At 61.1% G+C, this 55,831-nt stretch carries 53 protein-coding genes (2 of these 53 running past the window's edge); 20 read left to right on the forward strand and 33 right to left on the reverse strand.

Annotated features, from left to right (window positions below; translation table 11 throughout):
- The 4 genes in view from AC1MDC_RS20940 to AC1MDC_RS20955 are tightly spaced (at most 1 nt apart) and all read left to right on the forward strand, a layout consistent with a single transcriptional unit that may run on beyond the window.
- On the forward strand, positions 1-1,030 hold the 3' portion of the coding sequence (locus AC1MDC_RS20940) for an ABC transporter permease (RefSeq protein ID WP_480393592.1). 119 nt of this gene lie to the left of the window's left edge; only the last 1,030 of its 1,149 coding nucleotides appear in the window; its start codon lies off the left edge, out of view; the stop codon is at positions 1,028-1,030.
- Entirely contained in the window at positions 1,027-1,830 is an 804-nt protein-coding gene (locus AC1MDC_RS20945; RefSeq protein ID WP_085696569.1) for an ABC transporter ATP-binding protein, read from the forward strand. Before AC1MDC_RS20940 ends, AC1MDC_RS20945 begins: the two co-directional genes overlap by 4 nt.
- A gap of 1 nt (position 1,831) precedes the next feature.
- Positions 1,832-2,770: an MlaD family protein gene (locus AC1MDC_RS20950; protein WP_085696568.1), complete on the forward strand. Its 939-nt coding sequence runs from the start codon at positions 1,832-1,834 to the stop codon at positions 2,768-2,770.
- On the forward strand, positions 2,767-3,393 hold the full coding sequence (locus tag AC1MDC_RS20955; RefSeq protein WP_085702228.1) for an ABC-type transport auxiliary lipoprotein family protein: 627 nt from the start codon (positions 2,767-2,769) through the stop codon (positions 3,391-3,393). The genes AC1MDC_RS20950 and AC1MDC_RS20955 overlap by 4 nt, the downstream gene beginning before the upstream one ends.
- Before the next feature lie 23 nt (positions 3,394-3,416).
- On the opposite strand, the gene AC1MDC_RS20960 is transcribed toward AC1MDC_RS20955, so the two are convergent.
- The 5 genes from AC1MDC_RS20960 to AC1MDC_RS20980 all read right to left on the reverse strand — a co-directional run bounded on the left by AC1MDC_RS20960 (position 3,417) and on the right by AC1MDC_RS20980 (position 7,759).
- Positions 3,417-4,646: a nucleoside recognition domain-containing protein gene (locus tag AC1MDC_RS20960; RefSeq protein ID WP_085696566.1), complete on the reverse strand. Its 1,230-nt coding sequence runs from the start codon at positions 4,644-4,646 to the stop codon at positions 3,417-3,419.
- A 101-nt stretch (positions 4,647-4,747) separates the two neighbouring features.
- Positions 4,748-6,079 carry a glutamate/aspartate:proton symporter GltP gene (gltP, locus tag AC1MDC_RS20965; RefSeq protein ID WP_085612511.1) on the reverse strand — a complete coding sequence of 444 codons (1,332 nt, stop codon included), beginning with the start codon at positions 6,077-6,079 and terminating at the stop codon, positions 4,748-4,750.
- A gap of 696 nt (positions 6,080-6,775) precedes the next feature.
- Entirely contained in the window at positions 6,776-7,240 is a 465-nt protein-coding gene (locus AC1MDC_RS20970) for an inhibitor of vertebrate lysozyme family protein (RefSeq protein WP_085696565.1), read from the reverse strand.
- 2 nt (positions 7,241-7,242) lie between these two features.
- Positions 7,243-7,407, reverse strand: a complete 165-nt coding sequence (locus tag AC1MDC_RS20975; RefSeq protein WP_003177151.1) for a DUF1328 domain-containing protein — start codon at positions 7,405-7,407, stop codon at positions 7,243-7,245.
- Positions 7,408-7,474: 67 nt separating this feature from the next.
- Entirely contained in the window at positions 7,475-7,759 is a 285-nt protein-coding gene (locus tag AC1MDC_RS20980; RefSeq protein ID WP_085696564.1) for a hypothetical protein, read from the reverse strand.
- A gap of 427 nt (positions 7,760-8,186) precedes the next feature.
- Here AC1MDC_RS20980 and algB point away from each other — a divergent pair, with 427 nt between their 5' ends.
- The gene (algB, locus tag AC1MDC_RS20985; protein WP_025112294.1) at positions 8,187-9,533 is read left to right on the forward strand and encodes a sigma-54-dependent response regulator transcription factor AlgB; all 1,347 of its coding nucleotides are present in this window, start codon (positions 8,187-8,189) and stop codon (positions 9,531-9,533) included.
- 10 nt (positions 9,534-9,543) lie between these two features.
- On the forward strand, positions 9,544-11,334 hold the full coding sequence (locus AC1MDC_RS20990) for a KinB sensor domain-containing domain (protein WP_085696563.1): 1,791 nt from the start codon (positions 9,544-9,546) through the stop codon (positions 11,332-11,334).
- Here AC1MDC_RS20990 and AC1MDC_RS20995 read toward each other — a convergent pair.
- The 7 genes from AC1MDC_RS20995 to AC1MDC_RS21025 all read right to left on the reverse strand — a co-directional run bounded on the left by AC1MDC_RS20995 (position 11,331) and on the right by AC1MDC_RS21025 (position 18,687).
- Positions 11,331-12,944 (reverse strand): EAL domain-containing protein, encoded by a 1,614-nt coding sequence (locus tag AC1MDC_RS20995; protein ID WP_170929692.1) that lies wholly within the window; start codon positions 12,942-12,944, stop codon positions 11,331-11,333. The genes AC1MDC_RS20990 and AC1MDC_RS20995 overlap by 4 nt on opposite strands.
- A 75-nt stretch (positions 12,945-13,019) precedes the next feature.
- Positions 13,020-13,799: an N-acetylmuramoyl-L-alanine amidase gene (locus AC1MDC_RS21000; protein WP_085696561.1), complete on the reverse strand. Its 780-nt coding sequence runs from the start codon at positions 13,797-13,799 to the stop codon at positions 13,020-13,022.
- Between the two features lie 101 nt (positions 13,800-13,900).
- A complete protein-coding gene (locus AC1MDC_RS21005) occupies positions 13,901-16,006 on the reverse strand; it encodes a sensor domain-containing diguanylate cyclase (RefSeq protein ID WP_480393593.1) in 2,106 nt (701 codons plus the stop codon).
- Positions 16,003-16,881 carry an endonuclease/exonuclease/phosphatase family protein gene (locus tag AC1MDC_RS21010; protein ID WP_085696559.1) on the reverse strand — a complete coding sequence of 293 codons (879 nt, stop codon included), beginning with the start codon at positions 16,879-16,881 and terminating at the stop codon, positions 16,003-16,005. The genes AC1MDC_RS21005 and AC1MDC_RS21010 overlap by 4 nt, the downstream gene beginning before the upstream one ends.
- A 14-nt stretch (positions 16,882-16,895) precedes the next feature.
- A complete protein-coding gene (locus AC1MDC_RS21015; RefSeq protein ID WP_085696558.1) occupies positions 16,896-17,537 on the reverse strand; it encodes a thiol:disulfide interchange protein DsbA/DsbL in 642 nt (213 codons plus the stop codon).
- Between the two features lie 200 nt (positions 17,538-17,737).
- Entirely contained in the window at positions 17,738-18,349 is a 612-nt protein-coding gene (locus tag AC1MDC_RS21020) for a c-type cytochrome (protein WP_039764863.1), read from the reverse strand.
- A 32-nt stretch (positions 18,350-18,381) separates the two neighbouring features.
- Positions 18,382-18,687, reverse strand: a complete 306-nt coding sequence (locus tag AC1MDC_RS21025; protein WP_085696557.1) for a c-type cytochrome — start codon at positions 18,685-18,687, stop codon at positions 18,382-18,384.
- 191 nt (positions 18,688-18,878) lie between these two features.
- Between AC1MDC_RS21025 and yihA the strand changes: the two genes are divergently transcribed.
- Positions 18,879-19,529: a ribosome biogenesis GTP-binding protein YihA/YsxC gene (yihA, locus tag AC1MDC_RS21030; protein ID WP_085696556.1), complete on the forward strand. Its 651-nt coding sequence runs from the start codon at positions 18,879-18,881 to the stop codon at positions 19,527-19,529.
- A gap of 331 nt (positions 19,530-19,860) precedes the next feature.
- Here the strand turns inward: yihA and polA are convergent, their stop codons facing one another.
- Positions 19,861-22,668 (reverse strand): DNA polymerase I, encoded by a 2,808-nt coding sequence (gene polA / locus AC1MDC_RS21035; protein WP_085702224.1) that lies wholly within the window; start codon positions 22,666-22,668, stop codon positions 19,861-19,863.
- 74 nt (positions 22,669-22,742) lie between these two features.
- Here polA and AC1MDC_RS21040 point away from each other — a divergent pair, with 74 nt between their 5' ends.
- Positions 22,743-23,039, forward strand: a complete 297-nt coding sequence (locus AC1MDC_RS21040; RefSeq protein ID WP_085696553.1) for a DUF2782 domain-containing protein — start codon at positions 22,743-22,745, stop codon at positions 23,037-23,039.
- Between the two features lie 61 nt (positions 23,040-23,100).
- Positions 23,101-24,054 carry a homoserine kinase gene (locus tag AC1MDC_RS21045; RefSeq protein ID WP_266201992.1) on the forward strand — a complete coding sequence of 318 codons (954 nt, stop codon included), beginning with the start codon at positions 23,101-23,103 and terminating at the stop codon, positions 24,052-24,054.
- A 41-nt stretch (positions 24,055-24,095) separates the two neighbouring features.
- On the opposite strand, the gene AC1MDC_RS21050 is transcribed toward AC1MDC_RS21045, so the two are convergent.
- Positions 24,096-25,025: a zinc ABC transporter substrate-binding protein gene (locus tag AC1MDC_RS21050; protein ID WP_480393594.1), complete on the reverse strand. Its 930-nt coding sequence runs from the start codon at positions 25,023-25,025 to the stop codon at positions 24,096-24,098.
- A 57-nt stretch (positions 25,026-25,082) separates the two neighbouring features.
- On the opposite strand from AC1MDC_RS21050, the gene zur reads away from it, so the two are divergent.
- Genes zur through AC1MDC_RS21070 form a run of 4 tightly spaced genes read left to right on the forward strand, consistent with a single transcriptional unit; the run spans position 25,083 to position 27,882 of the window.
- Positions 25,083-25,565 carry a zinc uptake transcriptional repressor Zur gene (gene zur, locus AC1MDC_RS21055; RefSeq protein WP_085696548.1) on the forward strand — a complete coding sequence of 161 codons (483 nt, stop codon included), beginning with the start codon at positions 25,083-25,085 and terminating at the stop codon, positions 25,563-25,565.
- Entirely contained in the window at positions 25,565-26,350 is a 786-nt protein-coding gene (znuC, locus tag AC1MDC_RS21060; protein ID WP_085690422.1) for a zinc ABC transporter ATP-binding protein ZnuC, read from the forward strand. Before zur ends, znuC begins: the two co-directional genes overlap by 1 nt.
- On the forward strand, positions 26,343-27,131 hold the full coding sequence (gene znuB / locus AC1MDC_RS21065) for a zinc ABC transporter permease subunit ZnuB (protein ID WP_085647186.1): 789 nt from the start codon (positions 26,343-26,345) through the stop codon (positions 27,129-27,131). Before znuC ends, znuB begins: the two co-directional genes overlap by 8 nt.
- A 37-nt stretch (positions 27,132-27,168) precedes the next feature.
- Positions 27,169-27,882 carry a PA5502 family lipoprotein gene (locus tag AC1MDC_RS21070; protein ID WP_085696545.1) on the forward strand — a complete coding sequence of 238 codons (714 nt, stop codon included), beginning with the start codon at positions 27,169-27,171 and terminating at the stop codon, positions 27,880-27,882.
- Between the two features lie 119 nt (positions 27,883-28,001).
- On the opposite strand, the gene katE is transcribed toward AC1MDC_RS21070, so the two are convergent.
- Entirely contained in the window at positions 28,002-30,143 is a 2,142-nt protein-coding gene (katE, locus tag AC1MDC_RS21075) for a catalase HPII (RefSeq protein WP_480393595.1), read from the reverse strand.
- 259 nt (positions 30,144-30,402) lie between these two features.
- On the opposite strand from katE, the gene AC1MDC_RS21080 reads away from it, so the two are divergent.
- The 3 genes from AC1MDC_RS21080 to AC1MDC_RS21090 all read left to right on the forward strand — a co-directional run bounded on the left by AC1MDC_RS21080 (position 30,403) and on the right by AC1MDC_RS21090 (position 32,932).
- Positions 30,403-31,410 carry a methionine ABC transporter ATP-binding protein gene (locus AC1MDC_RS21080; protein ID WP_085696542.1) on the forward strand — a complete coding sequence of 336 codons (1,008 nt, stop codon included), beginning with the start codon at positions 30,403-30,405 and terminating at the stop codon, positions 31,408-31,410.
- Positions 31,410-32,084: a methionine ABC transporter permease gene (locus tag AC1MDC_RS21085; protein ID WP_007953997.1), complete on the forward strand. Its 675-nt coding sequence runs from the start codon at positions 31,410-31,412 to the stop codon at positions 32,082-32,084. The genes AC1MDC_RS21080 and AC1MDC_RS21085 overlap by 1 nt, the downstream gene beginning before the upstream one ends.
- Before the next feature lie 74 nt (positions 32,085-32,158).
- On the forward strand, positions 32,159-32,932 hold the full coding sequence (locus AC1MDC_RS21090; RefSeq protein WP_085702221.1) for a MetQ/NlpA family ABC transporter substrate-binding protein: 774 nt from the start codon (positions 32,159-32,161) through the stop codon (positions 32,930-32,932).
- Between the two features lie 163 nt (positions 32,933-33,095).
- Here AC1MDC_RS21090 and AC1MDC_RS21095 read toward each other — a convergent pair whose 3' ends face one another.
- From AC1MDC_RS21095 to AC1MDC_RS21115, 5 genes are read right to left on the reverse strand one after another with little or no spacing between them, the layout of a single operon-like run.
- The gene (locus AC1MDC_RS21095) at positions 33,096-33,731 is read right to left on the reverse strand and encodes an SCO family protein (RefSeq protein ID WP_085696539.1); all 636 of its coding nucleotides are present in this window, start codon (positions 33,729-33,731) and stop codon (positions 33,096-33,098) included.
- On the reverse strand, positions 33,728-34,627 hold the full coding sequence (gene cyoE / locus AC1MDC_RS21100; RefSeq protein WP_085696537.1) for a heme o synthase: 900 nt from the start codon (positions 34,625-34,627) through the stop codon (positions 33,728-33,730). The genes AC1MDC_RS21095 and cyoE overlap by 4 nt, the downstream gene beginning before the upstream one ends.
- Positions 34,615-35,694: a COX15/CtaA family protein gene (locus AC1MDC_RS21105; RefSeq protein ID WP_085696535.1), complete on the reverse strand. Its 1,080-nt coding sequence runs from the start codon at positions 35,692-35,694 to the stop codon at positions 34,615-34,617. The genes cyoE and AC1MDC_RS21105 overlap by 13 nt, the downstream gene beginning before the upstream one ends.
- A gap of 10 nt (positions 35,695-35,704) precedes the next feature.
- Positions 35,705-36,298, reverse strand: a complete 594-nt coding sequence (locus AC1MDC_RS21110) for a hypothetical protein (RefSeq protein ID WP_085696939.1) — start codon at positions 36,296-36,298, stop codon at positions 35,705-35,707.
- The gene (locus AC1MDC_RS21115) at positions 36,264-37,004 is read right to left on the reverse strand and encodes an SURF1 family protein (RefSeq protein ID WP_085702220.1); all 741 of its coding nucleotides are present in this window, start codon (positions 37,002-37,004) and stop codon (positions 36,264-36,266) included. Before AC1MDC_RS21115 ends, AC1MDC_RS21110 begins: the two co-directional genes overlap by 35 nt.
- Before the next feature lie 72 nt (positions 37,005-37,076).
- Here AC1MDC_RS21115 and AC1MDC_RS21120 point away from each other — a divergent pair, with 72 nt between their 5' ends.
- On the forward strand, positions 37,077-37,280 hold the full coding sequence (locus AC1MDC_RS21120) for a twin transmembrane helix small protein (RefSeq protein WP_227234035.1): 204 nt from the start codon (positions 37,077-37,079) through the stop codon (positions 37,278-37,280).
- Positions 37,281-37,288: 8 nt separating this feature from the next.
- On the opposite strand, the gene AC1MDC_RS21125 is transcribed toward AC1MDC_RS21120, so the two are convergent.
- From AC1MDC_RS21125 to coxB, 4 genes are all read right to left on the reverse strand, one after another.
- Complete coding sequence (locus tag AC1MDC_RS21125) at positions 37,289-38,176, reverse strand: cytochrome c oxidase subunit 3 (protein ID WP_085690430.1); 888 nt, start codon at positions 38,174-38,176, stop codon at positions 37,289-37,291.
- A 25-nt stretch (positions 38,177-38,201) separates the two neighbouring features.
- Entirely contained in the window at positions 38,202-38,753 is a 552-nt protein-coding gene (locus AC1MDC_RS21130) for a cytochrome c oxidase assembly protein (protein WP_011331799.1), read from the reverse strand.
- Positions 38,754-38,882: 129 nt separating this feature from the next.
- On the reverse strand, positions 38,883-40,475 hold the full coding sequence (ctaD, locus tag AC1MDC_RS21135) for a cytochrome c oxidase subunit I (protein WP_085696532.1): 1,593 nt from the start codon (positions 40,473-40,475) through the stop codon (positions 38,883-38,885).
- Between the two features lie 82 nt (positions 40,476-40,557).
- Positions 40,558-41,685 carry a cytochrome c oxidase subunit II gene (gene coxB / locus AC1MDC_RS21140; protein WP_227234036.1) on the reverse strand — a complete coding sequence of 376 codons (1,128 nt, stop codon included), beginning with the start codon at positions 41,683-41,685 and terminating at the stop codon, positions 40,558-40,560.
- A gap of 369 nt (positions 41,686-42,054) precedes the next feature.
- Here coxB and AC1MDC_RS21145 point away from each other — a divergent pair, with 369 nt between their 5' ends.
- The gene (locus AC1MDC_RS21145; protein WP_007953981.1) at positions 42,055-42,687 is read left to right on the forward strand and encodes a hypothetical protein; all 633 of its coding nucleotides are present in this window, start codon (positions 42,055-42,057) and stop codon (positions 42,685-42,687) included.
- A gap of 51 nt (positions 42,688-42,738) precedes the next feature.
- Here the strand turns inward: AC1MDC_RS21145 and AC1MDC_RS21150 are convergent, their stop codons facing one another.
- From AC1MDC_RS21150 to AC1MDC_RS21160, 3 genes are all read right to left on the reverse strand, one after another.
- Complete coding sequence (locus AC1MDC_RS21150) at positions 42,739-44,265, reverse strand: SulP family inorganic anion transporter (protein WP_085702217.1); 1,527 nt, start codon at positions 44,263-44,265, stop codon at positions 42,739-42,741.
- 90 nt (positions 44,266-44,355) lie between these two features.
- Positions 44,356-45,087, reverse strand: a complete 732-nt coding sequence (locus AC1MDC_RS21155; protein ID WP_085696528.1) for a carbonic anhydrase — start codon at positions 45,085-45,087, stop codon at positions 44,356-44,358.
- Between the two features lie 239 nt (positions 45,088-45,326).
- A complete protein-coding gene (locus tag AC1MDC_RS21160; RefSeq protein WP_085702216.1) occupies positions 45,327-46,385 on the reverse strand; it encodes a PA0069 family radical SAM protein in 1,059 nt (352 codons plus the stop codon).
- 234 nt (positions 46,386-46,619) lie between these two features.
- Here AC1MDC_RS21160 and AC1MDC_RS21165 point away from each other — a divergent pair, with 234 nt between their 5' ends.
- Positions 46,620-46,922, forward strand: a complete 303-nt coding sequence (locus AC1MDC_RS21165; RefSeq protein WP_085702215.1) for a hypothetical protein — start codon at positions 46,620-46,622, stop codon at positions 46,920-46,922.
- 53 nt (positions 46,923-46,975) lie between these two features.
- On the opposite strand, the gene AC1MDC_RS21170 is transcribed toward AC1MDC_RS21165, so the two are convergent.
- Genes AC1MDC_RS21170 through AC1MDC_RS21180 form a run of 3 tightly spaced genes read right to left on the reverse strand, consistent with a single transcriptional unit; the run spans position 46,976 to position 50,817 of the window.
- On the reverse strand, positions 46,976-48,277 hold the full coding sequence (locus AC1MDC_RS21170) for a c-type cytochrome (protein ID WP_480393596.1): 1,302 nt from the start codon (positions 48,275-48,277) through the stop codon (positions 46,976-46,978).
- 12 nt (positions 48,278-48,289) lie between these two features.
- On the reverse strand, positions 48,290-50,074 hold the full coding sequence (locus AC1MDC_RS21175; protein ID WP_480393597.1) for a GMC family oxidoreductase: 1,785 nt from the start codon (positions 50,072-50,074) through the stop codon (positions 48,290-48,292).
- 2 nt (positions 50,075-50,076) lie between these two features.
- Complete coding sequence (locus AC1MDC_RS21180) at positions 50,077-50,817, reverse strand: gluconate 2-dehydrogenase subunit 3 family protein (RefSeq protein ID WP_085696520.1); 741 nt, start codon at positions 50,815-50,817, stop codon at positions 50,077-50,079.
- A gap of 297 nt (positions 50,818-51,114) precedes the next feature.
- On the opposite strand from AC1MDC_RS21180, the gene AC1MDC_RS21185 reads away from it, so the two are divergent.
- The gene (locus AC1MDC_RS21185) at positions 51,115-51,759 is read left to right on the forward strand and encodes a phosphatase domain-containing protein (protein ID WP_085696518.1); all 645 of its coding nucleotides are present in this window, start codon (positions 51,115-51,117) and stop codon (positions 51,757-51,759) included.
- On the opposite strand, the gene AC1MDC_RS21190 is transcribed toward AC1MDC_RS21185, so the two are convergent.
- The 3 genes from AC1MDC_RS21190 to prlC form a co-directional block, all read right to left on the reverse strand.
- On the reverse strand, positions 51,746-53,788 hold the full coding sequence (locus AC1MDC_RS21190; RefSeq protein WP_480393598.1) for a M3 family metallopeptidase: 2,043 nt from the start codon (positions 53,786-53,788) through the stop codon (positions 51,746-51,748). The genes AC1MDC_RS21185 and AC1MDC_RS21190 overlap by 14 nt on opposite strands.
- Before the next feature lie 112 nt (positions 53,789-53,900).
- The gene (locus AC1MDC_RS21195; RefSeq protein ID WP_007953955.1) at positions 53,901-54,191 is read right to left on the reverse strand and encodes a YheV family putative zinc ribbon protein; all 291 of its coding nucleotides are present in this window, start codon (positions 54,189-54,191) and stop codon (positions 53,901-53,903) included.
- Positions 54,188-55,831 carry the 3' portion of an oligopeptidase A gene (prlC, locus tag AC1MDC_RS21200; protein ID WP_480393599.1) on the reverse strand. It continues 408 nt past the right edge of the window, so only the last 1,644 of its 2,052 coding nucleotides appear in the window; its start codon lies beyond the right edge, outside the window; its stop codon occupies positions 54,188-54,190. Before prlC ends, AC1MDC_RS21195 begins: the two co-directional genes overlap by 4 nt.

Below are 55,831 nucleotides of genomic sequence, written 5' to 3' on the forward strand. Positions count from 1 at the left end.
AACGCTCCACGGCCAGTACGACGCCAACACGCCCATCGATCTCAACGGTCTCGGCGCCCTCGACACCGCCGGCGCGTCGCTGCTGGTGGAACTGCTCGGCTCGGAGCGGCTGGGCAAGTCCGCCGAACACCCCGATTGCACGCTTTCCAGCGCCGACCGCGCCTTGCTGCAAACCGTGTATCGCTCGCTGACCGACTTCTGCGTGCCGATCAAGGAACCGGAAATCAGCGTCAGCGTGCAATTGCTGACGCGCATCGGCCGGGCTGTCGACGCGGTCTGGCAAGACACGCTGCATCTGCTCGGGTTCGTCGGCCTGATCCTCGAAACCATCGCCCGCAGCCTGTTCCGGCCCAGGCGCTGGCGGATCACGCCGATGATCGCCCATATCGAACAGACCGGCCTCGACGCCGCGCCCATCGTCGCGTTGCTGACCTTTCTGGTGGGCGCCGTGGTGGCGTTTCTCGGGGCGACGGTGCTGGCCAGTTTCGGTGCCAGCGTGTTCACCGTGGATCTGGTGGGTTTTGCCTTCCTGCGGGAATTCGGCGTGTTGCTCACGGCGATCCTGATGGCCGGCCGTACCGCCAGTGCCTTTACCGCGCAGATCGGCTCGATGAAGGCCAACGAGGAAATCGACGCGATCCGCACACTCGGCCTCGACCCCATGGAATTGCTGGTGGTGCCGCGGGTGCTGGCGCTGCTGGTGGCGCTGCCGATGCTGACCTTTCTGGCGATGATCTGCGGGATCGTCGGCGGCGCGGTGGTCTGCGCGGTGTCGCTGGATATTTCGCCGGCGATGTTCCTGTCGCTGCTGCAAAGCGACATAGGGATTCAACATTTCCTGGTGGGCCTGGTCAAAGCCCCGATCTTTGCCTTCCTGATTGCCGCCATCGGTTGTCTGGAGGGCTTCAAGGTCAGCGGCAGCGCCGAATCGGTCGGCGCCCACACCACTTCGAGCGTGGTGCAATCGATTTTCGTGGTGATCGTGCTCGACGCGGTCGCCGCGCTGTTTTTCATGGAGATGGGCTGGTGAGTCGTCTACCCCGCGCGCCCTCCGAGGCGGTGATCGAAGTCCGTGGCCTGTGCAATCGCTTCGGCCGCCAGAGCGTGCACGAGAATCTCGACCTCGACTTATACAAGGGCGAGATCCTGGCCGTGGTCGGCGGCTCCGGCAGCGGTAAATCGGTGCTGCTGCGCAGCATCGTCGGCCTGCGCCAGCCGAGCGAGGGCGTGGTCAAGGTGTTCGGTCAGAACCTGCCGAGCCTGGCGGAGCATGAGCGTTCGTTGATTGAACGGCGTTTCGGTGTGCTGTTCCAGAAAGGCGCGCTGTTCTCGTCGTTGACGGTGACCGAGAACGTCGCCCTGCCGCTTATTGAACACGCCGGTCTGAGCCGCGATGACGCCGAGCATCTGGCGGCGGTGAAGCTGGCGCTGGCCGGGCTGCCGCTGTCGGCGGCGGACAAATACCCCGCCTCGCTGTCCGGCGGCATGATCAAGCGTGCGGCACTGGCCCGGGCGCTGGCGCTGGACCCGGACATCCTGTTTCTCGACGAACCCACCGCCGGCCTCGATCCGATTGGCGCGGCGCAGTTCGACCAATTGATCCTGACCCTGCGCGACGCGCTCGGCCTGAGCGTGTTTCTGGTGACCCACGACCTCGACACGCTCTACACCATCACCGACCGCGTCGCGGTACTCGCGCAGAAGAAGGTGCTGGTGGCCGGTCCCATCGATGTGGTCTCGGAAACCGACGACGCGTGGATTCACGAATACTTCCACGGCCCTCGCGGCCGCTCGGCGCTGGACGCCGCCAAACAGCTCAACGAGGTCTGACATGGAAACCCGAGCCCATCATGTGTTGATCGGCCTGTTCACGGTGATTGTGGTGGCGGGCGCCCTGCTCTTCGGTCTGTGGCTGGCCAAGTCCAGCGTCGACACCGAGTTCAAGGATTACGAAATCGTCTTCAACGAAGCGGTCAGCGGCCTGTCCCGGGGCAGTCCGGTGCAGTACAGCGGGATCAAGGTCGGCGATGTGGTCAGCCTGCGCCTCGACCCGAAGGACCCGCGCCGGGTGCTGGCACGGATTCGTCTGGCGGGTGACACGCCGGTCAAGGAAGACACTCAGGCCAAACTGGCTCTGGCCGGGATCACCGGCACCTCGATCATCCAGCTCAGCGGAGGCACGCCAGAGAGCCCGAAACTCAAGGGCCACGACGGCAACCTGCCGACCATCGTCGCATCGCCCTCGCCCATTTCGCGGTTGCTCAATGACAGCAATGACCTGATGAGCGGGGTCAGCACGCTGCTGAGCAACGCCAATCAGATGTTCTCCGCCGACAACATCGAGCGCGTGAGCAAAACCCTCGAGCATCTGGAGCAGACCACCGGCTCGATCAACGATCAGCGTGGCGACCTGCGTCAGGCCATGCAGCAACTGGCGACGGTCGGCAAACAGGCTGGCAACATGCTCGAACAGACGTCTGCGCTGATGCGTAACGCCAACGGTTTGCTCAACGATCAGGGCAAGCAGGCCTTGGGCAGCGCCGAGCAGGCGATGAAGTCCCTGGAGCAAAGCAGCGCCACCATCAACGGCCTGCTCAGCAAGAACCAGAATTCCCTCGACAGCGGCATGCAGGGCCTTAACGGTCTGGCCCCGGCGATCCGCGAACTGCGTGAAACCCTGAACTCGCTGCGCGCCATTTCCCAACGCCTGGAGGCCAACCCCAGCGGTTACCTGCTGGGCAGTGACAAGAACAAGGAGTTCACGCCATGAAGCTGACTCGCCTCGCCCTCCTCGCCGGCTTCACGCTGATCAGTGCGTGCTCGATCCTGCCCAAGTCCGAACCGCTGGACGTCTACCGTTTGCCAGCCGCACAGGCGCCCGCCTCGGCCGGTTCGGCGGCGGCTCGGCACTGGTCGCTGCGTCTGAACAAACTGCAGGCCAGCGAAGCGCTGAATCGGCCGAGCATCGCGGTGATTCCCCAAGGGGATGTGATCAGCAGCTACAAGGCCTCGCGCTGGAGCGATCCGGCACCGGTGCTGGTGCGTAATCGATTGCTTGATGGCTTTGCGCGTGATGGCCGGGTGACGTTGCTCAGTACCGATGACAGCAATTTTGCTGCGGACCTGGAGCTGGGCGGCAGCCTGCAAGCGTTTCAGACCGAGTACCAGGGCAATCAGGCCAGCGTCGTGGTGCGGGTCGATGCGTTGCTGGTGCGCGGTTATGACCAGAAGATTCTCGCCAGCCAGCGCTTTGAAGAGCGCCAGCCGCTGAGTGATGTGCAGGTGCCGGCGGTGGTGGCCGGGTTTGGACAGGCCAGTGATCGCCTCACCGCGAAGGTTGTGGCATGGACCGTTCAGCAAGGCCAGCAGTTTGCGCAACAACCCAGACCTTGAGGCTCCATATTCGAGATTTGTGTTTAACCGAAGAACCAGTAGCAGACGCCGATAGCGCCGAGCACGCCCGCCAGCTCGGCCAGCAGCGCGCATCCCACGGCATGTCGCGCCCGCTGGATGCCCACCGCGCCGAAGTACACCGCCAGCACGTAGAACGTGGTCTCGGTGCTGCCCTGGATTGTCGCCGCCACCAGCGCCGGGAAACTGTCCACGCCCGAGGTCTTCATGGTTTCGATCAGCATCGCCCGGGCGGCGCTGCCGGAGAACGGTTTGACCATGGCAGTCGGCAGCGCATCGACGAAACGCGTGTCCCACCCTGCCCACTCCACCAGATGGCGAATGCCGTCGAGACCGAAATCCAGCGCACCTGAGGCACGCAATACGCCGATCGCGCACAGCATCGCCACCAGATACGGCAGCAGGCTCTTGGCAACGTCGAAACCTTCCTTCGCCCCTTCGACAAAGGCCTCGTAGACCTTCACCTTGCGCAATGCGCCGATCACCAGGAACAGCATGATCAGGCCGAACAGCGTCAGGTTGCCGAGAATCGATGACAGCCCCGCCAGCGCGGTGGCCGACATCGTCGCGAGCAGCGCCATGAAGCCGCCGAGAATCAGCGCACCGGGAATCAGGTAAGCCAGCACCACCGGGTCCCAGACACGCAGGCGCTGCATGAACGCCACCGACAGGAAGCCGACAATGGTCGAGCAACTGGTGGCCAGCAGGATCGGCAGGAACACCAGCGTCGGGTCCGGCGCGCCTTGCTGGGCGCGGTACATGAAAATCGTCACCGGCAGCAGGGTCAGGGACGAGGCGTTGAGCACCAGGAACAGGATCTGCGCGTTGCTGGCGATGGTCGAGCTGGGGTTGAGCTCCTGCAGCGCCTTCATGGCCTTGAGGCCGATCGGCGTGGCGGCGTTGTCCAGGCCAAGGCCGTTGGCGGCGAAGTTCAGGGTGATCAGGCCCAGCGCCGGGTGCCCTGCCGGCACCTCCGGCATCAGCCGCAGGAACAGTGGCCCGAGCACCTTGGCCAGCCATTCGACGATGCCGGCCTTCTCGGCGATGCGCAGAAAACCCAGCCACAGGGTCAGCGTGCCGAACAGCAGCACCATGACTTCGACCGACAGCTTGGCCATGGCAAAAATGCTTTCCACCATCGCCGCGAAGATTCCGGCGTTACCGCCGATCAGCCATTGTCCCAGTGCCGAAACGGCTGCCACGATGAAGAAGCCAAGCCACAGGCCATTAAGCATCAGTCAAATCCCCCGGAAGATGCGGCGAATGATAGCGGGGTCGCCAGAAACGACAAACCCCGGATTTCTCCGGGGTTTGTCAGGGTGCCTTGCGGGCGGGATCAGTTTTTCGAAACGTCACCGGCCGGCAGTTTTTCCTTGCTGCGCCAGTGCGGCAGCGAGTTCCAGTAGCGCTGGCCCTTGGCGTCGTCGTACATGCCTTCCCAACGGGCGATAACCAGTACGGCGAGGGCGTTGCCGATGACGTTCAGGGCGGTACGCGCCATGTCCATCACACGGTCGACACCGGCGATGAAAGCCAGGCCTTCCAGCGGAATGCCGACGCTGCCCAGAGTGGCCAGCAGCACCACGAAGGACACGCCCGGCACGCCGGCGATGCCTTTGGAGGTGACCATCAGGGTCAGGACCAGCAGCAGTTGCTGGCTGATCGACAGGTCGATGCCGTACAGCTGGGCAATAAAGATCGCCGCGATGGACTGGTACAGGGTCGAACCGTCGAGGTTGAACGAGTAGCCGGTCGGTACCACGAAGCTGCAGATGGCTTTCGGTGCGCCGTAGGCTTCCATCTTCTCGATCACGCGTGGCAGCACGGTTTCCGAGGAGGCGGTGGAGTAAGCCAGCACCAGTTCATCCTTGAAGATGCGCATCAGCTTGATCACCGAGAAACCGAACATCTTGGCGATCAGGCCCAGAACCACGAAGGCGAAGAAGGCGATGGCGACGTAAACCAGGATCACCAGTTTGGCCAGCGGCAGCAGCGAGGCGAAACCGAAGTTGGCCACGGTCACCGCGATCAGGGCGAACACACCGATTGGCGCGTAATTCATGATCATGTGGGTGACTTTAAACATGCTTTCCGAGACGCCCTGGAACATCTTCACCAGCGGCTCGCGCAGGTCCGACTGCAGGCTCGACAGACCGAGGCCGAACAGTACGGAGAAGAAGATGATCGGCAGCATCTCGCCGCGGGCCATGGCCGCGAAGATGTTCGACGGGATCAGGTTGAGGATGGTCTCGATGAACGCGTGTTCATGCTGCACTTCAGCGGCGGTCGCCTGGTACTTGGAGATGTCCACGGTGCCCAGGGTGCTCATGTCGATGCCCGCACCCGGATGGAACAGGTTGGCCAGCAGCAGGCCGACGACAATGGCGATGGTGGTGACGATTTCGAAGTAGATGATGGTCTTCAGGCCGATGCGCCCGAGCTTCTTGGCGTCGCCCACGCCGGCGATGCCGACGATCAGGGAAGAGATGACGATCGGGATCACGATCATCTTGATCAGACGGATAAAGATATCGCCTGCCGGTTGCAGGACGTTGCTGATCCACCAGGCCTTCTCGGCACTGAAATGGTTGAGCAACGCACCGATTGCAATCCCCAATACCAGACCGATGAGGATCTGCCAGGCGAGGCTAAGCTTTGCCTTCTTCATTATCTTTACCCTTACTTGCGTTTGACTCAGGCACATGCAGGAACTGGAACGCTCATCAGCGGAAAAGTCTGTGCATCTGCCTCCGTATAAGGTGCCCCGAAGCGCGTGTTTACGGCTCTCCGGCAGGCGAAAAAAGGCGCAACTATTCCGATGCAAGGTTGCGCCGTCTAATGCCGTAAACGCCTACCCTATGCCGAATCGGCATGAGCTTTTTCAAATGAAACTGGCGTCCCAACCGGTTCGAATACGACATTTCGGCAGGCATAAGTGCCGTGAACCGGCCATTACAGCGTAGGTTGGTTGTTTTTTGAACGAGTGATTTCGACAAAAAATTCAGGAAAAAGCCTACGTTCGGACTCTAAATGTCCGACTTACTTGATCGACTCTTTCTCGATATACGGTCGCAACGAAACACCGCGAAATGCTTTCGCATGCAGTGTGGGCGATAAAAAGACGAGCAGAACGCTCTGGATCAACGTTTTGTCACGTTGCAAGCCCAGCGCAAGTCCGTCGAACCGCTCCGGTTGGCGGACTTGCGTCGCAGCTTTTACCCTGACCCGGCCCTCATCGCAGGCACTCCCTGTACCCGTAGGTCACTCCGACCCTGCAACAGTCAGAACGTCCCGGCCCCCTGGTCATGCACCGGCCTTCCTCGGGCGGGTGCAATAGAGGACAGCCTCTCGGCTGCCCTCATGTTCAATACCAGTTCGGATCTTTCTTCAGTGTTTCCATCAACAGATCCTGCATGCCCTGGTCGGGCTTGCCGAGGAAGCGGTAGGTGGCATGTCGCGTTGGCGACTTGTCGGCCGGCAATCCTTCGGGCACATCGACCAGCATGGCGTAGGCGTCTTTCTTGTCGAAGCTGAAGGCGACGATCAGGCGGTGGTTGAGGCATTTGTCCTGCGATTCGCAGAGCGGCCCCACCAGATATTGATCGCCATCTTCGGTGACGGCATTCATCTGTTGGTCCGGCGCGCCGGACAGGTTCATCACCCATTCCGGCAGGCGTTCTTCCTTCTTCACCACGCCTTCCCAGGTTTCCCTGTATTGCGGGTCGGAACTCAACAGCTCGTTGACTCGCGTCTGGCCGTCATTGGCCGCCATCGCCATGGCACTACCGCCCAGGAGCAGGGCGGCTGCCAGCGTCTTTAAACCCTTCATGTTCAGCCTCGACCGCGACGGCCAAAGAAGAAAGAAGCGATGAACATCACCAGGAAAACGACAAATAGAATCTTGGCGATACCCGTGGCGGTGCCCGCGATACCACCGAAGCCCAGTACTGCAGCGATGATGGCAATGATCAGGAAAGTGATTGCCCAGCTCAACATGGTGATTCTCCTTGCTTCTATTTAAGGGTGTTGCCGGTCTTGGCGCGGGGGCGCCCAGATTCGTTGATTAGAAAACCCAGCGTTCTTCACGGGGCATGTCGCCCAGCGGCTGTGGTTGGTCGACGTCCATCATGCGCATTGCGCCGTTGTCTGCCTGGCTGCTGCTGACGGCGCTGAAGTGGGTCTGTGTCGCGTGTTGCATGTAAATCAGGGGCTCAGGATGCTGACTCTGCTCCCAGCGCAGGTATTGCTGGCAAGCGATCAGCGTAATCAGGAGCGCAAGTGCGCCAAACAAGGCCTGCTGCAAGTGCAGTGGCGAAATACGCATTTGGGCGGCACGTGGGCGAGTCATCCTGGGTTCCTCACTCTTGTTCGGTTGGGGCAGTGCATTTCTGCCCGGGCTGAGAGAGGTATTGCAGCCTGCATGCCAGCTTTTTTGTTTTAAAAAAATCAATAAAATCAGTTGGTTACAGATGTAGTGAAAATTCCTGACGACGCATCCTGCACGATGACCCCCGCAGGCTCGTGCGTAATGCACGATTATTTCGTAGGAAAAATCATTCTTTTTGAATTGAGTGCAGGGTGCAGATGTCAGAAAAGTAGGCAGGAAACCGACTTGAAACGGTGCGATGTTTAAAAAATCAACAAAATCAGAGGATTAGCCGTTATGGCAGGAGAGAGCTACCCTGCAATGGCTGGAATCGATCAGAATCAACCATGCAACTTGCCCGATTTTTCCGGGACTAACCCAAGACATTTACTTATGGAGCGTAGGAAAAATGGAATCAGCCACTGAGCACCAAGGCCGCATTCTGCTGGTGGACGATGAATCCGCCATCCTGCGAACCTTCCGTTATTGCCTCGAAGACGAAGGTTATACAGTCGCCACCGCCAACAGCGCGGCCCAGGCTGACGCGCTGTTGCAACGTCAGGTGTTCGATCTTTGCTTCCTTGATTTGCGCCTTGGCGAAGACAACGGTTTAGATGTGCTGGCGCAAATGCGCATCCAGGCGCCGTGGATGCGGGTAGTGATCGTCACCGCCCATTCGGCCGTCGACACTGCGGTGGATGCGATCCAGGCTGGCGCCGCCGATTATCTGGTCAAGCCGTGCAGTCCGGATCAACTGCGCCTGGCGACTGCCAAGCAGCTTGAGGTACGTCAGCTTTCGGCGCGCCTGGAAGCCCTGGAAGGCGAGATCCGCAAACCCAAGGACGGTCTCGATTCCCACAGTCCGGCGATGAAAGTCGTACTCGAAACGGCGCGGCAAGTGGCGAGTACTGACGCCAACATCCTGATTCTCGGCGAGTCCGGCACCGGTAAAGGTGAATTGGCCCGAGCCATTCACGGCTGGAGCAAGCGCGAGAAGAAATCCTGCGTCACCATCAACTGCCCGTCGCTGACCGCCGAACTGATGGAAAGCGAGCTGTTCGGTCACAGTCGCGGCGCGTTTACCGGGGCCAGTGAAAGTACCTTGGGACGGGTCAATCAGGCTGATGGCGGCACGCTGTTTCTCGACGAGATCGGCGATTTTCCGTTGACGTTGCAACCCAAGTTGCTGCGTTTCATTCAGGACAAAGAATACGAGCGGGTGGGGGATCCGGTCACCCGCCGGGCCGATGTGCGCATTCTCGCCGCCACCAACCTCAATCTTGAAGACATGGTGCGCGACGGCCGTTTCCGTGAAGACCTGCTCTATCGCCTGAACGTCATTACCCTGCATTTGCCGCCGTTGCGCGAACGCGCCGAAGACATCCTGACCCTGGCCGACCGGTTCCTTGCACGCTTTGTGAAGGAATATGCGCGCCCTGCGCGGGGCTTCAGTGACGAGGCCCGCGAAGCGCTGCTCGGCTACCGCTGGCCGGGCAACATTCGCGAGCTGCGTAACGTGGTCGAGCGAGCGAGCATCATCTGCCCGCAGGAGCGCGTGGAAATCAGCCACCTCGGCATGGCCGAACAACCGGCGAACAACGCGCCACGGGTTGGCGCCGCTTTGAGCCTCGATGAGTTGGAGAAAGCCCACATCGGCGCGGTATTGGCGACTGCCGGGACCCTCGATCAGGCCGCCAAGACCTTGGGGATTGACGCTTCGACACTGTATCGCAAGCGCAAGCAGTACAACCTGTGAGCATCCGCCGATGAAACTGGCGATGAAGTTGCGGACCCGCTTGTTCCTGAGCATATCCGCACTGATCACCGTGGCCTTGCTCGGGCTGTTGCTCGGGCTGGTCAGCGTGATGCAGATGGCCGGGACCCAGGAGGCGTTGATCCGCAACAACTTCGTCACCCTCGATCTCGGACTCAAACTGCGCCAGACCCTCGGCGATCAGCTGATCATGATGCTTGCCGAGAAGCCCGACCCCGTGGCGTTCGAGGCGTCCAAACGGCGTTATTTCGAATTGCTCGACGAGGGCATCGCCCAGGAACAGAAAGACGACGACCGTCCATACGGTTTCAGCCAGGCAAAAGCCGATTACCTGAACTTCCTCCAGGCGTTCGACATTTCACGCGACCCGGCAGCTGCCCTGAGTGGCGGTGGCGATTTGCGTGAGCGCTTCAATACGCTACGCAACGGATTGATCACCGAGCACAAACACGCACTGGACAACATCAATTCGGTCCAGCACGCCGCCCGCGACCGCGCGTTGCTGATTTCCGGCCTGCTTGGGCTGGTTGGGCTGGCAGTGCTGATCATCGGCTTCATCACCGCCCAAGGCATTGCCCGGCGTTTTGGTGCGCCGATCGAGGCGCTGGCCAAAGCGGCGGACAATATCGGCCAAGGCAATTTCGAAGTGATGCTGCCGGTATCTTCGGCGATGGAGATCAACCTGTTGACCCGCCGATTCGGGCTGATGGCCGAAGCTTTGCGCGAACACCAGGCGACCAATGTCGACGAATTGCTTGCCGGCCAGCAGCGCCTGCAGGCGGTACTCGACAGCATCGATGACGGCTTGCTGATGATCGATCGTCAGGGACGTCTGGAACACTTGAACCCTGTGGCCCAGCGACAACTGGGCTGGGACAGCGACCGTTTCGGCGAGGGTCTGGGTACGGCGCTTCAGCGTCCGGAACTGGATGCACAACTGCAACTGGTGTTGCGCGGTGGCACGCTGGAGCGAGCGCCGGATGATTTGAGCATCGAAGTCGATGGCGAATCGCGTCTGCTGACCTACAGTCTTACGCCGGTCAGCCATACCCAGGGGCACATCCTCGGCGCCGTGATGGTGTTGCATGACGTCACCGAGCAGCGCGCCTTCGAGCGGGTGCGCAGCGAGTTCGTGCTGCGTGCGTCCCACGAATTGCGCACACCGGTCACGGGCATGCACATGGCGTTCGGCCTGTTCCGCGAGCGGGCGAAGTTTCCACCGGAGTCTCGCGAGTCCGACCTGCTCGACACGGTCAATGAAGAAATGCAGCGCCTGATGCAGTTGATCAACGATCTGCTGAATTTCTCGCGGTATCAGAGTGGCTTGCAGAAGCTCACGCTGGCGCCGTGTTCCATCGAAGACTTGCTGGAACAGGCGCGTTTGCGTTTCGCCGATTCAGCGGCCGAGAAGGGCGTTGCCCTGCAGGTCGAAGCGCAAGGTCCGCTGCCACGCCTGCAGGCGGATCAGGCGCAGCTCGATCGAGTCCTCGACAACCTGATCGACAACGCGTTGCGCCACACCGCGCGTGACGGGCTGATCCGCTTGCAGGCCCGGCGCCATGGCGAGCGGGTAATCATCAGCGTCGAAGACAACGGCGAAGGGATTGCTTACGGTCAGCAAGGGCGGATTTTCGAACCCTTCGTCCAGGTCGGCAGGAAGAAGGGCGGTGCCGGGCTGGGACTGGCGCTGTGCAAGGAAATCGTCCAGCTGCACGGTGGACGGATGGGCGTTTACTCGCGGCCGGGGCAGGGCACGCAGTTCTACATGGCGCTGGCCGTCTAGGCTTCGTCGTCGAGTCGGCGTCCGGCGAGTCGTCGGCCACGGGTGATCAATTCGATGAACTGCACCGCGCTCAAGGCGTGGGCGAACAGCCAGCCCTGGCCGAATTTCACCCCTTCACTGCTCAGCAGCTCGGCCTGGGATTCATATTCGATGCCTTCGGCGATCACCTTCAGGTCCAGTGCCTGGGCCATGTGGATAATGTGCGGCGCAACACCACTGCTGGCGGCATCATGCCCGAGGGCGTCGATGAACGCCTTGTCGATCTTCAGGCAGTCCACGGGCAAGGTTTGCAGATAGGCGAGGCTGCAATAGCCGGTGCCGAAATCGTCGATCAGCACCTGATGGCCGACATCACGCAGCGCTTGCAGGTTTTCCCTGGCCACCACCACATCGATCAGACCGCGTTCGGTCACCTCGAACGCAATCTGCCGCGCCGCGACCCGGTGCAGGGTCAGCAGCCGCGCCATGACCTGGCCGATGCGCGGCACCATCACGTCGCAGGCGGCCAGGTTCACCGAGATATACAGCTGCGGGTTGGCCCGCAGCAACTGGCCCAACTGTTCGAGCAAGCGCTGCAGGACGAAGTCGGTCATCTGGCGAATCTGCCCGGTGTTTTCGGCCATCGGGATGAACAGGTCGGGACTGGTCAGCGTGCCGTCCGGTCGGCGCCAGCGCAGCAGCGCTTCGGCGCCGACGCAGTTGCGGCTGTCGAGATCGAAAATCGGCTGATAAAGCACCTGCAATTCACCCCGACGAATCGCGCCGTGCAACTCGGCGTCCAGCGACTGGCGCTGGCGTACGATCCAGAACACCAGAACGCCCACCACCGCACCGAGCACCAGACAGAAGGGCACCATCCACCACCAGAGCTGCGGAATGTGCATGCCCGTGCGTGGGCTGATCAGCACCAGTTGATATTCCGGGTTGTCGGTGGGCATGCGGTAGATCAGGCGCGACTGGGTGACTTGCAGCGCATCCCGGGTTTTCGGCGGCCAGGGTTGCGCGGGTGGCCAGGTCTGTGGAACGCCGAGTACCGGAATCGCCCGGGTCCCGTGATCCAGCACCACCAACAGGCTGCTGCCGGGCGACAGGTCGACCATGTCGGTCAGGTGCCCGCGTGAGGTGGCTACGCGAAAATTGCCGCGCCCGAGCATCAGTGCCGCGCGGTTTTCATCGGGTTCGGTGGTGGTGTTCAGCCAGTAGCTGTAGGTCGGACCTTTGATGTCCGGAGGACGGATCACCGACAGGCCATCCTGGCGCGGACGGTTGGAACAGATCCGCGTGGCGTCCATGTAGGCGGCTTCGTAGACGAAGCGATAGTTGAACGTCACTTGCTGCAACGTGGCGATCATCTCGTCGTCGCAGCTGCGCAAGGGTTGGGCTTCGAGGTCGTCGAGGCTTTCGCGCAACTGGCCGAACAGTTGCTCCAGACGCGCCAGGAACCGTTCGCCCTGGGCATTCATTTCCTGGCTTTCGCTTTGCTCGACCTGGCGCACGGCCACGAACAGCCCGCCGGTGATCAGCAGGCTCGCACTGAGGACAGCCGCGATCATCGCCAGAAACCAGGGGCGATAAAACCAGCTACGCAGCGTCTCTCGGGTAGCAACCATCATGGATATCCGAAGAATTACCAATGAGTTATAGCTGCTGATTGCGTTTTCGCCCTGACCGTCGGGCGGGCGTCATTATTTTGTCTGATTCAACACCAGCAGCAACGCTGCCGTTTGTGCATCCGGCGTGCCGTCAAAGCGCGTCGGGCGGTAGTGCATCTGGAAGGCCGCGAGCACATGACGGGTCGCTACATCAAGCTCGCCGGTCTGCGGCGTCGAGTAGCCCAGGCGCGCCAGTTGGCTCTGGAACCAGGTGATGCTCGGCAGTTCGGCATCGAACTGCGCCTGTTGGCGTGCCACCGCTTGTTCGTTGGGCCAGAGCCCCAGCCCTTCGGCGGCCAGGCGCTTCCATGGGAACAGTGGCCCCGGGTCGAGCTTGCGCAGCGGGGCGATGTCGCTGTGGCCAATGATGTGGCGCGGGCTGATGCCCTGGCGTTTGCTGATGTCCTTGAGCAGAACGATCAGCGATTGCACCTGGGCTTCGCTGTAGGGATACCAGAGGCGACCGGTCGGTGTGTCCTTGAAACCCGGATTGACGATTTCGATGCCGATCGAGCTGGAGTTGAGCCAGGTACGGCCTTGCCATTCGCTTTCGCCGGCATGCCAGGCACGCAGGTTCTCGTCCATCAGCTTGTAGATGGTGGCGTTCTTGTCGTCGCCGATCAGGTAATGGCTGCTGACTTCGCCGTGGGTCAGCAATTGCAGTGAGTGTTCGAGCGAGGCGGACGTGTAGTGCACGATCACAAACTGCACGCGACTGTCGTGATTGAGCGAAGGATGGCTGGTGTCAAAACGCGGGCCGCTGGCACAACCGGCCAGGAGGATCAGCGACACGAGGAGGGTAAAAAATTTCATGGCAGAGGGCAGTACACGCAAGACGATAATGCAACAGTGTAACGTATCGCCTCGCGCTTCGACGCTTGAAGGGCTGATTTAAACAATATGGAACAATTGCCTCAGCCCAGCTCCACCCGGTTACGCCCTGCGTTTTTCGCCCGGTAAAGCGCCTGATCGGCTCTTTTGAGCACCAGATCGCTGTGTTCTCCTGGCCGGAACGACGCCAGTCCCATGGAAACCGTGATCGTGACGCGCTCACCCTTGAAGTGAAACGGGCAGGCTTCGATGGCCGCTCGCAGGGTTTCCAGGAATTTGGCGCCGACGGCCGGCGTAGTGGCTGGCAGCAGCAGGACAAATTCTTCGCCGCCGAAACGAGCGATGAAGTCGCTGCCACGCAGGCGCTTGCGCAGCACGGTCGCGATGATCTTCAACACCTTGTCGCCGGCCAGATGGCCATAGTTATCGTTGATCCGTTTGAAATGATCGAGGTCGAGCATGGCCAGGCTCAGGGTGTTGCCGTGTTGCCGCCATTGTGCGATTTCATGTTCGAGCCGTTCGGTCCAGGCGGCGCGGTTGGGCAGGCCGGTGAGTGGATCGATCAGGGCTTTCTGGCGCTGCTCTTCAAGGTGTTCGCGATAGCCCAGCGCTTCCTGCTCCATGTGCGCCACGCGCTCGGCCAGGCTTTTCAGGCGTCCGGCGACTTCCTGTTCCCGGGCGTCTCGCTGCTTCTGGTGCTGATCCATGGTGCCGAGCAGGCCTTCGAGGTGGTTTTCCAGCACTTGCTTCAGATCATCCAGATCAGCCGCTTCCTGCACGCTGTTCTGCAAGCCGTCGACCTGTTCGCGGATCTGCGTGTCCATCGCCCGCGACGCGGAGCTGTTGTCGGCGTGGCCTTCGCTGGCGGCCTGCAAGTTGCTCTGAAATGCCTCAAGGCGTTCATTGAGTTGCTGCAGGTAGGCTTCGAATTCGTGCTGGCCGCTGTCGGTAATGGCCAGCATCAAGGTCGCCAGATCGTCGAGGATCGGCAGCAGTTCGTACCAGTTCAGACCGTTTTTCAGGCGGTCGCGCATGGCTTCGGCTTGCGGGCGGTGGCGCTCCGGCAGGGTCAGGTCATCCAGCAATCCGATCAGCGTGTCTTCGATATGTTTGGCGACCGAGCTGTAGGACGGTTCCGGCGAGTCGGGCAGGGCATAGAGAATGTCGTGCTCGGATTGCTCCGGATCGATGGCGGCCAGTGCCTGAGCGATGGGTTCGGGCAGGGGTAGGCTGTCGAGGATCACGGGTGGCGGGGTATCGCCGGGGTGGATCAGTTCGTCCGGATTGATGGCTTTCGACACTGCGGGCGCGAAAACCGGAGGAGGCGTGAAGGCCTGCGGCTCCGGCTCAGGCTTGCTGGGTTCTGGTTCGGTGGGTTCTTGTTCGCCGGGGGCCGTGGGGGCTTCGGTGAGGATTCTGGAAGGCTCAAAGGCAACCACCTCCGGCTCAGAATGGTACTCAGGCAGCGGCGCGGGAGTTTTCGCTGGTTCTGCCACGGTTTCGGCGACCGGTGCTTGGCTGACGGGCGCAGGGGCGAGCGGTTCGCTGGTCGTGACAGGTGCTTCCTGCAAGGGCGCAATTTCATGCGTGACGGGCGTTTGCTCTGGCTGTGCTGGAGGCGCGACCACGCCAGGCTGAGTCACTGCGGCATGCGTTTCCTCGCTGTCGCGGCTGCCGAACAGGCGCTGCAACAGCCCCGGGCGCCCGGGTTCCGCTGGCGTCTCCAGCCGGCTCAAGGCCTTGCCCTGCAAGCCGCTGAGCTCGCTGAGCAACAGCGGCATTTCCCTTGCCTGACTGACCCGGCCGTCCAGTTGCTTGGCGAATTTCTTCAGCGGCTGGGCCACATCGCGGGGCAGCGGGAGGGATTGCAGCTGAGTGACCAGCGCAGTCAGTGCGGTGCTGACCTGTTCGATCCGGGTTTCCCGGCGCTGCTCGGAATCGAGCACGGCTTTTTCCAGGCGTGGCAACAGGGCGGCGAGGCCGGCGTCCATGTCATCGGTGCGCACCACGTCGCGCATTTCTTTCATGCACTGATCGACTACGCGGTCGGTGCCTTCCGCCGCCAGGGTGCTGCGCACCAGACCACGGCGCAGCAGGTCGAGCCGGGCGTCCCATCGACGTTCGAGCTTTTCCTGTTGTTCGATGCTTTTGAGGTATTTCTCTTTCCAGCGCTGGGCTTCGTCGCTCATTCAGGGGTTCCGCGAAGGGCAGTGCTCAACGCGGGCAATGCATCGGCCGTGAGCGAACCCGGCAGACGAATCTCTACCGCGACCGGCAGGTGATCGGAAATCGGTTGTGCCAGCACTTCGACCTTTTCCAGGGCCAGGGTCGGGCTGAGCAGAATATGGTCCAGGCAACGCTGGGGGCGCCAGCTGGGGAATGTCGCTTCGAGTTGCGGGGCCAACAGGCCGAGGTCGCGCAACGGCGAGTGTTGCAGCAGATCGCTGGCGTGGGTATTCATGTCGCCCATCAGCACCTGATGCTTGTAGCCGCCGATCAGCTCGCGGATGTAGGCCAGTTGCATGCTGCGCACGCGCGCGCCCAGTGCCAGATGCATCATCACCACTACCAGCGCTTCCGGGCCCTCGCCAAAACGCACCAGAATTGCACCGCGCCCTTTCGGACCCGGCAGCGGATGGTCCTCGATTGCCCACGGTCGCAGGCGACTGAGCACGCCATTGCTGTGCTGGGCCAGTCGGCCAAGGTTGCGATTGAGTTGTTGATACCAGTAAGGGAAGGCGCCCAGTTGGGCCAGGTGTTCGACCTGATTGACGTAGCCTGAACGAAGGCTGCCGCCATCGGCTTCCTGCAGGGCGACGAGATCGAAGTCGCCGAGCAGATTGCCGATCTTTTGCAGATTGCTGGAGCGCCCGGGGTGCGGCAGCAGATGCTGCCAGCTGCGGGTCAGGTAGTGCCGATAGCGCTCGGTGCTGATGCCGACCTGAATATTGAAGCTGAGCAAGCGCAGACGGCTGTCTGCGGGCAGGCCCGTCGATTCCAGGTGATGCTCGTTGACCTGCGGATCATGCAGGCCAACGACGCGTCCGGTTCCCCAGCGGCGCATGGCGATTGCCGCGCTTAGTTGGCGGCTGCCTTGCTGGCCGCTCGCTCTTTGGCCACCAGTTGGTCAGCCAGTTTCAGCGCTTGTTCGGCGCCGCCGGCAGAGCCGATGTCGAAGCGGTATTTACCGTTGACGATCATGGTTGGAACGCCGGAGATTTCATACTTCTTGGCCAGCTCGCGGGCTTTTACGATCTGCCCTTTGATGGCGAACGAATCGAAGGTCGCCAGGAACTTGTCCTTGTCCACGCCTTGAGTGGCGAGGAAGTCGGCCATGTCGTTCTTGTCGGTCAGTTTCTTGTGTTCTTTCTGGATCGCGTTGAATACGGCAGCGTGCACGTTGTGCTCGACGCCCATGGCTTCCAGGGTCAGGAACATTTGACCGTGAGCGTCCCAAGGACCGCCGAACATCGCAGGAATGCGCACGAAGTTGACGTCGGACGGCAGTTTCTCAACCCATGGATTGATCACCGGCTCGAACGCGTAGCAGTGCGGGCAGCCATACCAGAACAGCTCGACCACTTCGATCTTGCCAGGCACGGCGACCGGCACCGGGTTGCTCAGCTCGACGTAAGGGGCAGCAGGGGCTTCGGCGGCCTGGGCGGTCACGCCGAACAGGCTGGCAGCGACGAGGGCGGCGCTGATGATCAGGTTACGCATGCTTTACTCCTGGACAATTTTGGTCGCCTCGCGCGACCTGTTTTCAGACAGGTCCTGGCGGGCATGAGTTCTGTAGTGTAACGGCAGCGGCCACAAAAAAGGGCGGCCAAAGCCACCCTTTTTATACTTGCTGCGACGGATTAATCGAGCGTTAACGTGACAGGCGTTGGCCATTGCACGCAACGCTCGAATCGCGCGTGTTAATGCAGGCCCTGAATGTAGCTGGAGACTGCCGCGATGTCTTCATCGCTCAGCTTGCGGGCGATGGTGCGCATGGTCATCGCGTCGCCGTCGTTGTTGCGGCCGGCTTCTTCTTTGCGGAAATCGGTCAGCTGCTTGGCGATGTACTGAGCGTGTTGGCCACCCAGGTGCGGGAAGCCGGCGGCTGCGTTGCCGGCGCCGTTCGGCGAGTGGCAACCGGTGCAGGCTGGCAGGCCTTTCTCGAGGTTGCCGCCACGGAACAGGGCTTCGCCGCGAGCGACGATCTTCGGATCGGCGGCACCGACGCTGCCTTTCTGGCTGGCGAAGTAGGCAGCGATATCGGCCAGGTCCTGATCGCTCAGGTTGGTCAGCAGGCCGGTCATTTCCAGAACGGTGCGCTTGCCCGACTTGATGTCGTGCAATTGCTTGGTCAGGTAACGTTCACCCTGTCCGGCCAGCTTTGGAAAGTTTGGCGCCATGCTGTTGCCATCCGGGCCATGGCAGGCCCCGCAAACGGCAGCCTTCGCCTGGCCTGCGGCGGCATCGCCTGCAGCATGGGCGAAACCTGAGATTCCCACGGTCAACAGCAGACTCACGATCAGTTTGTTCATCAGCTAATCCAACTACGGCTAAGGGTTAAGAGTTATGGACCGGGCTTACTCTCGCTCATCCATAGGATGATGGCCTGGTAATCCTCGGCACTGCAGTCCATGCACAAACCACGCGGCGGCATCGCCTTGAAACCCTGGGTCACGTGTTGCACCAGCGTCTCCATACCTTTCGCCAACCTCGGCGTCCAAGCTTCCTGATCGCCTCTTTTGGGCGCCATGGGTAGTTGGCCGGAATGACAGGCTCCACATACACGGTTGTACACGGCTTCCGGATCCTGTGTAGCCTGTGCGCTGTACAGCGGCATCAAGACTCCGGCAGCCAGCAGCCATTTCGTCATAAAACGACCTTTTCAGGGTTGAGAGCGTTCTGCGTTCTAATGCGCAATCAAAGTCTGTCGCTCTCGTGAACTTCATCCTTCGCTGGGACAAAGCACACACAAAATCTGCGGCATTATATACTGGCGCCACTGAAACGGAAGCGACACCGCGTTCCGCGCCTAATCCCGGCGCCGCCCACATCGGAAATCCCATGCAACTCAAGAATCCCATCCTCGGCCTGTGCCAACAGTCCACGTTCATGCTCAGTGCCGCCAAAGTCGATCAGTGCCCCGACGACGAAGGCTTTGAAGTGGCGTTCGCCGGTCGCTCCAACGCCGGTAAATCCAGCGCGCTGAACACTCTGACTCACGCCAGCCTGGCGCGCACCTCGAAAACCCCGGGTCGCACACAGCTGTTGAACTTCTTCAAGCTAGACGATGAACGGCGTCTGGTCGACCTCCCGGGCTACGGTTATGCAAAAGTACCGATCCCGCTCAAGCAACACTGGCAGCGTCACCTGGAGGCTTATCTCGGTGGCCGCGAGAGTTTGAAGGGTTTGATTCTGATGATGGACATCCGTCATCCAATGACCGATTTCGACCTGCTGATGCTCGACTGGGCCGTTGCCGCCGGCATGCCGATGCACATCCTCCTGACCAAGGCTGACAAGCTGACCTATGGCGCAGCCAAGAACACCCTGCTCAAGGTGCAGTCGGAAATCCGCAAGGGTTGGGGCGATCAAGTGACGATCCAGCTTTTCTCGGCCCCGAAACGCATGGGCCTGGAAGAGGCCTACACTGTGTTGGCAGGCTGGATGGAACTGGCGGATAAAGGTGCCGAAGCGGCGACCGAGGCAGAATAAGGGGATTTCAAAACTGTCTGTGGTGCCGCCAGGCAAGGCACAGGCAGTTTTGAGGCAAAAAAAGCCCCGGACTTCATATGGGGAGGGAGAAGTTCCGGGGTTTAAGCTCCGAACCGCTAGGGCGGGGTTCAGATATCTGCCAACACTTAACACAACATAGGAGCATCGAAGGGCTTCACCAGCCATTCAGTATCTCTGAGTGCCTTGTCGCAAGATTAGTTCAGAATTTTTTCAAAGAACTTTGGAATAAGCTCAAGAACGATCAGGCCTAAGCGGTTTTCGATGCCTTTGCCGCGACGCTCTGTCGCGGCAAAGCCCCGTCTCAGAGACCTCAGTGCGCCTCGTCCCAGTTGTTGCCAACCCCGACTTCCACCAGCAACGGCACGTCCAGTTTTGCCGCTTCGCTCATGTGCACGCGTATTTCTTCGCGAACCTGATCGACCAGATCCTCGCGTACCTCCAGCACCAGTTCATCGTGCACCTGCAGGATGACTTTGGCATCCAGCCCGGAAGCGCTCAGCCAGTTATCCACCGCCACCATGGCTTTCTTGATAATGTCCGCTGCGGTGCCCTGCATCGGCGCGTTGATAGCGGTGCGCTCGGCGGCGGCACGTTCCTGCGGCTTGTTGGAGTTGATGTCCGGCAGATACAGACGACGACCGAAAATCGTTTCCACGAAACCCTGATCTGCTGCCTGCGCGCGGGTGCGGTCCATGTACTCGCGAACGCCCGGGTAGCGCGCGAAATAGGTGTCGATGTAGGCCTTGGCGGTCTTGGTGTCGACGCCGATGTCCTTGCCCAGCTTCTGCGCGCCCATGCCGTAAATCAGGCCGAAGTTGATCGCCTTGGCGCCACGGCGCTGGTCGGAGGTCACTTCGTTCAGCTCGACCTTGAATACTTCCGCTGCCGTTGCTGTGTGCACGTCCAGATTGTTGCGGAAGGCGTTCATCAAGCCCTCGTCGCGGGACAGGTGCGCCATGATCCGCAGTTCAATCTGCGAGTAGTCCGCCGCCAGCAGTTTGTAGCCTTTCGGCGCGACGAACGCCTGGCGGATGCGCCGGCCTTCGGCGGTGCGCACCGGGATGTTCTGCAGGTTCGGATCGCTCGACGACAGGCGACCGGTCGACGCAACGGCCTGATGATATGAGGTGTGGATACGTCCGGTGCGCGGGTTGATCTGCTCCGGCAGGCGATCGGTGTAGGTACTCTTCAACTTGCTCATGGAACGGTGTTCCATCAGCACTTTCGGCAAGCGGTGATCGTCTTCGGCCAGTTTCGCCAGCACTTCTTCGGCGGTGGATGGCTGGCCCTTGGCGGTCTTCTTCAGCACCGGCAGGCCGAGTTTTTCGTAGAGGATCACGCCCAGTTGCTTCGGCGAGCCGAGGTTGAATTCTTCACCGGCGATTTCGAAGGCTTCGCGCTCCAGCGCGACCATCTTGTTGCCCAGCTCAATGCTCTGGATGCCGAGCAGTTCAGCGTCGACGAACGCGCCCTGGCGTTCGATGCGAGCGAGCACCGGCACCAGCGGGATCTCGATATCCGTCAGTACGCTGGCCAGGCTCGGGATGGCGCTCAGCTTCTCGAACAGCGTCTGGTGCAGGCGCAGGGTCACGTCGGCATCTTCGGCGGCATACGGCCCGGCCTGTTCCAGGGCGATCTGGTCGAAGGTCAGCTGCTTGGCGCCTTTGCCGGCGATGTCCTGGAAACTCACGGTGGTGTGATCGAGGTACTTCTGCGCCAGGCTGTCCATGTCGTGACGAGTGGCGGTGGAGTTGAGCACGTAGGACTCAAGCATCGTGTCGAAGGCAACCCCGCGTACGGTGATGCCTTCGTTCTGGTCGCCACCGATGGCGCAGTTGGCCAGGATGTTCATGTCGAACTTGGCGTGCTGGCCGACCTTGAGCTTGTTCGGGTCTTCCAGGATCGGCTTGAGCGCGCGCAGCACGGTGTCGCGATCCAGTTGCTCCGGTACGCCGATGTAGGAGTGGGTCAGTGGGATGTAGGCTGCTTCGTTGGCCTGCACCGCGAAGGACAGACCGACCAGTTGTGCCTGTTGGGCGTCGATCCCGGTGGTTTCGGTGTCGAAGGCGAACAGCTTGGCGTTCTTCAGCTTTTCCAGCCAGACGTCGAAGCGCGCCTGATCGAGGATCGTTTCATACGCGGCTTCAGTCGGAGCGGCGGGCGCTTCTTCTACGACAGGCGCGCTGAACAGATCGCCGGCCGGCGCAGGCTCGGTGGCAACGCTCAGTTCCAGACGCTTGGCGTCCCGCTGCAGATCGTTGATCCAGCTCTTGAACTCCAGCAGGGTGTAAAGCTCAAGCAGTTTGGCCGGATCTTCCGGGCCCATTTGCAGGTCGTCGAGGCCGATATCCAGCGGCACGTCAACCTTGATGGTCGCCAGTTGATAAGAGAGGAACGCCATCTCCTTGTGCTCTTCGAGCTTGGCCGGCAGGGTCTTGGCGCCGCGAATCGGCAGGGTCGGCACGATGTCGAGCTGCGCATACAGCTCGGTCAGGCCGCCGTTGACGCCCACCAGCAGGCCGGAAGCAGTCTTCGGACCGATACCCGGAACGCCGGGGATATTGTCGGAAGAGTCGCCCATCAGGGCCAGATAATCGATGATCTGCTCGGGAGCGACGCCGAATTTCTCCTTCACGCCCTCCACGTCCATCGAACTACCGGACATGGTGTTGACCAAGGTAATGTGGCCGTCGACCAGTTGCGCCATGTCCTTGTCGCCGGTGGAGATGATCACCGGGCGATCGGCAGCCGCGCTGCTGCGAGCCAGGGTGCCGATCACGTCATCGGCCTCGACGCCTTCGACGCACAGCAGCGGGAAACCGAGGGCGATCACGCTCTGGTGCAGCGGCTCGATCTGCACGCGCATGTCGTCCGGCATGCTTGGGCGGTTGGCCTTGTATTCAGCGTACATCTCATCGCGAAATGTCCCACCCTTGGCGTCGAACACCACGGCGAACGGGCTGTCCGGATACTGCTTGCGCAGGCTCTTGAGCATGTTCAACACGCCTTTGACCGCACCGGTCGGCATGCCTTTGGAGGTGGTCAGCGGTGGCAGCGCGTGAAAGGCGCGGTACAGGTAAGACGAACCGTCCACCAGGACGAGGGGGGCTTGGCTCATGAGCAGAATCAACCTTTTCGGCGGGCCCGGCGCTAGAATAGCGGGACCATTGACGACAAAGGGACAAGGTTATCATGCGTACGTTAAATCGCTTGCTGCTGGTCAGTCTGATTGCTGTCTCACCGCTGGCCGCGATGGCGGCGGATGATGCGCCATCCTCGGAGCCGGAAGTTACCATTAGCACGCACACGGAAGGCGACAAGGTCATTCAGGAATACAGCCGGAGTGGATTCGTGTATGCGATCAAGGTCACACCGAAGGGCGGCAAACCCTATTTCCTGGTGCGCGCCGATGGTACGGACGCGAACTACATCCGGTCCGACCAGCCGGATATGCTGATTCCGTCGTGGGAAATCTTTACCTGGAAGTAAGTTTCCTGACTTTTAATCGGCGCCGTCTGATGGCGGCGCCAGAACTGAGCAGTTTTTAACCATGTCTGTGTTCACCCCCCTGGCTCGGCCCGAGCTGGAAACCTTTCTCGCCCCTTACGGGCTCGGCCGTCTGCTCGATTTCCAGGGGATCGCCGCCGGCAGCGAAAACACCAACTTCTTCATCAGCATGGAAAAGGGCGAGTTCGTCCTGACCCTGGTCGAGCGCGGGCCGGTCCAGGAAATGCCGTTCTTCATCGACCTGCTCGACGTGTTGCACGAAGCCGATCTGCCGGTGCCTTATGCACTGCGCACCACTGACGGCGTGGCCTTGCGCGAGCTGAAAGGCAAACCGGCACTGCTGCAGCCGCGTCTGGCGGGCAAGCACATCAAGCAGGCCAACGCCCAGCATTGCGCGCAGGTCGGTGACCTACAGGCGCATCTGCACCTGGCGACCCAGGGCGACAACATGATCAAGCGCAAGACCGATCGTGGCCTGGACTGGATGCTGGAGGAGGGTACTCAGTTCCTTTCGCACCTGAGCGATGAACCGCGCGCACTGCTGCAAACCGCGCTCGATGAAATCTCTCAACAGAAAGAGAAAATTCTCGCGCTGCCACGGGCGAACATCCACGCCGATCTGTTCCGCGACAACGCGATGTTCGAAGGCACTCACCTGACCGGGCTGATCGACTTCTACAACGCCTGCTCCGGGCCGATGCTCTATGACGTGGCGATTGCTCTGAACGACTGGTGCTCTGACGATGACGGTCTGATCGACGGCCCGCGTGCGCGTGCGTTCCTGGGTGCCTACGCGGCACTGCGACCGTTCACGGCTGCCGAAGCCGAGCTGTGGCCGACCATGTTGCGAGTGGCGTGCGTGCGGTTCTGGCTTTCGCGGTTGATCGCGGCGGAATCGTTCGCCGGGCAGGACGTGCTGATCCATGATCCGAAAGAGTTCGAGCAGCGGCTGGCGCAGCGTCAGGCGGTCAATACGCCGCTACCTTTCGCCCTGTAAAAGAAAAACCGCAGCCTGTTTGCAGGCTGCGGTTTTTTGTATCAGAGCGATTCGAGACAGCCCGCCAGGTCATTCCCCAGCTTCTCCAGCACTTGCTCGTAACCCTGAGCCGTCGCTGGCGTGTACCCGCCCAACGCATCCAGCTCCGCCAGCTTCACCGGCAGGCCCGCCACCAGCGTTTCGGCCAGGCGTGGACGCAGCGGCGGCTCACTGAACACGCAGGTCTTGCCGACCTCCTGCAATCGCGCGCGCATCGCCGCCACATGCTGGGCGCCCGGCTGCACTTCCGCCGCGACGCTGAATACGCCGGTGTGTTTCAGGCCGTAGGCGTCTTCGAAGTAGTCGAAGGCTTCGTGGAAGACGAAGTAGGGTTTGCCTTCAATACCGGCCAGGCGTTTCTTCAAGCGCTGGTCGAGTGCATCCAGACGCTCATCGAACGCCTTGGCGTTGCTCTGGTAGCGCTCGGCATTCGCCGGGTCTGCGGCGCTCAGGTCAGCAGCCATTTTGTCGGCAATAACCCGCGCGTTCACCGGCGATAGCCACAAATGCGCATCGAGGCTGCCCGGGCGATGATCGTGATCGTGTTCGTCGGCTTCTTCAGCGTGGGAGTGGCTGTCCGCAGCGAAACGACGCAGCTTCATGCCTGAAAGATCCTGTACCGCGACGCTCGGCAGCGTACGACCTTTCAGCACGCGAGGCAGGAAGCCTTCCATGTCCGGGCCGATCCAGTACAGCAGGTCCACCGATTGCACTTTGCGCACATCGGACGGACGCAATGCGTAGTTGTGCGGCGAAGCCCCCGGCGGTAGCAGCACTTCCGGAATCGATACACCGTCCTGCACTGCAGCGGCGATCAATTGCAGGGGCTTGATGCTGGTGAGGACTCTGACCTCGGCCTGAGCCGGACCGATCAGCAGAAAACCGGTGATGAATACGACAAAAACAGAAAAAAGTCGGGACACGATGACCACTCAATGAGGCGAGAACGGGTAACATAATAACGTCTCTAACCAAACTCGTCGCCGCTCATGCCTATTACCCCGATTGCCAGCCGTCCCCACGATCACTCGCACTGCGTTCACAGCGCGCTGTCCGAGGCCGATGCCCTGTGTGCACAGAAAGGCCTGCGCCTGACCGCGCTGCGCCGGCGAGTGCTGGAGCTGGTCTGGCAGAGCCACAAGCCGCTGGGTGCCTACGACATTCTGGCGGTGCTCAGCGAGCAGGACGGCCGCCGCGCTGCTCCGCCAACCGTGTATCGGGCGCTGGACTTCCTGCTGGAAAACGGCCTGGTGCACCGCATTTCCTCGCTCAACGCCTTCGTCGGTTGCGTTCACCCGGAGCATTCGCACCAGGGCCAGTTCCTGATCTGCCGCGAATGCCACGCCGCCATCGAACTTGAACAAAAAAGCATCAGCGACGCCATCGTTCACAGTGCCAAGGACGTCGGCTTCATCGTCGAAGCCCAGACCGTCGAAGTGGTCGGCCTCTGCTCCGGTTGTCGGGGGGCTTGATGAGCGATGCGCTGATCCGTCTGGAGCAGGTGGCGGTCCGGTTTGCCGGGCAGAACGTGCTGGACAACATTCACCTGAGCGTCGAGCCGGGGCAGATCGTCACTCTGATCGGCCCCAACGGCGCCGGCAAGACCACCCTGGTGCGTGCCGTGCTCGGGCTGCTGAAACCCGACAGCGGCAGCGTCTGGCGCAAGCCGAAACTGCGCGTCGGTTACATGCCGCAAAAACTTCACGTCGATCCGACCTTGCCGCTGTCGGTGCTGCGCTTCCTGCGGCTGGTGCCGGGGGTCGATCGCCCGCGTGCGCTGGCGGCACTCAAGGAAGTCGGCGCCGAACACGTCATCGACAGCCCGGTGCAAAGCGTTTCCGGCGGTGAAATGCAGCGGGTATTGCTGGCCCGTGCCTTGTTGCGCGAGCCGGAGCTGCTGGTGCTCGACGAGCCGGTTCAGGGCGTCGATGTCGCCGGACAAGCCGAGCTGTACAGCCTCATCACCCGACTGCGCGACCGTCACGGCTGCGGCGTATTGATGGTTTCCCACGATCTGCATCTGGTGATGAGCACCACCGATCAGGTGGTGTGTCTCAACCGTCACGTCTGCTGCTCCGGGCATCCCGAGCAGGTCAGCGGCGATCCGGCCTTCGTCGAGCTGTTTGGCAACAATGCGCCGAGCCTGGCGATCTATCACCACCATCATGATCACGCCCACGACCTGCACGGGTCGGTGGTCAAAGGGCCCCTGTCGGCTCAACCTCACGTTCACGGAGATAGCTGCAAGCATGGCTGATTTTCTGTTCTACGCCCTGCTTGCAGGTCTGGCGCTGGCGGTGGTCGCGGGGCCGCTGGGCTCGTTCGTGGTCTGGCGGCGCATGGCCTATTTTGGCGACACCCTGTCCCACGCCGCACTGCTCGGCGTGGCGCTGGGCTTTCTGCTGGATGTCAGCCCGACTGTCGCGGTGACCGTGGGCTGCCTGCTGCTGGCGGTGCTGCTGGTGACCTTGCAGCAGCGCCAGCCACTGGCGTCCGACACGCTGTTGGGCATTCTTGCGCCGAGCACGCTCTCTCTCGGGCTGGTCGTACTAAGCTTCATGCATGAAGTGCGGATCGACCTGATGGCCTATCTGTTCGGCGACCTGCTGGCGATCAGCCCGACCGATCTGGCGTGGATCCTCGGCGGCAGCGCGGCGGTGCTGGTGTTGCTGGTGACCTTGTGGCGCCCGCTGCTGGCGATCACCGTGCACGAAGAACTGGCGCGGGTCGAAGGCCTGCCGGTGGCCGGATTGCGCATGGCGCTGATGTTGTTGATTGCGGTGGTGATCGCGGTGGCGATGAAAATCGTCGGTGTGTTGCTCATTACATCGCTGTTGATCATCCCGGCGGCTGCGGCACAACGTCACGCCCGTTCGCCGGAGCAGATGGCACTGGGCGCGAGCGTGCTGGGCATGCTCGCCGTGTGTGGCGGGCTGGCGCTGTCCTGGTTCAAGGACACCCCGGCCGGCCCGTCCATCGTTGTGACGGCGGCCGCACTGTTTCTGCTGAGTTTTGTTCTGCCCCGTCGAGGGGTGTAGACTTGCTCGTTTTTTGCGCAAATAGAGAGTCGCAGGAATGAAGCCGTTCGCCTCCCGTTATCTGCTCCTTGTGGCCTTTTCAGTGCTGCTGGGCGCCTGCCAAAGCACGCCGCCGGTGGCCGAAGTCCCCGATGCGCGGGCCACGGCCATCGCACAGCTGGAGCAAAGTCTGGCCAGCAGCGAACTGGCCACTGCCGAAGACCAATTGGCAGCCTTGCAGGCCGAAACACCCAACGATCAATCCCTTGAGCAATACCAGCGCCAGTTGGCCGAGGCCTATCTGCGTCGCAGCCAGATCGTCCTGCAAAAGGGCGATGTGAATGCGGCGGCGACTGCGCTGGCCCGTGCCCGCGTGCTGATGCCCAAGGCCCCGGCGCTGACGGGTGGCGTCAACGGCGCGATCACTGAAGCGCGCAAGGCTGAACTGGAGAAAGCCGAAGCGGCGCTGCAAGCCGCTGAAGCCAAGCCGAAGGCCAAGGTGATCGATCCGACTGCGCAAAGCACTACGGTCGCGCTGAATATCACCGACAGCCGCAAACTTCGTCGCCAACTGGATGCGATCGCCGCCGATGTGGTGAATTACGACTGTGCGGTAAGCATTCAGGCCCCGCGCACCAATGATTACCCGTGGCTGGCGACGTTGATCACCAAGCGCGTGAAGAAGCTTGATCCGGATTTCGATCTGAAAATCGAGAAACAGATTCTGCGCAGCGTGCCGGCACAGATGGTTCTGAGCCCGCGCAAACCCTGAAAAGCTTCGTCGGAACGCCGCCCGGAGCAAGCCCGCTCCCGCATTGAGTTCGTTGCGACACAGAACCAATGTGGTAGCGGGCTTGCTCGCGAAGGCGTCCTTTCAGCCAACCAACAGCCTTAAGCAGGAATGGCCTTGGCCTTGGGCTCCCGGTCCCAAACCCGATGCTGCCCGATCGCCGCAAAGAATGGCTTGGTCAGCGCGCCAACATCCTTGCCCTCCAGCAATCCGGCATCCGCCTCCAGCTTCAGCACGTCCAGCAACTGTTTGGCCTCGCCATGCAGCGCGACTGCCTTCAAGTGTTTGTACGCCTCCAGCAGGTAGTGCAACGCCACGCCGTCACCGCTCAACGCCTTGACCGACGCCGCGCCACCCGGCACGAATACCGCGTCGAACGCAATTGATGGCATGCCTTCCATCGATGCATCCACCGCCAGGGTTTTGCCATCGGCGGTCTTCACTGGCGCCGAAGTCGGGCCAAGCAGCTTGGCGTGCGCACCTTCTGCCGCCAGCGCCTTCTTCATCGCATCAATCGCCGCACCATCGACACCGTTGGCCGCAAGGATCGCGACTTTCCGTGTCTTGATGTTTTCCGGCAACAGGTTGGCCTGACTCAACGCTGGCGAGCGATCCAGTGAAGTTTTCGGCACGTCCACGGTACCTTTGCCTGGCGCCGGCAGACCCAGGTTGGCCGCCACGCGTTTGGCCAGTTCCAGGTCGATGTTGGCGAGAATCTCGTTCACTTCCCGCGCCCGGATGAATTCACGCTCAACCTTGCCCAGTTCGAAACTGTAGGCAGCGATGATGTGCTCTTTCTCGTGCGGGCTCATGCTGTTGAAGAACAGCCGAGCCTGGGAGAAGTGATCGCTGAACGACTCGCTGCGCTGACGGATCTTGTGCGCGTCGATCCGCTCCGGATAGCTTTCGAACCCGCCGTCCTGCGCCGCCGGTGGCGTTTCTTTCGGCCAGCCACCATCGATGGAGTTCGGTTCGTAAGAGGCGCGGCCCTTGTCGATCACCGTACGGTGTTGGGCATCGCGTTGGCCGTTGTGGAATGGCGCGACCGGGCGATTGATCGGCAGCTCATGAAAGTTCGGCCCGCCAAGTCGGCTGATTTGCGTATCGGTGTAGGAAAACAGCCGACCTTGCAGCAGCGGGTCATTGGAGAAGTCGATCCCCGGCACGATATGGCCGGGGCAGAACGCGACCTGTTCAGTCTCGGCGAAGAAGTTGTCCGGGTTGCGATTGAGGGTCATCTTGCCCAGCGGCGTGATCGGGACGATTTCCTCGGGGATCAGTTTGGTCGGATCGAGGATGTCGAAATCGAAGTCGTGTTCGTTTTCCTCCTCGATGATCTGTACGCCAAGTTCCCATTCCGGGTAATCACCCATCTCGATGGCTTCCCAGAGATCGCGCCGGTGGTAGTCGGTGTCTTTACCCGCAAGCTTTTGCGCCTCGTCCCACACCAGCGAACAGGTACCGGCGGTAGGGCGCCAGTGGAATTTGACGAAGCGCGATTTGCCCTCGGCGTTGATCAGGCGGAAGGTGTGCACACCGAAGCCCTGCATGCTGCGCAGGCTTTTCGGGATGGCGCGGTCGGACATGGCCCAGATGACCATGTGCGCGGATTCCGGCACCAGCGACACGAAATCCCAAAAGGTGTCGTGCGCGGAGCCGCCGGTGGGTATTTCGTTGTGCGGTTCGGGTTTTACCGCGTGGACGAAGTCGGGAAACTTGATCGCGTCCTGAATGAAAAATACCGGCATGTTGTTGCCGACCAGATCGAAGTTGCCTTCGTCGGTGAAGAACTTCACGGCAAAACCACGCACGTCACGCACGGTGTCGCCGGAACCGCGTGGCCCCTGCACCGTGGAAAACCGCACGAACACCGGGGTTTTCTTTCCCGGATCCTGCAGGAAACCGGCCTTGGTCAGCGCCGAATGGTTCTCGTAGCTCTGAAAGAAACCATGGGCGCCGGTGCCGCGGGCGTGGACGATGCGCTCGGGAATCCGCTCATGATCAAAGTGCGTGATCTTTTCACGCATGATGAAGTCTTCCAGCAGCGACGGCCCGCGAGCGCCGGCCTTCAGCGTGTTCTGGTTGTCTGCGACCTTCACGCCCTGATTGGTGCGCAGGGCCTGGCCGGTGGCGTCGGAGCGAAATTTTTCAAGACTGTCGAGTTTGGCGTTGGTGTTGGCGCGATCCAGAGTATCGGTTCCGGCCAGCTCACTTTTGGAAGGGACAGGTTTTTTGCTGCTCATCAGACGTAAACTCCTCGTTTGACCCCGGTGCTGCCGAGGCTCTTGAGTGGTTTCCGGACACGGCGCCCGGAGTTTCAAGTCGCTTAACTAGTGACTGATGAGGATTTTGGGCGTTCCTTTTTTATGACCTTTGATCGCGTTATTGCCAAATGACAGGTTGAATGCGGAATAAATGCTAATAACCTCTATACGGACAGGCTAAAATGCGCGCCCGGCTAACCGCTGATCCTTTTCCAACGCGCCCCACAAGGTTCGCTACGTGATCGAGTTTCAAAACGTCCATAAGACTTACCGCGTCGCCGGTAAGGACATCACCGCGCTGCACCCGACCAGCTTCTCCATCGAGAACGGTCAGGTTTTCGGCCTGATTGGCCATTCCGGTGCGGGAAAAAGTACCCTGCTGCGTCTGATCAATCGCCTGGAGCAATCCAGTGGCGGCAAGATCATCGTCGACGGCGAAGAAGTCACCGCGCTGGACGCCAAAGGCCTGCGCCGTTTCCGTCAGCAGGTCGGGATGATCTTCCAGCACTTCAACCTGCTGGCGTCCAAGACCGTGGCCGACAACGTCGCACTGCCGCTGACCCTGGCCGGTGAACTGTCCCGTGCCGAGATCGATCAGCGTGTGGCCGAGTTGCTGGCGCGGGTCGGTCTGTCCGATCACGCCAAAAAGTATCCGGCACAGCTTTCCGGTGGCCAGAAGCAGCGCGTCGGCATCGCACGCGCGCTCGCGACCAAACCGAAGATCCTGCTGTGCGACGAAGCCACCAGCGCTCTTGACCCGCAGACCACGGCGTCGGTCCTGCAACTGCTGGCCGAGATCAACCGCGAGCTGAAGCTGACCATCGTCCTTATCACCCACGAGATGGATGTGATCCGCCGCGTGTGCGATCAGGTCGGCGTGATGGATGCCGGTGTGATTGTCGAGCAAGGTTCGGTGGCCGATGTGTTCCTGCATCCGAAGCACCCGACCACCAAGCGTTTCGTGCAGGAAGACGAACAGATCGACGAAAGCGAGCAACGCGATGACTTCGCTCATGTGCCGGGCCGCATCGTGCGTCTGACCTTCCAGGGCGAAGCGACCTACGCGCCGTTGCTCGGTACCGTCGCCCGGGAAACCGGTGTGGACTACAGCATCCTGGCCGGTCGCATCGACCGCATCAAAGACATTCCCTACGGGCAATTGACCCTCGCCGTCACCGGTGGCGACATGGAAGCGGCGTTCGCCCGCTTCACCGCCGCTGACGTTCACATGGAGGTGTTGCGCTAATGGAAGACCTGATGAGTTTCTTCACCAATATCGACTGGTACGAAATCTGGCTCGCCACCGGCGACACCATGATGATGCTCGGCGGTTCGCTGCTGTTCACCGTGCTGCTCGGCTTGCCGCTGGGCGTGTTGCTGTTTCTGTGCAGCCCACGTCAGTTGCTCGAAGCCAAAGGCGTGTACGCCTTGCTGTCGCTGGTGGTGAACATCCTGCGTTCGCTGCCGTTCATTATTCTGCTGATTGTGATGATCCCGTTCACCGTGCTGATCACCGGCACCTCGCTGGGCGTGGCCGGTGCGATTCCGCCGCTGGTGGTGGGTGCGACGCCGTTCTTCGCGCGGCTGGTGGAAACCGCGTTGCGTGAAGTCGATCGCGGCATCATCGAAGCGACCCAGTCGATGGGCGCGACCACTCGCCAGATCATCATGAACGCCTTGCTGCCGGAGGCCCGTCCGGGCATCTTCGCAGCGATTACGGTGACGGCGATTACGCTGGTTTCCTACACGGCGATGGCCGGTGTGGTCGGTGCCGGTGGCCTGGGTGACCTGGCGATACGTTTCGGCTACCAGCGGTTCCAGACCGACGTGATGATTGTCACCGTGGTATTGCTGCTGATTCTGGTGCAAGTGCTGCAAATGGTAGGCGACCGACTGGTCGTGCACTTCTCGCGCAAATAACCGGTTTTGTAATGACATGAGCCGGCCATTCGCTGGCAGGCGCCAGACGGGCGCCGTAAAAAGGAGTTAGCTGAATGAAAAAACTGATTGTTGCCCTGGCTGCCGTCGCAGCGTTCTCGGCCCATGCCGAGGAAACCTTGACCGTTGCCGCCACCCCGGTGCCGCACGCGGAAATCCTCGAATTCGTGAAGCCGGTACTGGCCAAAGAAGGCGTGGATCTGAAGGTCAAGGTCTTCACCGACTACGTTCAGCCGAACGTCCAGGTGGCCGAAAAGCGTCTGGACGCCAACTTCTTCCAGCACCAGCCGTACCTCGATGAGTTCAACAAGGCCAAGGGCACCAGCCTGGTGTCCGTGACCGGCGTGCACCTGGAACCGCTGGGCGCCTACTCCAGCAAGATCAAGAAAATCGAAGAGCTGCCAAGCGGCGCCAACGTGGTCATCCCGAACGACGCCACCAACGGCGGCCGTGCGCTGTTGCTGCTGGCCAAGGCCGGCGTGATCACCCTGAAGGATCCGACCAACATCCTGTCGACCGTCAAGGACATCGCCCAGAACCCGAAAGACCTGAAGATCCGTGAACTGGAAGCCGCGACCATCCCGCGCGTGCTGACCCAGGTCGACCTGGCGCTGATCAACACCAACTATGCGCTGGAAGCCAAGCTTGATCCGTCCAAGGATGCGCTGGTCATCGAAGGCAGCGACTCGCCTTACGTGAACATCCTGGTGTCCCGCGCGGACAACAAGGACAGCGACGCCATGAAGAAACTGGCCGCTGCGCTGCACAGCCCGGAAGTGAAGAAATTCATTACCGAGAAGTACAAAGGCGCGGTGCTGCCGGCCTTCTGATCTGATCGTGCCCATGCTTTGCGTGGGCATGCATCCCGGACGCTTCGCGTCCGCTGGGACGCAGAGCGTCCCTTGCTGCATTCCCACGCAAAGCGTGGGAACGATCAAAAACGAAAAAGGGGACGCCAGTGGCGTCCCCTTTTTCGTTTTTGTGCGTCCATTTTTACTTGCGGTTGAGCATCACCGGCAACTGCGCCACCAGCTTGGCATTGTTCAACGGCGCACGAATGAACCCGCGCTGCGTACCGTCCGGCCCGATCACCGCCAGATTCCCGCTGTGATCCACCGTGTAATTCGGTTTGCTGGTATCGGCCGGAATGAACGGAATGCTCACCGCATTCGCCACCTTTTGCAGCTCGTCGATCGACTTCGGCGTCAGGCCGACGAACTGGGGATCGAAGTAGCCCAGGTATTGCTTCAACTGTGCAGGGTTGTCGCGGTTCGGGTCGACGCTGACCAGCACGATCTGCAATTTATCCACCGCATCCTTCGGCAGTTCGCTCTTGATCTGGCGCAGTTGGGCGAGGGTGGTCGGGCAGATGTCCGGGCAGAAGGTGTAGCCGAAGAACAACAGGCTCCACTTGCCTTTGAGCTCGTTGACCGTGACCGGTTGGCCGTCCTGATTGGTCATCGTCACGTCCGGCAGGTTGCGGCTCTGCGGCAGCAGGATGATGCCGGCGTCGATCAGTGCGGTCGGGTCGCCCTGGCCCTTGCCGCTCAGCACTTTGTTGACGGTCAGGCCGAGGATCAGCGCGATCACGGCGACGAGGATGAAGACGGTTTTCTGGGTTCGAGTCATAGGTTCAACAGTAGGTAGTGGTCTACGAGCAGGGCGATGAACAGCAGAAACAGGTACCAGATAGAGTACTTGAAGGTGTTGATCGCCGCGTGCGGCCGAGTGCCACGGTACAGCACCACGGCCCATTGCAGAAACCTCGCGCCCAGACCGAGCGCACAGATCAGGTACAGCAGGCCGCTCATGTGGATCACATATGGCAGCAGGCTCACCGCCAGCAGGGCGAAGGTGTACAGCAGAATGTGCACCTTGGTGTAGTGCTCGCCGTGGGTGACCGGCAACATTGGAATGTCGGCCTTGGCGTATTCCTCCTTGCGGTGGATGGCCAGCGCCCAGAAGTGCGGCGGGGTCCAGGCGAAGATGATCAGCACCAGCAGCAACGGTTCGGCACCGATGTGGCCGGTGGCAGCGGTCCAGCCGAGCAGCGGCGGGGCGGCACCGGCGAGGCCGCCGATGACGATGTTCTGCGGCGTCGCGCGTTTGAGGAAACCGGTGTAGATCACCGCGTAGCCGAGAAGCGAGGCCAGGGTCAGCCAGGCGGTCAACGGATTGGTGAAGGTCAGTAGCAAGGCCTGACCGAGCAACGCCAGCACCAGCGCAAAAGTCAGTGCCGCGGTGGGCGAAACCCTGCCTTCTGCCAATGGGCGTTTATGGGTGCGCGCCATGACGGCATCGATGCGCCGATCCACCACATGATTGACCGCCGCCGCGCCCCCGGCACACAACGCGATCCCCAGGTTGCCGAACACCAGCACCGTCCACGGCACCCCGGCGCGGGTCGCGAGGAACATGCCCACCAGTGAGGTGATCAGCATCAGCACCACGACTTTCGGTTTGGTCAGCTCCAGGTAATCGCGCCACAGCGCCTGCGCCGGACGTTCGCCGATCAGAATCGCCATGGCGTCTCTCCTTTAATAGTGATGGGCGCCGCCGAGTGTTTGCGCGGGCTCAGGCGCCAGCGCGCGATCATCGGCTGCTTGACCCGAACCAGGCTGGTCCGCGCGTGATAGTTGACCAGCACCATCGTCAGCAGCAACGCTGCACCGCCGGCGTTATGCGCCACGGCCACCGGCAGCGGCAGATGGAACAGCACGTTGCTGATGCCGAGGGTGATCTGCGCGGCGAGGGCGATCAGCACCAGCCCGGCCAGTCGCGTCATGCCGACCACTTTCAGCTGCCAGGCCAGACCGAGCAGCACGACTGTCACCAACAGCGCGCCGATGCGGTGGGTCAGGTGAATCGCCGTTCGTGCATCGCTGTCGAGTTGCCCGCCGAGGTAATTGGGGCCGATGTGTTGGGTCAGGTGAAAGCCGTTGGCGAAATCCGCCGGCGGCAGCCATTGGCCGTGACAGGTCGGGAAGTCGATGCAGGCCACTGCCGCGTAGTTGGAACTGACCCAGCCACCGAGGGCGATCTGGCCGATCACCAATAACAGTCCGGCGGTAGCCCAGTATTGCAAACGCTTGGGCACGGTCAGCGCCGGCAGCACACCGGACAGTCTCAAGGTCAGCAGAAACAGCAGGCTCAAGGTCGCGAACCCGCCCAGCAAATGCCCGGTCACCACCTGCGGCCAGAGCTTGAGCGTCACCGTCCACATGCCGAACGCCGCCTGGGCGAACACCACCGCCAGCAGAAACAGCGGCAGTTTCAGCGGTTGTCCCGGATGACGACGATTGACCCACGCCCGCCCGGCCAGAATCGAGATCAACATGCCGAGGGTGCCGGCGAAGTAGCGGTGGATCATCTCGTTCCAGCCCTTGTGCGCCTCCACCGGTGAGTCGGGGTAATGCAGTTCGGCATGGGCCAGTTGGGCTTCGCTCTTCGGCACGCTGATGAAGCCGTAGCAGCCCGGCCAGTCAGGGCAGCCGAGGCCGGCATGAGTCAGGCGGGTGTAGGCGCCGAGCAGCACCACGATCAGTGCCAGCAGCGTGGCAAACAGCGCGAGGCGAAATCCAGGTTTGGCCATGACGATGCCCTTATCCGATGTTCGACAGTTTCAGCAGGTGGCGCAGGTCGTTGAGCAGATCCTTGCCTTTGACGCTCGGGTCATAGCGCAGCACGAGGTTGCCGTGGGGATCGATGATCCACAGTTGCGGCGTGGCCTTGTCGCCCGTGGCCTTGCTGAAAGTCGCTGCGTCCAGCGGGTAACGTTGCAGCTGCGGGTATTCGCGGGTCAGCTTGGCTTCATAGTCGGCGCCCAGCGGTTGCGCAGCAGCGAGTGCATGGCTGGCGCGCCCGGCTTCGCGGCCCAGGCCGATCTGGATCTGGCGCGCCAGGTACACCAGTTGCTGACAGTCCACCGCGCAATCCTTCGGCGCGGTGACCAGCATCTGCCAGCGCGTTTCGTCGGACTGGATGCCGAGGTCGGCGCGGGTCTGGCCGTTGCCGATCAGTTCGCCGTGATAGCTGCGACCTTCCGGCACCCAGAACTGCAGCTTGTACATGCCGGTGGCGAGGATCATCGGACCGACCACACCGAGCACGATCAGCAGCAGCTGGATGCGTCCGCGACGGCGACTGGCCGGGGCTTTCGTTTCAGACATGCTGGGTGGATTCATGGCCGCTCCCATGGTGTTTCTCCTTTGCGTTGTGCCAGCCGAGATAGAGGTAGAGACCGAGCAGGGCGGTGGCCATGGCGAACCACTGCACGGCGTAACCAAGGTGTTTTTCCGGGCCCATTGCGACCACCGGCCAGTCAGCCTGATAGCTGGCCGGGCCGGGTTCGGCACGTAATTCGTAGGCGAAGCCGTCGCGTTCGAGGGTTTTCCACAGCTTGGCGGGCTCGATGGCGGTGACGGTTTGCGGCCAGGTGCTGCTGACCGGATCGGCATGCAGCTGGAAGGTGGCGCCGGGGGCGACATACACCCAGGCATCGACATTCACGGCGTCAGCCGGCGTGTTGAATTGCGGGGCCGTGCGCCGGTCCGGCCACGGCAACCAGCCGCGATTGACCAGCAGCCACTGGCCGCTGCGTTGATCCTGGAACGGTTGCAGCAGTTCGACGCCGACCTTGCCGTTGCGCTGACGGTTATCCAGCAACAGGCTGTGGGCGGCATCGAACTGGCCGTGCAGATGCACCCGGCGAAAGGCCGGATCAGCGCTGTGCAGCAACTCGGTGCTGGCCATCGGTTCGGCGGCGCGGCGTTCGGCGTAGCTGGCGAGCAGGGCGGTTTTTTCCGCGCCCCGGCCCAGTTGCCAGAAGCCCAGCGAAACCAGCAACGGCAGCAGCAGGCCGACCACCAGTGTCGGCACGACGCCCGGCCGGAAGCGCTTCATGGTTGCGCCGGAAAATCAGTGAATGCGATCGCTATACTCAAGTGCATCGCTTGTTCCCCCGGAGTTCTTCCCATGCTCAAAGCAGCCATCGTCCTGATGCTGATTGCCACGGTGCTCAGCCTGTTCAGCGGCCTGTTTTTCCTGGTCAAGGACGACAGCAGCTCGAATCGCCTGGTGATCGCCTTGAGTGTTCGGGTGACGTTGGCCGCCGTCACCGTCGGCCTGATCGCCTGGGGTTTCTACAGCGGCCAACTGGTGTCGCACGCGCCTTGGTAGGTTGATCCTCAGAGCACGTAAACGAAGATGAACAAGCCGATCCACACCACATCGACGAAGTGCCAGTACCAGCTCGCTGCTTCAAAGCCGAACTGATGTTCGTTGTCGAAGTGGCCCTTCATGATGCGCATCAGCATCACGAACAGAATGATCGTGCCGATGGTCACGTGGGCGCCGTGGAAACCGGTGAGCATGAAGAACGTCGCGCCGTAGATGCCCGAGCCGAGCGTCAGCCCCAGTTCGTGGTAGGCGTGGATATATTCCTCGGCCTGGAAGCCAAGGAACGCGCAACCCAGCAGCACGGTGATCGCCAGCCACAGTTTCAGCGCGCCGCGATGACCTTTCTTCAGCGCGTGGTGGGCGATGGTGATGGTCACGCTGGAGCTCACCAGCAGAATGGTGTTGATCAGCGGCAGGCCCCAGGGGCTGATGACTTCCTTGGGCGGCGGGAACAGTTTCGGATCCGGCGTGTGCAGCAGCGGCCAGGTGAACTGGAAGTTCGGCCAGAGCATGTGGGCGATGCCTTTGGTGCCTTCGCCGCCCAGTGCCGGGCCGGAGACGTGCCGCACATAGAACAGCGCGCCGAAGAAGGCGATGAAGAACATCACCTCGGAGAAGATGAACCAGCTCATGCCCCAGCGGAACGAGCGGTCCAGCTGCGGGCTGTACAACCCCGCTCGGCTTTCCTTGATCACCGCGCCGAACCAGCCGAACAGCATGTACGCCAGCAATAGCCCACCGACGAAAAAGATCAGCGGGCCGTGGGATTCCGGACGCGCTGCCTTCAGATCGTTGAACCAGGTCGCCAGACCGTACACGGTGACGAACATCCCCACCGTGGCCACGATCGGCCACTTGCTCTGGGCCGGGACGTAATAGTGCTCATGAGTTGCCATTTATTGTTCTCCTTATCGGGCACGCTTAACCGCCAGTGTTTGCAGCCACCGGAGGATGTCGGGCGGTGATATCGAACAGCGTGTAGGACAGCGTCAGGTGCTTCACGTCCTTGGGCATGTCGCGGTCAACGATGAAACGCACCGGCATCTCGATCTGCTGACCGGGCTGCAGCACCTGCTGGGTAAAACAAAAGCATTCGGTCTTGTGGAAATACGCCGCTGCATTGCTCGGCGCGATGCTCGGCACCGCTTGCGCGCTCATCGGTTTGTCGGTGGGGTTGCGCGCGATGAAGATCATCTCGTTCACCGCGCCGGGGTTGGCTGTGAGTTCGTCATGCTTGGGATAGAAATCCCACGGCATGTCGGCGGTGTTGGTCGACAGAAACTGCACCCGGACCTGCCGCGAAGCATCGACGGTCTGCTCGCCCTCGTACTGCCCGGCGGTCTTGCCGTTGATGCCGAAGGCCTTGCACATCACGTCGTAGATCGGCACCAGGGCAAAACCGAAGACGAACATCGCCACCACCACGCCGAGCAGTCGGGTGACCAGCTTCTTCATCGAAATCGAGTCAGCCATGATCCTTGCCCTCGGCCGAGAACCCTGTGGGAGCCGGCTTGCCAGCGATGCAGCCGACGCGGTGTTTCAGGCAGGCCGTCATCGCGGGCAAGCCCGCTCCCACAGGAGTTTCCACAAGGCAGAAAGTATTCATTTCACTTCCGGCGGCGTGGTGAAGGTGTGATACGGCGCCGGTGACGGCACGCTCCATTCCAGACCTTCGGCGCCATCCCACGGTTTGGCCGGAGCCGGTTCGCCGCCACGGATGGTCTTGATCACGATGAACAGGAAGAAGATCTGCGTGGCGCCGAACATGAACGCGCCGATCGACGAGACCATGTTGAAGTCGGCGAACTGTAGGTTGTAGTCCGGAATCCGCCGGGGCATGCCCGCCAGGCCGACGAAGTGCATCGGGAAAAACGTCAGGTTCATGCCGACAAAGGACAGCCAGAAGTGCAGCTTGCCCAGGGTTTCGTCGTACATGTGGCCGGTCCATTTCGGCAGCCAGTAATAGGCGGAGGCGAAGATCCCGAAGATCGCTCCCGGCACCAGTACGTAGTGGAAGTGCGCCACCACGAAGTAGGTGTCCTGGTACTGGAAGTCCGCCGGCGCGATGGCCAGCATCAGCCCGGAGAAACCGCCGATGGAGAACAGGATCACGAACGCCACGGCGAACAGCATCGGTGTCTCGAAGGTCATCGAACCCTGCCACATGGTGCTGGCCCAGTTGAACACCTTCACCCCGGTCGGCACCGCGATCAGCATCGTCGCGTACATGAAGAACAACTCGCCCACCAGCGGAATGCCCACCACGAACATGTGGTGCGCCCAGACGATGAACGACAGAAACGCGATGCTCGCCGTGGCGTAGACCATCGAGGTGTAGCCGAACAGCGGCTTGCGCGAGAAGGTCGGGATGATCTGGCTGACGGCACCGAAGGCCGGCAGGATCATGATGTACACCTCGGGGTGGCCGAAGAACCAGAACACATGCTGGAACAGCACCGGGTCACCGCCACCGGCGGCACTGAAGAAGCTGGTGCCGAAGTGGATGTCCATCAGCATCATCGTCACGCACCCGGCCAGCACCGGCATCACCGCGATCAGCAGGAACGCGGTGATCAGCCAGGTCCAGACGAACAGCGGCATTTTCATCAGGGTCATGCCGGGGGCGCGCAGGTTGAGGATGGTGGCGATCACGTTGATCGCGCCCATGATCGAACTGATCCCCATCAGGTGGATGGCGAAGATGAAGAACGTCACGCTTTCCGGCGCGTAGGTGGTGGAAAGCGGGGCATAGAACGTCCAGCCGAAGTTCGGCCCGCCACCGGGGGTGAACAGGGTCGAGACCAGCAGCAGGAACGCGGCCGGCAGCAGCCAGAAGCTGAAGTTGTTCATCCGCGGCAGGGCCATGTCCGGCGCGCCGATCATCAACGGGATCATCCAGTTGGCGAGACCGACGAACGCCGGCATCACCGCACCGAACACCATGACCAGGCCATGCATGGTGGTCATCTGGTTGAAGAACGCCGGCTCGACGATCTGCAGGCCGGGCTGGAACAGCTCGGCGCGGATCACCATGGCGAACGAGCCGCCGAGCAGGAACATGCAGAACGCAAACCACAGGTACAGCGTGCCGATGTCCTTGTGGTTGGTGGTCAGTACCCAGCGCATCAGGCCTTTGGCGGGGCCGTGTGCGTGGTCGTGGTCGGCATGACCGTGGTCATCGATGACAGCGCTCATGGCCGGTCTCCTTCATGTGAGTGGACTGGGCAGGCCGGAACGCAGGGCTCCGACCGGTTCACGAAGTACGCAATAGACCGGCTCATTTGCTTTCCGCCTGTTTCAGCTCCAGCACTTCTTTTGGCGTGACCATGTCGCCCTTGTTGTTGCCCCAGGCGTTACGTTCGTAGGTCACGACCGCTGCGATATCGACTTCCGAGAGTTGCTTGCCGAACGCCGCCATGGCGGTGCCGGGCTTGCCGTGGAAGACAATGCTCAGGTGCGCCTCTTTCGGACCGGTGGCGATTTTCGAGCCCTTGAGCGCAGGGAACATCGGCGGCAGGCCCTGGCCTTCAGCCTGGTGACAGGCGACGCAGGTGGTGTGGTAGATCTTGTCGCCACGTTCCTTGAGCTCGTCGAGGGTCCATTCCTTGCTGGTCAGCTCCTTGAGCTGCATCGCTTCGGCCTTGCGTTCGGCGAGCCATTTGTCGTAATCGGCCTTCTCTTTGACGTCGACCACGATCGGCATGAAGCCGTGATCCTTGCCGCACAGCTCGGCGCACTGGCCTCGGTAAATGCCGGGCTTGTCGATGCGGGTCCAGGCTTCGTTGACGAATCCGGGAATCGCATCGCGCTTGACCGCGAAGGCCGGCACCCACCAGGAGTGGATCACGTCAGCGGAGGTCACGAGGAAGCGCACCTTGGCGCCGGTGGGCAGCACCAGCGGCTTGTCGACCTCGAGCAGGTAATGCTCGCCCTTGGCTTCCTTGTTGTGGATCTGTTCGGCGGGCGTGGCCAGGTTGCTGAAGAACTCGACGTCCTGGCCCAGGTATTTGTAGTGCCACTTCCACTGATAGCCGGTGATCTGGATATCGATATCCGGCTCACTGGTGTCGTACATCTTGATCAGGGTCGCGGTCGCCGGAACGGCCATCGCCACCAGGATCAGCAGCGGGACGACGGTCCAGAGAATTTCGACGGTGGTGCTTTCGTGGAATTTTGCGGCGACCTGCCCGGTAGAACGGCGGTGCACCATCATCGACCAGAACATGGCGCCGAAGACGATGATCCCGATTACCACACAGATCCAGAAAATGGTCATGTGCAGGTCGAATACTGCGTGACTGATTTCAGTCGCTCCAGGCGCCATATTCACAGTCCAGGCAGCTTGCGCCGGGCTGAAAATCGACCACAACAGGAGGCCCATCCAGACGTGTGGATGTCGCATCATTGCGGGTTCCCCTTATCGTTCTTGTTATCCCGCCGGCTTTCACCAGAGGCAAGGGAGCGGCTGCATCAGACTACGAACTTGAATCGCCGGGCCTTGCTGCGTGGGCAGTCGGGCGTCATCAGCTAACTCCATTCATTGGCGAGTATAGACAGCCGCTGAAAAATGCAATGTGCGGACGTAAATCGAATGAAACAGCTGGCACTTGCGTTCAAGGGCACGGATGGAGAAGGATGCAGACGAGTGGTGGCAAACCGATATAACGCCGGTGCATCAAGGATGAAATAATTATGACAAATGCGTCTTAGCATTTTTCGTAAGCCAGCTAAGTTATGTCTTCCCTATTTCATTGCCTTGTTTCCTGGAGTTTTCATGAACACCGCCGCATTGCGCGAGCAAATACATATAGCCCGACAACACGAGATTGAAACCGGAAAGCTGACCCGTCAGCTGGAAGCCCAACTGCAACACCTGCATCCGGCCATCCAGTTGCCGGAAACCGACGCCAACGGCGTGCTGACGCGTTTTGTCGCCGCCTACATCGACGAAGTGCCAGACCTGCTGGATGCAGCCAATGAAGTCGCCAGGGAAGCGGGAATCGAGTCGCAGATCAAACCGGTGCTGAAAATCGCCGAACAGTACTTCATCCAGCCGCCCGTGGGCCTGGACAGTCTGCTGGACGAGGCCTATCTGGCACACCGTTTTGTCGAAGAGGTCAACGACCTGTACATCAAGCATTTCGGCCAGCCACTGATCCCCTTGGACATGACGGTCGCCAATCTGATTGCTCACCAGTTGATCGGTGAGGAGTTTGCCAACCAACTCGACGAAGTGGTGCATCACGCAGTGGACAGCATGCTCGACGACGACAGCTTTGCGCTGGAGTCGGTGGAAGCCTACCGCGAGAAACTCAGCAGCCCGGACACCGGTGCGGCGTGGAAACGCTGGCCGTGCATGAGCCGCCGTCTGGGCGTGGGCCTGGAGCTGGATCAGCCTGCGGCTTGATCTCTGCGCAAACGATTGGGGGAACAGATTGCTCTGTTCCCCCAAATGTTTTCAGCCCGCCGCACCGATCCCGGTGGTGGTGCGGATCCGTCCCTCAAGCCTGCGTTTCAACCCGCGCGACTCGATCAACAGTTTCGCCCCCTTGGCCGCATTCGCCCGGCCCCACTCTTCGAGCAGTTCCAGACACGAATGGTCGATGTAGCTCAGATTGTTGAGCGGCACATGCACCGTCGTGCCAGGCGGAATGCTGCCCAGCACCTGAGTCAGTGCCGGCACTTTGAGGAACGTTGCCGCGCCCACCAGACGCAACTCCATTTCACCTTCCTGCGGCAGATCGATCAGGCTGATTTTCAGGCGCGAGGCCTTGAACGCCAGTTTCACCAGGGTCAGGCCGAAACCGATCAGCACGCCGGTCAACAGGTCAGTGAAGATGATCGCCAGCGCCGTGGCGGCGTAGGTAAACATCGGCATCCGGCCATAGCGGCCCAGACCACGGAACGCCTTGAGATCCACCAGTTTGAAGCCGGTGTAGACCAGGACGCCCGCCAGACTCGCCACCGGAATGCTCTGCAACAGGCTCGACAGCAACAGCACGAAGGCCAGCAGCCACAGGCCATGGAAAATCGTTGAGTAACGCGTGGTGGCACCGGCCTGGACGTTGGCCGAACTACGCACGATCACCCCGGTCATCGGCAGGGCGCCGACCAGACCACAGAGCATGTTGCCGACGCCTTGTGCCGACAGTTCACGGTCGAAATCCGAACGCGGGCCGCTGTGCATGCGATCCACTGCGGCGGCGGACAGCAGGGTTTCGGCGCTGGCAATGAAGGCCACGGCGAACGCGGCGATCAGCAGCGTCGGGTCAGCCAGACTGAGCAGATCCGCCGGTTTCAGCCAGTCGATGGCTTCGGCCAGATTCGCCGGCACTTCAACACGTTTGACCTGCAACGCCAGCAGCAGACTGGCACCTGTCGCCAGGCCGACACCGAGCAATGCACCCGGAATGAAGCGCAGCGAATGCGGGCGGAATTTCTCCCACAGCCACATCACGGCGATGGTCGACAGCCCGAGCAACCCGGCCTGCCAGCCAACGGACGGCAAGGCCTGCGCCACCGCGCCGGGGAAAGCCGTGAGGTTGTCGAGGCCGGAGGGTTTGGGCGAAGCGTCGAGCATCACATGCACCTGCGAGAGCACGATCAGCACGCCAATCCCGGCAAGCATGCCGTATACCACCGCTGGCGCCGTGACCCGGAACCAGCAACCGAGTTTCAGGCGTCCCGCTACCAGTTGCAGGAAACCGGCGAGCAGCAGGATCGGCCCGAGCATTTCGATGCCGTGCTGGCGCACCAGCTCGAACACCAGCACCGCCAGACCCGCCGCCGGCCCGCTGACCTGCAACGGCGAACCCGCCAGCCAGCCCACCACCAGACCGCCGATGATCCCGGTGATCAGGCCTTTGGCCGGCGGCAGCCCTGACGCAATGGCAATGCCCATGCACAGCGGCAGGGCGACCAGAAACACAACCACTGAAGCGAGCAGCTCCCGTGGCAACACAGCTTTCAATTGAGCCGCACGCATGGCGATACTCCCGAAGTTTTCTTCAGGCGTGGCGATGCCGGGCCGCTGAAACAGCGGCCGGCGTCAAACCACACAGATTTTTAGGAGGATTCAGAAGCGCGCTTTGGGCGTCGCCACCGGGATCGGATGGCTGCCGTCGAGCGGCAGGAAGCAACCCTGATCCGCGTCGTAAGCCTTGATTTCGCTGGTTTCGATGTTGTAGACCCAGCCATGGATGAACAGATGACCGTTCGCCATTCGCGAGGCTACCGAAGGATGGGTACGCAAGTGCTGCAGTTGGGCGATGACGTTCTCCTCGGTGAGGATCGGCATGCTTTCTTTTTCGTCGGTGCAGTTGCAGTTGTCATGCACCATGGTTTTCGCCACTTCGGCGTGGCGCAGCCAGGCTTTGACCGTCGGCATTTTTTCCAGGCTGCCCGGATTGAGCACTGCGCGCATGGCGCCGCAATCGGAATGGCCGCAAATGATGATGTGCTGCACGCCAAGGGCCAGTACCGCGTATTCGATGGCGGTGGAAACGCCGCCGTTCATCTGGCCGTAGGGTGGCACGACGTTTCCGACGTTACGGGTCACGAACAGATCGCCGGGCGAACTCTGGGTAATCAGTTCGGGCACGATGCGCGAGTCGGCGCAGGTGATGAACATCGCCCTTGGCGACTGGGCCGTGGCGAGTTTCTTGAAGAGTTCTTCCTGCTGCGGGAAGACCTCATGATGAAAATGCAAAAAGCCGTCAACGATATGCTTCAACGCTGCATCGGCGGATTCCGCCACGGAGGCGGCTGGCGCCGACGCAGCCAACGGCTGATTATCCTTGTCACTCATGATTCATCCTCATTGGCGGATTCGGGGAGTCGTTCCCGTGTATTCCGGTGTGAAGCCAGTGGCTGTTCAGAACATCCGGGCCATCCCGACCCATCAGTCACTCGATGAACAAGGTAACCGCCGAAACTTAACTCAAACTGAATGAAGCGCTCTAGAACGTGTGTTCCAGGTCACAAAAAACGTGACTGACGTAAACCGGGCCTGGCATTCCTTCCTCTCAATCAGAGGGCCAATAATTTCTAAATCAGCGCCATCTGGCGCCCCGGCGGACAGAAGGCCGTGCAATCGAGGTTGAAGCCTTCGCGATGATTGAGCCCAAGGCGTTTCAATGCTTTGGCGAAACGCTGGGCGAGCAGGTCGGCAAACGGCCCTTCACCGCGCATCCTGGCGCCGAAACGGCTGTCGTACAGCTCGCCGCCACGGCTCTGGCGAATCAGGCTCAGTACATGGGCAGCGCGCTGCGGGTAGTGAGCCTCAAGCCACTCCTCGAACAGCGGCGCCACTTCCAGCGGCAGCCGCAGCATCATGTAGGCTGCGCTCTGGGCGCCGGCGGCATGGGCTTCGGTCAGCAGGCTTTCGATTTCGCTGTCGTTGATCATCGGAATCATCGGTGAACACAGCACACCCACCGCAATCCCTGCCTCGCGCATGACCCGGATCGCCCGCAGCCGGGCCTTGGGCGCGGCGGCGCGGGGTTCGAGGATGCGTTTGAGTTCATCATCCAGGGTCGTGAGGCTGATCATCACTGCCACCAACCGCTGTTGCGCCAGTTCGGTGAGCAGGTCGAGATCGCGCAGGATCAGCGAACCCTTGGTGACGATGGTCACCGGATGCCGGTAGCGCAGCAGTACTTCGAGGGTCTGGCGGGTGATCCGGTGTTCACGTTCGATCGGCTGATAGGGATCGGTGTTGGAACCAAGGTTGATCGGCGCGCATTGGTAGCCTTTTTTCCCCAGCTGTTCTTCCAGCACCTGGGCGGCGTTGGTCTTGGCGATCAGCTTCGTTTCGAAATCCAGCCCCGGCGACATGTCCCAATAGGCGTGGCTGGGCCGTGCGTAGCAATAAATACAGCCATGCTCGCAGCCGCGATAGGGATTGATCGAACGGTCGAAGGGCAGGTCTGGCGAGGTGTTGCGGGTGATGATGGTCTTCGCGGTTTCAAAACTGACTTCGGTGCCCTGGGTCACGGGTACTTCCTGATACCAGCCGTCATCCTCGGCCACCGAACGACTCGGCGCAAAGCGGTTGTGCGGGTTGGTGGCGGTGCCGCGACCGCGCGGGGGCAAGGGGGTGGTCATGACGGGTTTCCTTGATCTGTATATGCATACAGTATCCGTCGAAGGCCGGATGATCCACTACCGTTCGGCGTCGATTGATAATTGACAGGGTTAGTTACTTACCTATTTAAATAACGAACTTTATTCGAGTGCAAATTAAAGAAACACAAGTTGGCTGGTGGTTTGTTGTTGATATCCCTAGCATCCACTTCGCTTTACAACACTTGATCAAATGAAAGACAAAGGGATTTGATAATGTCGTTTTTTAATTCTCGTGGAATTTTTCTGCAAATGATGCAACCCGGTCCTTCGGAGCCCAATACACTGGTTTCCATGCAACTGGCGCGCAAGGAACTGGGCTGGGATGCCGAGGCTCGCCAGCAGACTGAAATGCTGGTGGACCCGATTTTTGTTACCGCTACGTCCAGCGACGGCGGGCGTACCTTCAGTCTTGACCGTTTGAATCACGATGTGGATCGGGACGGAGAAGTGGGTGAGCAGGATCGAGCCAAACTGATTGCCCTGGCTAAAGCCTACGTCAGCATTACCAATCCGTAACAGCGGTTGAATATATAACCCCTGCATGTTTATTCATGCAGGGGTTGTTTTTTTTAGTTATGACTGGTGACTTGTCCAAGATCGTCGGTTGATGTGGTGGTCATGTCGTCCGTGCGTAACTTTGCAACATCTTTGGCTGTAACGGCCGATGCCTTGTTACCCCAACTTCCACGAATAAAGCTCACCACATCCGCCACTTCCTGATCCGACAGGCGCCAGGCGAAGCCAGGCATGGTGAAGGTGGACGGCGCCGTGTGCGTTGCCGGCAGGGTACCGCCCTTGAGCACGATGTGGATCAGCGACGTCGGGTCATCCGATTGCAGCACCGGGTTGCCCGCCAGCGCCGGGAACACCCGGGTGTAGCCGTGGCCGTCAGTACGGTGGCATGCCGCGCAGTTATCGATGTACACCGACGCGCCACGTTGGCTGTCATCCCCGTTCCACAAGGCCTTGGCAGCTTTCTCGTCGTACTGGTGCGGCTGGTCGGCAGGGTCATTGGCCGGCAGCGATTTCAGGTAACGGGCAATCGCGGTCAGGTCGGCGTCGGTCATGTACTGCATGCTGTGGGTGACCACGTCGCTCATGCCGCCGAACACCGCGCTGCGGTCGCTGCGACCGGTCTTGAGGAACTGCACCAGTTGCTCTTCGCTCCAGCTGCCGAGACCGTCCTTGTGGTCGCCGCGCAGGCTCTTGGCGATCCAGCCTTCCAGCGGCGCACTGCCTGACAGAAAACTGTTGCCTTCGGCCGCGCTCAGGGATTTTTCCTGCATGGTCAGGGCTCGTGGCGTATGGCAGGCGCCGCAATGTCCGAGGCCTTCCACCAGATACGCCCCACGGCTGACCACGGCATCGTCCGACGCGGCTTTGTAATCCTCGACTTTCGGCGCGAACAGCCAGCGCCAGCCCGTCAGCGGCCAGCGCATGCTCAGTGGCCACGGAATATCGCTGGCTTTGTTTTCCTGTGCCACTGAGGCAACGCCGTGCGTGAAGTAGGCGTAGAGCGCCTGCATATCGGTTTCGCTGACGCGGGCGTAGGACGGGTACGGCATCGCCGGGTACAAGGTACTGCCGTTTTTGGCCACGCCATGCCGCACGGCCTGGTCGAAGTCCTCGAAGCTGTAATCACCGATGCCGGTTTTGTCCGGGGTGATGTTGGTCGAGTAGATCGTGCCGATCGGGGTTTCCATCGGCAGGCCACCGGCGAACGGCTTGCCGTCCTTGGCCGTGTGGCAGGCCACACAGTCGCCGGCGCGGGCCAGGTATTCGCCTTGTTTGATCAGGGATTGATCAACTTCGGCGCCATGAACGGCCGTGCTGCCGAGCAGGGCCAGGGTCGCGATAACGAGAGTTTTCATGGTCATCGCTCCTTAAGCCTGAACCAGCGGGCCGGGGTTTTTCAGGTATTGCTCGCGAATCGCTTTCGCCGACCAGTAGGTCAGCGCGGCGACCAGGCCAGTCGGGTTGTAACCCAGGCCTTGCGGGAACGCCGAGGCGCCCGGAACGAACACGTTGTGCACGTCCCAGCTCTGCAGATAGCGATTGAGCGCGCTGGTCTTCGGATCGGTGCCCATGATCGCGCCACCGTTGAGGTGGGTGGTCTGGTACGACGCAGTGTTGAAGTGGTCGCCGACCTTCTTGCCGATCACGGCGATGGCCTTCGGGCCCATGGCCTCGGCGATCTTGCCCATTTTCTCGACCATGAAGCGGTTCATCTTGATGTCGTTTTCCTGCCAGTCGAACGTCATCCGCAGCAGCGGCATGCCGTAGGCATCGCGGTACACCGGATCCAGATCGAGGTAGTTGCCACGGTAGGATTGATGCGCACCGTGGGCGTCCATCGACACCTGGTGGGTGTAGTAATCGGCGGTCGCGCGTTTCCACGCGCTGCCCCAGGCCGGCGTACCCGGCGGGTTGGAGGTGCCGGCGATCGGTCGGCTGCCGGCCTGGTTGACCCACATCGGCGAACCACCGACGAAACCGTGTGGTCCGTGATCGAAGTTGTCGGCGTTGAAGTCATCCACCGCCACACCGTTGCCGCCGGCGCCGATGAAATTGTTGGTGTGGGTGTCCTTGTCGAAGAACGCCTTGATGGTGGCCATGTTCTGGTAAGCGAAGTTGCGCCCGACCACGCCTTCACCGCTGACCGGGTCGTACGGTTTGCCGATGCCGGAGAGCAGCATCAGGCGCACGTTGTGCAACTGGAACGCGCCGAGGATTACCAGATCGGCCGGTTGCTCGATCTCGCGGCCCTGGCCGTCGATGTAGGTGACGCCGGTGGCTTTGGTTTTCGTGCTGTCGAGGTTGACCCGCAGAACGTGGGCATTGGGCCGCAGTTCGAAGTTCGGCAGCGGCTTCAGCGCCGGCAGAATATTCACGTTCGGCGACGCTTTGGAGTACATGTAGCAGACGTAACCGCTGCAGAAACCGCAGAAGTTACACGGACCCATTTGTGTGCCGTAAGGATTGGTGTACGGACCCGACGTATTGGCGGAAGGCAGGTTGTAGGGTTTGTAACCCACCTCCGTAGCCGCTTTGCCGAACAGCTGTGCGGAAACCGTGTTCTTCTGCGCTTCCAGTGGAAACGGGTTCGAACGATCCGGGGCGTACGGGTTGCCGCCCTTGCCCTGACCGACCAACTGGCCTTTGACGGTCCAGGCCTGGCCGGAGGTGCCGAAGACTTTTTCGGCGAAGTCGAAGAACGGCTCCAGCTCTTCATAGCTGACACCGAAGTCCTGGATGGTCATGTCCTTGGGGATAAAGCTTTTGCCGTAGCGCTCTTCGTAGTGGCTGCGCATGCGCAGCTCGATCGGGTCGACGCGAAAGTGCACGCCCGACCAGTGCAGCCCGGCGCCGCCCACGCCATTGCCCGGCAGGAACGCGCCCAACTGGCGGTTCGGCAGGGCGATGTCGTTGACGCTGTGGCGGATGGTGACGGTTTCCTTGGAGATGTCCTGAAAGAGTTTTTTGCGCACGCTGTAGGTGAGTTCGTCGATCACCTGGGGATAGTTGCCGTCCGGGTAGGTGTCCTGCATCGGCCCGCGTTCCAGCGCCAGCACGTTGAGGCCTGCCTCGGTCAGCTCCTTGGCCATGATCGCGCCTGTCCAGCCGAAACCGACGATCACTGCGTCGACCTTCTTCATTACCGTTGCCATGCTCACGCCCTCTCGCCGCGAATCGAAACTGCCGGGAAGGGGTACTGCTCGTTGCGTTCCACCCAATCCATGAAATCGGCGCGGGCGCCGGGGAAGCCGATCATGGTCCAGCCGACCATGCCTTTATTGCCGCCGTGGATCGGGTCGCAGAAGAACCCTTCCTTGGTGTTTTGCAGCAAAAGACTGAAGAAAATCTTCGCCGGAACAGCGTCGAATTGCGGTGTTCCAGCTTCAAGCTGCTTGAGCAGATCGTCTCGGGTAGCGCTGTCTTGCTCGGCAAATGTTTTACCGTTGATGGATTTTGCCCACTGATCCGTGGCGGCGATGCCGAGGCGATAGATCTCTTTCGGCACCAGTTTGCTCTGCCAGCCCATCTCTGGCGCAGCGTCGGCATTGAACGGGCCCTGCATGTACCAAAGGGCACCGGCGGCGTACGGCGTGTTCATCTGACGGTCGATGTATTCCGGCACGCCGGCTTCGAGTGCACCCGGACCCTGCGCATCGTTGGGGATCAATTGCGCGACAGCGGCATTGATGAACGCCCACTCTTCGGCAGTGAAGTAGCTCGGCTGATAAGGGCTGGCTTCAACGGCGGCCGCTTTTGCCGGGGCAGGCGCGCTTTCAGGCGCGGCTTGCAGCACCGTGCTGCCCAGACCGCTGCCGGCGAGGGTGACGACCGGAATCAGGGTCAGGGATTTGCGCAAAAAGTCACGCCGCGGGTTGTCTCGATCTTCATCAGACATGGGGGATGCACCTCATCAGGCATTGATGGTTGTCAGCCGTTTCTGCGAACGACTCAAGAATTTTCTGGCTGCGACGTGGCCGGAATGACAGGGAAAGAGGGGACGCGTCTGCAACATCATGTGACAAATGGTAGCAGGCTAAGCAACGAGATGAACCGATCAAGCCAAAAAAGAGCGCATTTCGACCAGGGAAACCGGTGTCTTCACGATTCTTTTACAAGCGCCTCACAGGGATTTGACTGCGTGGCTCGCAAGCTGAGGCCCTCTCTGACGAAACCCACACGGTCGCCGCAAAGCATGTTCCTGACGCGTTTTTCCTCCGCATTTTGTTTGTCGCTCCTTGCGCTGTTCAGCTGGATTCCTGCTCAGGCTGCGCAAACCCCGGCTTCTCGTCCCGTCGAATGGGCGCAGCCGGTAGAAGTGCAATACAACCTGTTCCAGATGTCGCCCACGCTGTACCGCAGTGCGCTTCCCGACGACGGCGCGGTACCGTTGCTGAACAAGCTGAAGGTGGCCACGGTCATCAACTTCCTGCCGGAAGCGGATTCCAACTGGCTCAAGGCTCCCGGTATCCATCAGGTGCAATTGCCCTATCGCACCAATCACGTGGACGACAGTGATGTGCTCAAGACTCTGCGTGCAATCCAGTCCGCCGAAGCCGACGGCCCGGTGTTGATGCACTGCAAGCACGGCTCCGATCGCACCGGCCTGATGGCGGCGATGTACCGGATCGTCGTGCAGGGCTGGAGCAAGGAAGACGCCCTGAACGAAATGACCCAGGGCGGTTTCGGCGAAAGCGGCCACTTCAAGGACGGCGTGCGCTACGTGATGCAGGCCGATGTCGACAAATTGCGCACTGCGCTGGCCAATGGTGATTGCAGCACCAGCGCGTTTGCCACGTGCTCGATGAAGAGCTGGTTTCAGACGGTCAATCTGAAGTAACTCGCCCGGCTTCTCCGTCAACGAGGCCGGTAACTGGCCGGCCGATGAACGCTTCCACCGCGTCCAGTAACGGGCGCCCCGCACCCGGCGAAAAGAACATTGCACGAAACTCTCGACCGGTTTGCGCGTTGAACACCCAGTCGCGGCTGAAGCGCTTGAACGCTTCCTTGGCCAGTACGTCCGACCAGATGTAGGCGTAAACCGAAGCGTCGTACTGGGTCACCATGTAATCGAATCCATTGGCGAACCGGTGATCGTCCGGCAGTTGCAGATGGCCGAGGCGGCGTTGCGCTTCAGTGCACACCTCCTCGGTCGAGCGGCCGTCGCCGTGGGTCAGGTGTAGCTCGAAATCGATCATCGCCCCCATCAGCAACAAGGCCTGTTGCCGGCTGGAATGGGCCTGACTGGCTGACAGTGCCGCGTCGACCCGCGCGGCGCTCAAGCGCTCGCCGGTCTGAAAGTGCGCGCCGAGCCACAGCACAAACTCCCGCGATAGACACCATTGCTCGAACAGTTTCCCGGAAAACTCCGCCGCTTCATGGCCCAGTTGCAGGATGCCGGACAGGCTGTGATGGGGCGAGCGCGTCAGCACGTGCTGGAGGCAGTGGCCAAACTCATGAAACAGCACCTGCAGATCGTCGATTTCGAGCCGGCATGGATGGGAGGCAGTGGCCGGTGTGAAATTGCTGTAGAGCAGGGCAATCGGTAGCGCCGGGCGGCCTTCGGCGTTGATCCGACGATTGCGCAATGTGGAGGTGCCGGGGAAGTCCACCGCGTTTTCGCGATGAAACGGATCGAGGTAGATGTAGCCGACCACTTGCTCATGCTCGCTGACTTCCAGCAGACGGACATTGGCATGCCAGCGCCCGCCGCCGGACTGTTCGACGATGCGGATCCCGAACATCCGCTCGCAGAACAGAAAAAGCCTGCGCAGGGTGCCCTCGAGCGGAAAGTAATCACGCAGGTTTTCCAGTGCGCCGGGAAACTGCTGCTGGCGCCATTGTTCGGCGAGGAAATCTTCATCCCACGGCTGGACCCGGTCGATCCCGCGTTGCTGCGCAAAGGCTGCCAGTTGTTCTGCATCCTGCGCGAGAGTCGGTACCAGATGCATCGCCTGACGCTGGAGAAAATCACTGACCCACGCCGTGGTCCCGGCGCTGTTATTTGCCAGACTCAGTTGCGCGGCGTTTTCATGGCCGAGCAAACGGGCTTTCTGCTGGCGCAAGGCGAGCAGCCCCGCGAGCACCGGGCCGTTATCGAAGCGCCCGGCCAGCGGGCCCCGATCAGAGGCACGGGTCATGTAGGCAACGTAGCATTCCTGTCGCAACGCGCGGTTCTCGGCGTACTTGAGGATGTGCTGGCAGGTGTTCTGGTCCAGTCGGATCAGCCAGCCGTCATGGCCGGCCTGGCGTGCGGTGAGAGCCAGACGATCCTTCATCGCCTGCGACAGGCCCGCGAGCAGCGCAATATCGTCGATACGTTTGCTCCACGCCTCGGCCCAGCGTTCGAGATTTTCCAGAAACGCGAACTCCAACCCGCCGATCTCGAGGTTCAACCGCGCCAGTTCCTGTTGCTGTTGAGCCGCAAGCTCAATGCCCGACTGCTTGAATCGGCGCACGATCCCCGCCAGAGCGATAGTGCGCGATTCATCGAAACTCCCGGCGATCGAACTTTGCGCCAGACGCTGATAGGTCTCGTACAACGGGCGATTGAGGGCATTTTCAGCATGGTACTGATTGATCGCCAGATATGCCTTGGCGCTTTCTACAAGCCAGACTGCATCGTCGGACCTGGCTATCGACAACGTTTCGAGAATCGAGCGGACTTCATCGAGGCGGGCATCGGCCTCATCGATACTCACTACCAGATCGTCCCAGCCGGGGTGTTCGGCCTGACTGGCGATAACCTGGGCGATGATTTGTCGATTGTCGGCAATGATTCGGTTGACGGCCGGCAGCAGGTGCTCGGCGCGAATCGCTGGCCAGGGTGGCAGGATCCAGTGTTGCAGGAGGGGATTGGTGTCGGGCATGGCAGCTTCCTTCGAGGCGTGGCGCAAAAGGCCAGCCTACGAAGCAAGTGCGGGGGACAGGTGTTAAGCCAATACCACCTTCCACCGGTATTCGGCAGAAGGTGGTTCTGGATCAGTGTTGCTCGTCGGGCTTTTTCTTCAGTTTCGGGTTCGGGAAGAACTGCACCGCCTGAACCGTCTTGTCCGGGGCAGGCTTGAGTGCGCTGGTGTTGACCCGCGTACCCAGTTCCTTCGGAACCGACAACCCTTGGGCATTGAGCGTATCGCTGTAGCCGCACGCCACGCATTCGCGGTGCGGGACATCGTCCTCGCTCCACATCATCAGTTTGTCCGGCTCGCTGCACGCCGGGCAGACCGCCCCGGCGATAAAGCGTTTTTTGGTCTTCACGGGCGCCTCACTCATGCTGCCGCGTCCTCACTCAGGCCGCTGTGGCGCAAGAGTGCGTCAATCGACGGCTCACGGCCACGGAAGTCGACGAACAGCACCATCGGCTCCTGCGAACCACCGCGGCCCAGAATCGCTTCGCGGAAGGCGCGACCGGTGTCGGCGTTGAGTACGCCGTCCTCTTCGAACCTGGAGAAGGCATCCGCCGACAGCACTTCCGCCCATTTGTAGCTGTAGTAACCCGCCGCATAACCGCCGGCGAAGATGTGCGCGAAGCTGTTCGGGAAGCGGTTATAGGCCGGAGGGCGCATCACCGAGACTTCGTTGCGCACGCTTTCCAGAACCTGCGCGACGCTGCGACCGTCACCGTGGGTGGCGTGCAGTTCGAAGTCGAACAGCGAGAACTCCAGCTGACGCACCATCATCAGGCCGGACTGGAAGTTCTTGGCCGCGAGCATTTTTTCCAGCAGATCCTGTGGCAGCGGCTCGCCGGTTTCGTAGTGGCCGGAAATCAGCGCCAGACCTTCCGGCTCCCAGCACCAGTTTTCCATGAACTGGCTCGGCAGCTCGACCGCGTCCCACGCCACACCGTTGATGCCGGATACACCGGCATGTTCGACGCGGGTCAGCAGGTGATGCAGGCCATGGCCGAATTCGTGGAACAGGGTGGTGACTTCATCGTGGGTCAACAGCGCAGGCTTGCCGCTGTCGGCCGGGGTGAAGTTGCACACCAGGTTGGCCACCGGGCTTTGCAGCACGCCGTCAATGGTGCGGCGACGGTCGCGGGCGCCGTCCATCCAGGCACCGCCGCGCTTGTTGGCACGGGCGTAGAGGTCGAAGAAGAAGCGGCCGACGTGCTGACCGTTTTCCTTGATTTCGAACAGGCGCACGTCCGGATGCCAGGTGTCGAAGCCTTTCAGTTCGGCGATTTCGATGCCGTACAGACGCTGGACGATGGCGAACAGTCCGCCCAATACCTTGTCGATCGGGAAGTAGGCGCGCAAGGTTTCCTGGGCGACGCTGTAGCGTTGTTCACGGAGTTTTTCGCCGTAGAAACCGCTGTCCCAGCTTTGCAGATCGGCACAGCCCTGCTCGGCGGCGTAAGCCTTGAGCTGTTGCAGATCCTGGGCGGCAAACGGTTTGCTGCGCTTGGCCAGGTCGCGCAGGAAACTCAGCACCTGATCGCTGGATTCGGCCATTTTGGTGGCCAGGCTCAGCTCGGAGAAACTGGAGAAACCGAGCAGTTTGGCCAGCTCCTGACGCAGGTCGAGGATTTCGTCCATCACCGGGCCGTTGTCGTTCTGGCCGGCATTCGGACCTTGATCCGACGCACGGGTGCAGTAGGCGGCGTAGACTTCTTCACGCAGCGCGCGGTCCTGGGCGTAGGTCATCACCGCGTAGTAGCTCGGGAATTCCAGGGTGATCAGCCAGCCATCGAGACCTTTGGCCTGTGCGGCGGCAGCCATTTGCGCCTTGGCCGAGTCGGTCAGGCCGGCGAGGGCGGCTTCGTCGGTCAGGTGCTTGGTCCAGGCCTGAGTGGCGTCGAGCAACTGGTTGGAAAAGCGGCTGCCCAGCTCGGACAGCTTGCTCTGCACTTCGGCGTAACGCTTCTGTTCGGCTTCCGGCAGGTCGATACCCGACAGGCGGAAGTCGCGCAG

It is taken from the genome of Pseudomonas sp. 1, assembly GCF_056626735.1.

Excerpts from the sequence above, each read along its gene's own strand:
- AC1MDC_RS21110 (WP_085696939.1), bottom strand. The coding sequence starts at position 36,298 with ATGGGAGCGGCCATGAATCCACCCAGCATGTCTGAAACGAAAGCCCCG.
- AC1MDC_RS21160 (WP_085702216.1), bottom strand. The coding sequence starts at position 46,385 with ATGACCACCCCCTTGCCCCCGCGCGGTCGCGGCACCGCCACCAACCCG.
- AC1MDC_RS20955 (WP_085702228.1), top strand. The coding sequence starts at position 2,767 with ATGAAGCTGACTCGCCTCGCCCTCCTCGCCGGCTTCACGCTGATCAGT.
- gltP (WP_085612511.1), bottom strand. The coding sequence starts at position 6,079 with ATGAAGAAGGCAAAGCTTAGCCTCGCCTGGCAGATCCTCATCGGTCTG.
- AC1MDC_RS21155 (WP_085696528.1), bottom strand. The coding sequence starts at position 45,087 with ATGAGTGACAAGGATAATCAGCCGTTGGCTGCGTCGGCGCCAGCCGCC.
- AC1MDC_RS20975 (WP_003177151.1), bottom strand. The coding sequence starts at position 7,407 with ATGTTGAGCTGGGCAATCACTTTCCTGATCATTGCCATCATCGCTGCA.
- AC1MDC_RS21010 (WP_085696559.1), bottom strand. The coding sequence starts at position 16,881 with ATGCGCCGCTGGGGAACCGGACGCGTCGTTGGCCTGCATGATCCGCAG.
- yihA (WP_085696556.1), top strand. The coding sequence starts at position 18,879 with ATGCAACTCAAGAATCCCATCCTCGGCCTGTGCCAACAGTCCACGTTC.
- AC1MDC_RS21115 (WP_085702220.1), bottom strand. The coding sequence starts at position 37,004 with ATGAAGCGCTTCCGGCCGGGCGTCGTGCCGACACTGGTGGTCGGCCTG.
- AC1MDC_RS21095 (WP_085696539.1), bottom strand. The coding sequence starts at position 33,731 with ATGACTCGAACCCAGAAAACCGTCTTCATCCTCGTCGCCGTGATCGCG.
- AC1MDC_RS21195 (WP_007953955.1), bottom strand. The coding sequence starts at position 54,191 with ATGAGTGAGGCGCCCGTGAAGACCAAAAAACGCTTTATCGCCGGGGCG.
- AC1MDC_RS21175 (WP_480393597.1), bottom strand. The coding sequence starts at position 50,074 with ATGGCAACGGTAATGAAGAAGGTCGACGCAGTGATCGTCGGTTTCGGC.
- ctaD (WP_085696532.1), bottom strand. The coding sequence starts at position 40,475 with ATGAGCGCTGTCATCGATGACCACGGTCATGCCGACCACGACCACGCA.
- AC1MDC_RS21180 (WP_085696520.1), bottom strand. The coding sequence starts at position 50,817 with ATGTCTGATGAAGATCGAGACAACCCGCGGCGTGACTTTTTGCGCAAA.
- AC1MDC_RS21120 (WP_227234035.1), top strand. The coding sequence starts at position 37,077 with ATGCTCAAAGCAGCCATCGTCCTGATGCTGATTGCCACGGTGCTCAGC.
- AC1MDC_RS21020 (WP_039764863.1), bottom strand. The coding sequence starts at position 18,349 with ATGAACAAACTGATCGTGAGTCTGCTGTTGACCGTGGGAATCTCAGGT.
- AC1MDC_RS20995 (WP_170929692.1), bottom strand. The coding sequence starts at position 12,944 with ATGGTTGCTACCCGAGAGACGCTGCGTAGCTGGTTTTATCGCCCCTGG.
- coxB (WP_227234036.1), bottom strand. The coding sequence starts at position 41,685 with ATGATGCGACATCCACACGTCTGGATGGGCCTCCTGTTGTGGTCGATT.
- katE (WP_480393595.1), bottom strand. The coding sequence starts at position 30,143 with ATGAGCAGCAAAAAACCTGTCCCTTCCAAAAGTGAGCTGGCCGGAACC.
- AC1MDC_RS20990 (WP_085696563.1), top strand. The coding sequence starts at position 9,544 with ATGAAACTGGCGATGAAGTTGCGGACCCGCTTGTTCCTGAGCATATCC.
- AC1MDC_RS20970 (WP_085696565.1), bottom strand. The coding sequence starts at position 7,240 with ATGAAGGGTTTAAAGACGCTGGCAGCCGCCCTGCTCCTGGGCGGTAGT.
- AC1MDC_RS21070 (WP_085696545.1), top strand. The coding sequence starts at position 27,169 with ATGAAGCCGTTCGCCTCCCGTTATCTGCTCCTTGTGGCCTTTTCAGTG.
- AC1MDC_RS21190 (WP_480393598.1), bottom strand. The coding sequence starts at position 53,788 with ATGCCCGACACCAATCCCCTCCTGCAACACTGGATCCTGCCACCCTGG.
- AC1MDC_RS21170 (WP_480393596.1), bottom strand. The coding sequence starts at position 48,277 with ATGAAAACTCTCGTTATCGCGACCCTGGCCCTGCTCGGCAGCACGGCC.
- AC1MDC_RS21015 (WP_085696558.1), bottom strand. The coding sequence starts at position 17,537 with ATGCGTAACCTGATCATCAGCGCCGCCCTCGTCGCTGCCAGCCTGTTC.
- AC1MDC_RS21185 (WP_085696518.1), top strand. The coding sequence starts at position 51,115 with ATGTTCCTGACGCGTTTTTCCTCCGCATTTTGTTTGTCGCTCCTTGCG.
- AC1MDC_RS20950 (WP_085696568.1), top strand. The coding sequence starts at position 1,832 with ATGGAAACCCGAGCCCATCATGTGTTGATCGGCCTGTTCACGGTGATT.
- polA (WP_085702224.1), bottom strand. The coding sequence starts at position 22,668 with ATGAGCCAAGCCCCCCTCGTCCTGGTGGACGGTTCGTCTTACCTGTAC.
- AC1MDC_RS21090 (WP_085702221.1), top strand. The coding sequence starts at position 32,159 with ATGAAAAAACTGATTGTTGCCCTGGCTGCCGTCGCAGCGTTCTCGGCC.
- AC1MDC_RS21045 (WP_266201992.1), top strand. The coding sequence starts at position 23,101 with ATGTCTGTGTTCACCCCCCTGGCTCGGCCCGAGCTGGAAACCTTTCTC.
- AC1MDC_RS21165 (WP_085702215.1), top strand. The coding sequence starts at position 46,620 with ATGTCGTTTTTTAATTCTCGTGGAATTTTTCTGCAAATGATGCAACCC.
- cyoE (WP_085696537.1), bottom strand. The coding sequence starts at position 34,627 with ATGGCGATTCTGATCGGCGAACGTCCGGCGCAGGCGCTGTGGCGCGAT.
- algB (WP_025112294.1), top strand. The coding sequence starts at position 8,187 with ATGGAATCAGCCACTGAGCACCAAGGCCGCATTCTGCTGGTGGACGAT.
- AC1MDC_RS21105 (WP_085696535.1), bottom strand. The coding sequence starts at position 35,694 with ATGGCCAAACCTGGATTTCGCCTCGCGCTGTTTGCCACGCTGCTGGCA.
- AC1MDC_RS21085 (WP_007953997.1), top strand. The coding sequence starts at position 31,410 with ATGGAAGACCTGATGAGTTTCTTCACCAATATCGACTGGTACGAAATC.
- AC1MDC_RS20980 (WP_085696564.1), bottom strand. The coding sequence starts at position 7,759 with ATGACTCGCCCACGTGCCGCCCAAATGCGTATTTCGCCACTGCACTTG.
- AC1MDC_RS21025 (WP_085696557.1), bottom strand. The coding sequence starts at position 18,687 with ATGACGAAATGGCTGCTGGCTGCCGGAGTCTTGATGCCGCTGTACAGC.
- AC1MDC_RS20960 (WP_085696566.1), bottom strand. The coding sequence starts at position 4,646 with ATGCTTAATGGCCTGTGGCTTGGCTTCTTCATCGTGGCAGCCGTTTCG.
- AC1MDC_RS21130 (WP_011331799.1), bottom strand. The coding sequence starts at position 38,753 with ATGGCTGACTCGATTTCGATGAAGAAGCTGGTCACCCGACTGCTCGGC.
- zur (WP_085696548.1), top strand. The coding sequence starts at position 25,083 with ATGCCTATTACCCCGATTGCCAGCCGTCCCCACGATCACTCGCACTGC.
- znuC (WP_085690422.1), top strand. The coding sequence starts at position 25,565 with ATGAGCGATGCGCTGATCCGTCTGGAGCAGGTGGCGGTCCGGTTTGCC.
- znuB (WP_085647186.1), top strand. The coding sequence starts at position 26,343 with ATGGCTGATTTTCTGTTCTACGCCCTGCTTGCAGGTCTGGCGCTGGCG.
- AC1MDC_RS21000 (WP_085696561.1), bottom strand. The coding sequence starts at position 13,799 with ATGAAATTTTTTACCCTCCTCGTGTCGCTGATCCTCCTGGCCGGTTGT.
- AC1MDC_RS21040 (WP_085696553.1), top strand. The coding sequence starts at position 22,743 with ATGCGTACGTTAAATCGCTTGCTGCTGGTCAGTCTGATTGCTGTCTCA.
- AC1MDC_RS21125 (WP_085690430.1), bottom strand. The coding sequence starts at position 38,176 with ATGGCAACTCATGAGCACTATTACGTCCCGGCCCAGAGCAAGTGGCCG.
- AC1MDC_RS21150 (WP_085702217.1), bottom strand. The coding sequence starts at position 44,265 with ATGCGTGCGGCTCAATTGAAAGCTGTGTTGCCACGGGAGCTGCTCGCT.
- AC1MDC_RS21145 (WP_007953981.1), top strand. The coding sequence starts at position 42,055 with ATGAACACCGCCGCATTGCGCGAGCAAATACATATAGCCCGACAACAC.
- AC1MDC_RS21005 (WP_480393593.1), bottom strand. The coding sequence starts at position 16,006 with ATGAGCGACGAAGCCCAGCGCTGGAAAGAGAAATACCTCAAAAGCATC.